The sequence below is a fragment of the Actinocrispum wychmicini genome (assembly GCF_004345645.1).
Classification (GTDB): Bacteria; Actinomycetota; Actinomycetes; order Mycobacteriales; family Pseudonocardiaceae; genus Kibdelosporangium; species Kibdelosporangium wychmicini.
This window is the reverse complement of record NZ_SLWS01000014.1, coordinates 57,672-114,716: the sequence shown is the minus strand read 5'-3', so window position 1 is coordinate 114,716 and position 57,045 is coordinate 57,672. Positions and strand designations below refer to the sequence as shown.

Below are 57,045 nucleotides of genomic sequence, written 5' to 3'. Positions count from 1 at the left end.
GGGCGCGGTACATCGGCTCGTAGAAGGGTGCGCTGCTGGTCCTGCCGTAGTCGACGACCCGCACGGTCACGCCGGGCTGCTCGCGGAACCTCAGCGGCATCGGCAGCCCGGGAATCGCGTTGTAGCGCAACGTTTCCAGCTCGTCCTGGCACACCTGGCCGAACACCGTGGCCTGATCGTTCTGGAACCAGTCCTCGAACACGCCCGACGCGGGACACGCCGGGTCCGTGGTCTGGTTGTGGACGGTCACCCTGAGCTTGGTCAGGTGGAACGCCGGGAAGAGCACCAGCGGCGTCCTGCCCGGAGCCGCGGCCGCGGCCGTCCCCGGGACCAGGCCCATCGCCAGCGCCACGGCCACCGCGATCCCACGCCATCTCATCGTCCGGCACCTCGTTTCCTCGTGTCCCGCGACCCTAGCGGGGTCGGCGAACACCTGCCACGGTCGGAAAATGACCGACTTTTCCGGGCTATTTCGTCGGTATTCGAAGCTGTGCGTCCAATCGTTATGAGCGGAGACCGAAACGTAGTCGACGGGCCGACCGACTAGTGGGTGTCCCCCTTTGTCACCGATGGGAGCGAATGGCTATGGCTCCGTTGAACACCGCTGCCCTCGTCCAGACTCTGCGCGATTCCTCCGCGCGTTGGACGGCGCGGGAAACACCACAATCCCAATTGAGTGACGACGACAAGCGCGCCCTGCTCGGCGTCATTTTCACCCCCGAGGACCGGGCGCTGGCCCAGGCGGGCCGCACCGCCGCCGCCGAGGCCGGACCGGCCACGTTCGCCCCGGCGGTCGACTGGCGCAACCGCAACGGCAACCACGTGACCTCGGTCAAGGACCAGAAACACTGTGGTTCGTGCGTGTCGTTCTGCTGTACCGCCGTGGTCGAGTCGATGGCGTCCATCGAGCAGGGCCAGCTGCTCGACCTGTCCGAGGCCGACTCGCATTTCAACTCCAGTCACGGTGCGTCCTGCGGCGGCTGGAACGCCGACGCCTGCCTGGAACAGATCAAACAACGCGGTGTCGTCGGTGAAACGGTGTTGCCGTATATGAACGCGTTCGACAACCCGCCACAGAACGATCCGGCAACCAATTTATGGAAACCGTACGTTCGGCCGACACCGAATCGCGCGGCCACCCAGGTGTCGATCGGCAAACACGGTTTGATCTCCGACATCAACGCGCGCAAGCAGTATCTGACCGACGTCGGCCCGTGCTCGGCGTCCTTCGACGTCTACGACGACTTCTTCTCCTACTCCACCGGCGTGTACCACCACGTGAGCGGCAACTACGCGGGCGGCCACTGCGTGGAGGTGATCGGGTACTCCGAGGCCGAGCAGTGCTGGATCGCGAAGAACTCGTGGAGCACGGCCTGGGGCATGTCCGGCTACTTCAAGATCGCCTACGGCCAGTGCAACTTCGACGTGTACGCCTTCGCCACCGCGCAGGACGTGAAACTGCCGGCCACCCACGGGTGGAGCGGTTGGGAGTCGCTCGGCGGCGTGCTGACGTCCAAGCCCAGCGCGACGTCCTGGGGCCCGAACCGGATCGACGTGGTGGCCCGCGGCGCCGACTCGGCCATGTGGCACCGCTGGTGGGACGGTGCGCACTGGAACGGCTGGGAGTCGCTCGGCGGCGGCTGCCAGAGCGGGCCGTCGATCTGCTCGTGGGCGTCCGGCCGGCTGGACACGTTCATGGTCGGCAACGACCACCAGCTCTACCACAAGTGGTACCAGGGCGGCTGGAGCGGCTGGGAGGGCCTCGGCGGCGTGCTGTCGTCCGACCCGGCCTGTGTTTCCTGGGGCCCCAACCGGATCGACGTGTTCGCGCGCGGCATGGACTCGGCCATGTGGCACCTGTGGTGGGACGGTTCGCACTGGAACGGCTGGGAGTCACTCGGTGGCGTCTGCGACTCCGCGCCGGCGGTGGCGTCCTGGTCGGCCAACCGCCTGGACACGTTCGTGAAAGGCACGGACAGCCACCTGTACCACAAGTGGTGGAACGGTTCGAAGTGGAGCGACTGGGAGAACCTCGGCGGCTACCTGGGCGGCGACCCGGCCGCGGTGTCGTGGGGTCCGAACCGGATCGACGTGTTCTACCCGGGATCCACGTTCCACATGACGCACAAGTGGTGGGACGGTTCGTCGTGGAGCGGCGAGGAGGACCTCGGCGGCGTGCTCAGCTCGGGCTGCGGCGTGAGCTCATGGGCGTCCGGACGGCTGGACTGCTTCGGCGAAGGCACCGACTCGGCGCTGTGGCACAAGTGGTACGCGTAGAGTCCGTCGCATGATCGCAGTGCGGGTGGGGGAAGTCTTCAACGTCGACCTGAAGGCGACCCCCACCACCGGATACCGGTGGCAGCCCGTCGACCTGCCCGGGGTTCGGTTGGTGGACACGGGGTTCACCGCCGACGGCACCACCCCGGGCCAGGGCGGCACCGAACGTTTCCACCTCCGCGCGGCCGAACCCGGCCGGCACACGCTCACGTTCGAGCTGAAGCGGGCCTGGGAGACCGACCCGGTCGACACCCGGACGGTCGAAATCGACGTCAGCGAGGCCTGACTGTCCACTGTGTCACGACAGGAAGGCCACGACCTCGGCGCCGAACTTCTCCGGATGCTGGAACAGGAAACCGTGTCCGGCGTCGCTGTACAGCACGATCTTCGCGTCCGGCAGGCGCTGGGACATCGCGTACGTGGCGTAGGCGTGCACCATGACGTCGTGCGCGCCGTTGGCGACCAGGACAGGGAGCGTCAGCTCGGCGAGACGCTCCCAACTGGCGCCTTCGCCCTTGCCCCACGCGCGGATCGCGGCGGTCTGCGCGGCGACGCCTTCGGGCAGTACCTCGGCGCGTGACTCGGCGAGCCGGCGCAACGACTCGAGTCCTGCCTGGCGTGCCGTCTCCGGGAAGAACAGGTAGAGGAAGTCCTCGTCGTCGTTGCTGGGTTTGCCGGCGACCTGCCACACCCGGTCCGGGGTCGGCGGGGTGCCCGGCACGGGTCCCGGACCGCTGCCCGCGACAACCAGCCTGCGGACGAGCTGCGGCCGGAGTAACGCCACGGTCTGGGTGACCGCGCCGCCCATCGACCACCCCAGCAGGTCGACCTGGGGCAGCCCGAGTGCTTCGACGAACTCGATCACCCCGTGCGCCATACCCTCGACGGTGTCGGGAACGGTGCCCGACGAGCGGCCCACCCCGGCGTTGTCGAACACGATGACGTCCCGCTTCTCCGCCAGCACCTGGAGGAACGCGGGGTCCCAGTGGTCCATCGTGCCGCGGTAGCGGAGCGCCATGACCAGCGGCACGCCTCCCCTCACGCCGAACCTGCGGTAGGCGTACCGGGCGGACGGGCCATCGACGAACATCGTCTCGGACAGGAACTGCGGCGTGGTCACCCTCCGTGCCATCCTCCCGGTCGTCCTCTCTGCAACCCCGTCTGCCATGCCCTCTGTCGTCCCTGCCGCTGTCCCCGCTGCCGTCCTCTCTGTCGTCCCGTCTGCAATCTCCGCTGCCACCCCGTCTGCCATCCCCGCTGCCGTCCCTGCTGCCCCTGCTGCCGTCTCTGCTGTCGTCCCCATGTCATCCGGCTCTGTCGTCCCTGCCGCCATCCGCTCTGCCACCCCGTCTGTCATCCGCTCTGTCATTCCTTCTGCCGTCCCTTCTGTCATCCCCTGTCGTCCCGCTCAGTTGTCCCGTCTGCCATCCCCGCTGCCGTCCCCGCTGCCCTCCCCATGTCATCCGGCTCTGTCGTCCCTGCCGCCATCCGCTCTGCCACCCCGTCTGTCATCCGCTCTGTCATTCCTTCTGCCGCCGCTTCTGTCATCCCCTGTCGTCCCGCTCTGTTGTCCCGTCTGTCCTTCCTTCTGTCGCCCCCCGTCATCCCTGCCCTCGTACACTGTGCCACCTTCTGCGTTGTCCTCTGTGCCACTTACTGCGTCACTTGATGTGCCACCTCCCTTTGTCATCTGCCGTGCATCCCCTTTGTCGTCCGCTACATCACCCGGCGGAAACCGATCGGTTTCCATCATCATAAACCGATCGGTTTCCGCAGCGCGAAGATCCGCGTACGCTGGCGCCGTGACCACCACGCCGGACTCTCGCGAACGCCTGCTCAAGGCGGCCAACGAGCTGTTCTACCGGGACGGCGTCGGCGCGGTCGGCGTGGACAAGCTGTGCAAAGCGGCCGGGATCTCCAAGAAGTCGATGTACCAGCTGTTCGACACCAAGAACGACGTCGTGGCGGCCGCCCTGGAGCGCTACGGCCCGTGGTACCTGGCCATGTACCTGCCCGACGAGAGCGACGACCGTAGCCCGCGCGACCGCGTCCTGCACGTGTTCGACTGGCTCGACGGGCGGTCGTCCGCGCCCGAGTTCACCGGCTGCCCGTTCGTGAACATCGCCACCGAACTGCGCGACCCCGACCATCCGGCCAGCACGGTCGCCCGTCGCTTCAAGCAACACCTGACCGACTTCTTCGAACGCCAGGCCGAACTGGGCGGCGCGGCCGACCCGCAGCTGCTCGCGCGGCAGCTGACGGTGGTGTTCGACGGCGCGTGCGCAAGCGCGATCGTGCGTGCTGAAGGGCTGGCCGGGCTGAGCAGAGCCACCGCCGCCGCCCTGCTCAACGCTGCCCGAATGGACACCGATCCGGCGACCACACCGCGTTAGCATCGGATTTGTGCGTTATGACCGGGATCCGACGTCGACGTCGCGCGGGCAGCCGTCCGCGGATGCCGGGGAGTCGTCACGGCCCGCTATGACCGCCGCGGCCGGGCAGATGCTCTGGCTTCAGCGCATGGCGGGCAACGCGGCGACCACCCGGGCGGTTCAGCGTGCCGGACTGGAGGACTGGGACTTCGTCGGCGGCGCGCTCGAAGGGCTCGCCGCGCTGAACTTCTCGAAGCGTCTGTGCAAGGACCTGATCCACCACTACTGCCACGGCCATGGCGACGAGTTCGGCCTCACCCCCCTCGGCATGGAGCAGTGCAACGCCCTCATCGACTTCGGCCACAACCCACGTTCGGCCCATTTCCTGGGCTTCGTCAGGGGCATGGGCGCGGAGATCGCCCGCACCGCCGGCGGCGATCCCGCCGGCCTGGAGAAGCCGCTCGAGAGCGACGTCAGCTTCACGATGCTCGGGGCGTGCAACACGAGCGGAACGCTCGGCGACTTCACCGTCTACGCCTGGGGGAAGCTCAAGGTCTGGAATCCGAAGGCGGACGGCAGCGACGCCGACTGGTCGTTCGACGGCCACATGTGGTGGTACGACCGATGGGATTTCGACCATCGTGCCGCTTCGGGCAGCGGGGAGCCCGGCCGGACCGACAAGGGCTCGTGGCGGACTAATATGGGCAGCCTCCTCAACGGCATACCGTTCGACATCAAGAGCGCGGCCGTCCCGGTCCGTCAGGCGCGGGCCGATGGCGTGGGCGACAACCACTACGCGAAGTGGGAGGGCAACCCGGACGGCAAGCCGCTCCCCGTCGTCGCCGGCATCCTGTAGTCGTCAGACGGTGACCAGCGCCGGTCTCGGACGGAGGATCCGGGCCGCGCCGGACGCGACCAGGCAGAACACCACCGGTAAGAGAAAGGTGAAGTTCAGCGGCATGAGCACGGTCAGCGGGCCGATGATCATGGGGCCGGCGAGCATGCCGAGGTAGCCAAGCCCGGCGACCCGGGAGACGTTGGTGCCAGCGGACTCCAGATCGGTGTGGCCGGCCGCGCCGAACAGTTGCGGGATGCAGCCGGACAGACCGATCCCGAACACGGTCCAGCCCGCCAACGCCAGCGGTATCCACGGCGAGAACACCACCACCGTAAGGCCGAGCGCGGCGACCACACCGCCGTACCGGACGATGGCGAACGCGCCGAACCTGTGGGCTACGCGGTCCGCAGCGAACCGTCCAATGGTCATGGCCGTGGCGAAACTGCCGTACGCGAAGGCCGCTGTGGCTGCGGGGGCGTCCAGGATCGTGCTGAGGTGCAGCACGCTCCAGTCGTTGGCAACGCCTTCGCACAGCATCAGTAGGAACGCGACGACTGCCATGGCCCACACGCGTGTCGATGTTTTCCGGCGTGGGGCCTTGTCCGTGACAGCGGCGCCTGGTTGGGGTCTCAGCAGCGTGGGCGCCGCGATCGCGGTCACGACCACCCCCAGGACGATCACTCCACTGAGGGTCGCGGACGGGTTCCAGCCCCAACTGAGAGTCAACGCGCCCACCAGGGCCGCGCACACTCCACCGATGGACCACATGGCGTGGAACGCGGACATGACCGGCCGACCGTAGCCGCGTTCCACTTCGACCGCGTGCACGTTCATGGCCACGTCGAGCGATCCGTTGCCGAACCCGAAGAGCAGTAACGCCACGCCGAGCGTCCACCCACTCGTCGCCAGGCCGGGCAGCACGACGAAAGCACTGCACAGCACGGCGGTCAGCGGCACCATGCGGCGGGTTCCCAGCCGGTCGGTGAGCGGGCCGGCGACCTGCATGCCCAGGAAGGCGCCACCGCCCAACAGCAGCAGGAGCAGGCCCAGCGTGGCGTGGGTGACGCCGGCGCGGTGCTCGATCTCGGGGATGTGGACCACCCACATGCCCACGACGAACCCGTTCAGGGCGAAGTAGGCGAAGGTGGACACTCTTGCGGCACGCATGCTTCGAACATAACAAACAAACTTGATGTGCGAAAGATTGCCAAACGAACAAAAACCATGTTCAATGACCCCATGGCGAGCACAAACCGACTACGCCGGATCACCGAGGCCACCCGGCGGTCCGGTGAACTGACCGTGGCCGAGCTGGCCGAGCTGACCGGCGCGTCCGAGATGACCATCCGCCGCGACCTGGAGACCCTCGCCGACCAGGGGGTGCTGGAAAGGTTCCGCGGCGGCGCCCGCAGCCTGCTGCTCCGCGGCGAGGAGCCACCGTTCCTCCTGCGGGTCACCGAGGCCACGGAGGCCAAGCAGCGGATCGCGGCGGACATCGCGAACCTGATCGCGGACGGCGAGTCGGTAGTCCTGGACAGCGGCACAACATGCCTGCAGGTCGCGTACGCCCTGCGGGACCGAAAGGTGACGGTGATGCCCTTATCCCTGCACGCGGCCAACGCCCTGATCGGTGGCACGGCCAAGATCCTGATGGCCGGCGGCGAACCCCGCTCCGGCGAACTGGCCCTGACCGGCCCCCTCGCCGAAGCGTCCCTGGCAGCGCTCCGGTTCGACACAGCGATCATCGGCCCCTGCGGCCTGAACACAGCCAACGGCCTGACCGCCCACGACCTGGCCGACGCGGCAATCAAACGCGCCGCAATGGCCTCCTCCCGACGACTGATCGCAGCGGCGGACGCCTCGAAGTTCACCCGCACAGCCCTGGCCTTCGTCACCCCAGTCACCACACTGAACGCCGTAGTCACGGAGGAAACCGCACCACAGCAAGAAATCGACGCTCTCACCGCCGCCGGCGTCACCGTCCGAACAGTCCCCTAGACCAGCGCACCCAACAACCCGTCCGAAACATCTGCCGGCAAAGCACGAGAGCGACAGCGCGCCCGACGGCAGCCCACGAAACCCGAAGCGAGACCGCCAACAACACTTCAACCGAACCCACAAAGCGGACACCACACAACAGCCCCACCCAACCCCCAAAACCAAGGACGCCCGACAAAGCCCTGGCAAACCCCGAAAGCAGGGACGCCCGCAACAGCCCTCCGGAACTGAAAGCCAGGCCGCCGGACAGCAGCCCACCCAAACCCCGAAAGCGAGGACACCTGCCACAGCCTTACCAACCGAGGTCCGCGTCAGCGGCATCGTGCTGTTCGCCGCCTCGCTGGCCGGTGGCCTCGCTGCTCCGCTGGCCGGTGGCCTCGCCCGCCGGTGGCCTCGCCCGAACCGTGGTCGACCTGGCCGCGTCCGAATGGCCACGTGCGGCGGATGTCCCCGCCCGCATGGCTACTCACCGCCCCATCGCGCAAGGCATCGACAGCGCCATGGCCAGACCTCGGCGTGCCCGTACTGAACATTGCCGGGCACCAGGAACTCCCAGTAGTCCCCGCCGCCCGGCACGAGCGTGGCGCCGCTCAACACCACGCTTTCCTGAGGGCTCAGCCTGCATGCGCGCGGTCTGCATCTACCCTGCTGCCGAGAATGTGACGTTCGCGGTTGAGCCTCGTCGGACTCAGGGGCCAGTCCGAGGTCGCCAGGCACGGCCTCCTCATGCTCCTCGGACACTCCGTGGCGGCAGCCGGAGTCATGTGCGCGCAGGCGCTCACCCGAGCGCCCTGACGGCGACGGCCATACCCAGCTCGAGCGCGCTGCCGCTGGCCAACAACCACTCCGCTGACGCCACGGCGCCAGCGGCTTCGTGACACCCGCTTGTCGAGCCGGCTGTGTCACGCCAGCTTTGTCTCACCGGCCTTAGTCCCGGTACCTTCGTCCCGGTACCTTCGTCCCGGTACCTTCGTCCCGGCAGCTTCGTCACGCTGGCCTTCCTCCCGGCACGTTCATCCCGGCAGCTTCGTCACGCCAGCGTTCATCCTGGCACCCTTATCCCGCCAGGCTTCATCCCGGCACCCTTGCCCCGGCGGCTCGTCCCGCCGGCCTTTGTCACGTCGGCTTCGTCACGCCAACCTTCATCCCGACACCCTTATCCCGCGCCAGCCTTCATCCCGCCAGCCTTGGTCCCGGCACCCTTGTCCCGACGGCTCTGACTCGCCGGCCTTTGCCACGTCGGCTCTGACTCACCAGCCTTCGTGACGCCAGCTTTCGTCCCGGCACCCTATTGCGCCGGCGGCTTGTCTCGCCGGCCTTGTCTCGCCAACCTTCGTCCGGGCCGCCTCATTCCGGCGTCCTTCGTCCCGGCGGCTTCGTTCCGGCACCCTTCTGTCCTGGCACCCTTCGTGTCGACAGCCCTTGTCACGGCGCCCTTTGTCACGCCAGCCTTCATCCGGGCCGCCTCGTCCCGGCTCCCGTTGTCCGGCAGCTTCGTTCCGGCGTCTTTCGTCTGGGCTGCCTTGTCACGGCAGTCTTCGGTTCCGGCGGCTTCGTCAGGCCAGCTTTTGTCCCGGCCGTTCGTCCCGGTGGCCTTCGCCCAGCAGCTTGTCCCAGCAGCCTTCGTTCCGGCGGTCTCTGTCACGCCACCCTGCATTCCGGCAGCCTTAGTCCCGGCGGTCTTTGTCACGCCCGCCTTAGTCCCGGCGGTCTTTGTCACGCCCGCCTTCGTTCCGGCGGGCTTGGTCCGGCAGGTTTGTCCTGGCGGCTTCGTTATGGCCGCTTTGTCACGCTGATTGGGCTTCGTCCCTGATTGTGGGTGGCAGGCTCGCTGACCATTTCTCCTCGATCCGGCCGAATCGCCAGATCGCGAGTGCTATCAGCCAGGCGAGCACGAACAGGGCGACGATCGCGTAGCCCGCGTAGTCCAGGGGGATGCTCGCGATCGCGGCGATCGGGCCGGAGTCGATCTTGGCTTGGTCGGCCAGGACGCTGATCAGTTCGATTGTGCCGATGCCGAGCGCGACCGCGACGGACAGGGCGGTGATCGTGATGTTGTAGAACACTTTGCGGACTGGTTTGGCGAACGCCCAGCCGTAGGCGAAGTTCATGAACACGCCGTCGATCGTGTCCAGCAGGCACATGCCGGCCGCGAACAGGATCGGCAGCACCAGGATCACGTACCACGGCAGGTTGAACGCGGCCGCGCCGCCGGCCAGCACCAGCAGGCCGATCTCGGTGGCGGTGTCGAAGCCGAGGCCGAACAGCACACCGATCGGGTAGATGTGCCACGGCTTGCGGACCGACTTGGTCAGCCCGCCGAGGATTCGGTTCATGAAGCCGCGTTGGTTCAGCTGCTCTTCGAGTTCCTGCTCGTCGTACTGGCCGGCACGCATCCGGCGGAACACGCGCACGATGCCGAGCAGCACGACCAGGTTGAGAACGCCCAGGATCCACAGGAACACGCCGGACACCGACGCGCCGATGATCCCGGTCACCGAGTGCAGCTCGGAACCGTCGTCCTCCACCTGTCCGGCCAGGGCCCGCACACCGATCGACAGCAGGAACGACAAACCGAACACGATGGTCGAATGCCCCAGGGAGAACCAGAACCCCACGGACAGCGGTTTCCGGCCGCCGTCGGCGAGCAGTTTGCGGGTTGTGTTGTCGACTGCGGCGATGTGGTCGGCGTCGAACGCGTGGCGCATGCCCAGCGTGTACGCGAGCATGCCGACGCCGATGCCGAAGACGCCGGTCTCACCGAGGTCGTAGTGCCCGGGGATGACCAGGAAGACCAGCATGCCGAAGCCGACGACGTGCAGCAGCACGATGAAGCCGAACATGCCGGCGAGCGACCTGCGGTCCTGGCCGCTGAGTGAGCCCCACATCCGTGCCCAGCGGGATAACTCAGGTGCGCTCATGGCCCATGAATGTACTTTCGCGCAGGGCCTTGTTACAAGTCATATGCAACAACTGACATGTGGCCAATACGGTCCGGTCGAGTCCATGGGTCAGACTGGCGGCCATGCGCGAGATCATGGTCGTCGGAGTCGGCGCGGGTGACCCGGAGCACGTCACAGTGCAGGCGGTGAACGCCATCAACCGGGTGGACGTGTTCTTCATGCTGGACAAGGGCGAGGTCAAGCAGGAGCTCATCGACCTGCGGCACGAGATTCTGACCCGTTACGCGACGTCGCGCCCCTACCGCGTGGTCCGCGGCCAGGACCCGGACCGTGACCGGACCAGCGCGGCCTACGCGGAGGCGGTCGACGACTGGCGCCGTCGGCGCGCGGACGTCTGCCTGCGGATGATCGACAGTCTGGGCCCGGACGAGACCGGCGCGTTCCTGGTGTGGGGCGACCCCGTGTTGTACGACAGCACGCTCGCGATCCTGGACGACCTGCTCGCCCGCGGGGCGGAGTTCGACGTCCAGGTGATCCCCGGCATCAGCAGCGTCTCGACCCTGGCCGCCCGGCATCGCGTCCCGCTCAACCAGGTCGGCCGCCCGGTCCAGATCACCACCGGCCGCCGGCTCGCCGCCGAGTGGCCGGCCGGCGTGGACGACGTCGTGGTGATGCTGGACGCGCAGACCGCCTTCACCCAGCACACCGACCACGAAGCCGACATCTACTGGGGTGCCTACCTCGGCACCCCCGACGAGATCCTGATCGCCGGCCCGCTGGCCGAGGTGGCCGACCGGATCGTGGCGGCCCGGGCTGAGGCCCGAGCCCGAAAAGGCTGGATCATGGACACCTACCTCCTGCGCCGAAACCCCTAGCGGACGTCCGGGAACGCGAGACACGCGGTACCGGAACGCGCGACACGGCGTCCGAGAACGCGCGACTCAAGGGTGGATGGGTGGGGCGAGAAGGGCGGGGGCGGGGATGAGTGGGTGGGGCGGCAGTGGGTGCATAGTGGGGGTGTGTTGTTGGTGGGGGTGTGTTGCGGGGTTCTAGGCTCGGGGCCGTGATCGATCAACGGGCCAGGCTCGGGCCTCTACTTTTCGTCGGTACGGTCGTGGCGTGCTTGGTGGCCGTCGGGTTGGTGGCGCTCACTGGCACGGACTACGCGGCCGTGGGCCTGCGCGGGCCTGATGGGTTCACCAGGAACGGCTTGATCGTTGTGCGCATTCTCGCCGAGGTGGGCGGCGTGTTGTGCGTGGGGTCGTTGTTGTTCGCCGCGTTCATGGTGCCCGCGCAGGAGTCCGGGGTGCTGTCGGCCGATGGGTATCGGGCGTTGCGCGCGGCTGGGTGGGCGGCCGCGTTGTGGTGCGTGAGCGCGATCTTGTCCGTGCCGTTCACGGTCGCGGATTCGTTCACGCAACCGTTGGGGAGCATGGACTTCGGCAAGATCGTCGACCTTGCGGCGTCTCTTGAGCAGACGAAGGCGTGGTTGCTCACGGCTGGGGTCGCGGTGGTGCTTGTTGTCGCGACGTCACGGGTCCTGCTGCGGCGGTCGACGACGGTGCTGTTGGGAGTGGCTGTTTTCGGGCTGGTTCCGGTGGCCGCCAGCGGGCATTCGTCGAGCGGCGGCGACCACGACTGGGCCACGGCCAGCCTGCTGTGGCACCTCGTTGCCGCCGCGCTGTGGGTCGGCGGGCTGGTCGCGTTGCTCGCGTACGGCCGGCGGAAGGGTGAGCACCTGGCGTGGGCCGCGAACCGGTTCTCCCGGGTCGCGTTGGTGTGCTGGATCGTCATGGCCGCGTCCGGTGTGATCAACGCGTTGGTACGGCTGAAGATCCAGAACCTGTTCGCCACCTCGTACGGTCTGCTCACGCTCGGCAAGATCGCCGCGCTGGTCGTGCTCGGCGTCTTCGGTTACCTCCAACGGGAACGCGGCCTCAAAGCCCTGCACAACGGCAGTGGGCGGGCGCTGGTGCGGCTCGCCGCGTTCGAGGTCCTGGTCATGATGATCACCATCGGCCTGGCGACCGCGCTCGGCCGGACACCGCCGCCGGACCACGGCGCCGGCAACCCGTCGACCGTCGAACTCCGGATCGGGTACGGACTGGACGGCCCGCCCACCCTGGCGCGCACGTTCGCGGACTGGCGGTTCGACCTCATCCTGGGCACGATCGCGCTCGCAATGGCCGTGCTGTACCTCGTCGGTGTACGGCGGCTGAAGGCGCGCGGCGGGGACTGGCCGGTGTCGCGGACGATCGCGTGGCTCGGCGGGTGCGCCGAGGTCGTGCTGGCGACATCGTCCGGAATCGGCCGGTACGGGCCCGCCGTGTTCAGCGTCGACATGGTCAGCAACATGCTGCTGTCCATCCTCGCGCCGATCCTCCTGGTCCTCGGCGCCCCACTGACCCTCGCCGGCCACACCCGCGTTTCCGCGCACGCCGAAGTTTCCGCGCACCCCGAAGGGGAGGGAGGACGAAGGTCCCCTGGATCAACGTTACCGTTGGGGACCGACAATTCCGGGCCGGCAGGATCGGCTCCGGTGGCGGCGTCTGGGATGGCGCCGCTGGTTGGCCAGTCGCGGATGGTGCGGCTGCCGCGGTTTCTCACGCATCCGGCGGCTGTGGTCGCGTTGTTCGTCGGGTCGTTCTTCGTTCTGTACTTCTCCGGGTTGTTCGAGTGGTCGCTGGACGTGCCGTTGGCGCACGTCGGCATGAACGCGTACTTCCTGCTGACCGGCTGCCTGTTCTTCTGGGCGGTGATCGGCGCGGACCCGTTCCCCCGGCCGATCCCGCTGAAGTGGCGGCGCGCCATGGTGTTCACCGCCATTCCCGGGCACGCGTTGTTCGGCGCCGCGTTGCTCACCTCGCAGACCGTCATCGGCGACCACTTCTACCGGACGCTGGGCCTGTGGTGGAACAGCAACCTCCTGGACATCCAACGGCTCGGTGGCGGCGTCGCGTGGGGCGCCGGCGTGGTGCCGCTGCTGATCGTCGCGATGGCGCTATTCGGCCAGAGCCGCGCAGATCTCGGGCACAGCGACGCCGATGGGGTCCCGGATGACGGCGGTGGCGTAGTCGTCGTACGGGGTGGGGTCGCGGTTGACGATCACCAGTCGAGCCCCGGCGGTGACGGCCACGGCGCACAGTGATGCCACCGGCTCCACCTGCAGCGACGTCCCCACGGCCAGGAACACCTCGCTCGCCTCGGCCACTTTCTCGGCCCTGGCGAGCACGTCGCTGTCCAGGTACTCGCCGAACAGGATCACACCGAGCTTGAGGATCCCGCCGCAGTCCGGGCACTTCGGATCGGTCTCACCGGCACGGACCCGGTCGAGCACGGGCGCGGTCGGCCCGGTGCGCCGGCATTCCACGCACCCGGTCGAATGCATGCTTCCGTGCAGTTCCAACACTTTCCGGGCCGGCAGGCCGGCTTTCTGGTGCAGCCCGTCGATGTTCTGCGTCAGCACCCGCACGGCCCTGTCGGACTCCGCCAGGCCGGCCAGCGCGCGGTGGGCGTCGTTCGGCTGTGCGTGCCAGGCGGCGTGGTCGACGTACGTCGACCAGAACCGTTGCCGGGTCTCCGCGTCACGCAGGAACGTGTCCAGGGTGAACGTGTTCATCTCGCCCGGATTGCGCGTCCACACACCGTCCGGGCCGCGGTAGTCCGGGATCCCGGAGTCCGTGGAGATGCCGGCGCCTGTGAGCACCGCGATCCGCTTGTGTCCCGACCAGTCCATGCGCCCAGGTTATCCCCGGCCGGTGCCGTACCGCACCAGGAATTGGTCCACGAGGTGGTCGGTGAACTTGCGCGGGACGGGCTCGCCGGTGACCAGCACCCGGTAGTGCACCGGGCCGAGCAGTTCGTCCAACGCGACCTCGATGTCCGTTTCGGACGAAAGCTCGCCGCGCTCGACCGCGCGCTCCAAGGGGATCCGGTCACGTGCGCGTTGCTGGCTGAGGTAGTCGGCGCGCAGCCGGGCGGCCATCGCCGGGTCGTGCTGGGCGTGGCCGACCAACGCCCGGAACACCGCTCCGGCGTCCGCCCGGGTCAGGAAGAGGGCCACTTTGTGCAGGTGGGCACGCAGGTCACGGCTTACGTCGCCGTGGTCGCGCGGGGTCAACTCCTTGGCCATGTCGTCGATCAACGTGTCCAGCAGGATGTCCACCTTGGACGACCACCAGCGGTAGATGGTCTGCTTGGCCACGCCGGCGCGGGCCGCCACACCCTCGATCGTGACACCGGCGAACCCGCGCTCCACCAGCAGGTCGTCGGCCGCGTGCAGGACCGCTTGCCGGGCCTCCTCGCTGCGCCCGTACCGGTTTCCGTGATGTGTGCCCGTCATGCGGTGAGCCTACCGCGCGTTAGACATAACGCAACGTTGCGTCTAACGTAGAGGCCATGACCAACACCCTCAGCACACCGACAGTCCGCGATGTCCTCACCCGTCTGCATGGCGCCGCCGATGCCGACGAGCGCGCGCCCCACCGCGCTATCCCTGCCGGCGCCGACGCTCAGGAACTCGCCGACCTCATGGCCGACATCTACATGCCGATCTCCGCGCGCGGCGGCGAACTGCTGTACTCGCTGATCCGGGCCGCCCGGCCGGAGACGGTCGTCGAGTTCGGCACGTCATACGGGATTTCCACGCTCTACCTGGCCGCCGCGGTCGCCGACAACGGCGTGGGCCACGTGTACGGCACCGAGATGAGCGCGACCAAGCTCGCCGCCGCCCAGGACGTCCTCGCCGAGGCCGGCCTAGCCGACCACGTCACGATCCTGCACGGCGACGCGCGGTCGACGCTCGACGCCGTCCCCGGACCGATCGGGTTGGTGCTGTTGGACGGCTGGAAGGACCTGTGCCTGCCCGTCCTGCGGTCGCTGGAACCACGGCTCACGCCCGGCGCGCTGGTCGTGGCCGACGACACCACGATGGCCACCATGGCCGAGTACCTGGACTACGTCCGCACCCCCGGCAACGGATACGTGTCGGTCGACTTCCCGGTCGAGGACGGTATGGAGATCAGCTGCCGTGCTTGAAACATTTAAACTCGGGTCATGAGGGCACCATGGCGCTGAGAGTGCACTTCTCGGGCGCGGACCTCGCGCGGACGACGTTCGCCGAGGCGCCGGACCCGGCGTGGGAGGTGTTGCTGAGCCTGCACGCGTTGCAGGACGGGCGGGACGACCGGGTCACCCGGTGGTGGCGCGGCCAGTTCACGCTGGACGCGGGCGTGCGGGCGCTGCTGGCGATCGCGCCGCCGGTGGGCTACTCCCCCGACTTCCTCACGCCGGACGAAGGTGCCATGGGCCCGGAGGCGGCGTTCGACACGGTGGCGCACACCCCACGCGCCCGGGTCCGGGCCGAACTGGGCCGGTTGTTCGGCGACCGGCCGGTCCCGGAGTGGGCGCGGACCCTGGCCGACGGCGGCCGGGCGCTGCACGGGCTGGCCAGGTCACTGCAGACCTACTATCGGACCGCGCTGGAGCCGTTCTGGCCGCGGATGGCCCAGCAGGTGCACACCGACCGGGTGGAGCGCGCGTGGGCGGCGGTGAACAACGGGCTCGGCTTCGCCCTGAGCACGCTGCACCCCGGGGTCCGCTGGCAGCCGCCGGTCCTGGAGGTGCTCGGCGACCACGTGTCCGGCGACCTCAAGCTGGCGGGGCGGGGGCTGCGCCTGGTCCCGTCGTTCTTCTGCCATCTGGCGCCGACCATGCTCGCCGACCCCGACCTGCCGCCCGTGCTGGTGTACCCGATCGGCCGGACGGCACCGGCCGAGCAGGCCGGCGGTGAGCTGGGGGCGTTGCTCGGCACCACCCGGGCACGGATCCTGCGGGCGATCGCCCGCGGGTGCACCACGACCGAGCTCAGCGAGCACGCCGGGATCTCGGCGGCCTCGGCGAGCTACCACGCGTCGATCCTGCGCGACGCGGGCCTGGTCCGGACCAGACGCGCCAAGAACGCCGTGATCCACACGCTGACCCCGCTGGGCAGGTCACTGCTCAGCGGGTAGCGCTCAGGTGCGACGGACCACGTGCAGCAGATACTCCTTGCGGTGCAACGGGTTGTGATCCGAACGCGGCCGACGGGGGATGATCCCGTTGACCGGTTCGTAGGTGTCGAATGTGGACTCCAGCACGCCTTCGCCACGGGTCAACGCCGGCAGTTCACGTTGCAGGCCATGCACGTTCGTCGCCGGAATGCCGCCTTCGACGAGCGCGGAAGCCCCTGTCACGGCAGTCGTCCGCGGAACGGCCCGCAGCCGGGCCAGGGCCGCCAGCACCTGCCCGAGTACGTCCGCCGGGACCTCCAGGCGGAAACTGTGGGTGGGTTCGTGCACGGTGGTGCCGGCTCGGGCCAGCGCGGCCATCAGGACCAACGGCGTGAGGTTGCGGAAGTCCGCGGCCGCGGTGATCGGCGGCACGAACTTCACGTGCGTCACGGTGACCACGCAGTCGGTCACCCGCCAGCCGTGAATGCCCTGGTCGAGGGTGCTCCGGACGGTCTCCTCGATCGCGGCGAAATACGCGAGCGGCATGGCGCCCAACTCGACGCCCAGCCGGTAGGTCACCCCACTGTCTATTGCGGACTGTTCGATTCGCAGGCCGACCGTGGCGTAGAACGGGTTCCCGGACCCGCCCACGTGCTCGACCGCCGCGCCGGTGCCGTTGAGGCGTTCGACGCAGATCATCGTGGTCTCGCGGAACACCGCCTCGATGCCGTAGTCGGCCACCAAAGTCGCCTGGATGACCTCCTTCTGGACCTCGCCGTACAGCGACAGGGCGGTCTCCTCGCGCAGCTCGTCCAGGCGCAGGTTGATCAACGGATCCTGCTCGGCGAGCTGGGCCAGCGCGGCGTGCAGCGCACCCCGCTCGGCCGGCCGCGCCGGGACGACGACCGTCTCCAGGGTCGGTGGCGAGAAATGCCGGCGCTGCCCACGTCGTGGTTCGCCTACGCTGTCGCCGATCCGGACGTCCAGGCCCCACACCTTGGCGATCTCGCCCGCCGTCACCACCGGTCGCCGCACGGCCGTGCCGTGGTCGAAGACGGCGAGAGCGGTGACTTTCCCGCAGTCCAGCCGTTCCCGCACCCGGATCGAGCCGGCGAACATCCGGACGTACGCGATCTTCTCCCCCGCCTTGCCGCGTTCGACCTTGAACACCATGCCCGACACCGGACCGTCGCCGGCCGCGGCCGGCAGCAGGTTCGTGATGCCGTCGACCAGTTCGGTGATCCCCTGGCCGGTGATGGCCGAGCCGAAGAACACCGACCCACGGTCGATGACCGCCGGGGCGAGCCGCTCGGCCAGGCTCGGCAGCAACGCCTCGCCCTGGGCGCCCGGCCGGTCCATCTTGTTCACGAAGACCAGCGTGGGAATGCCCAGCCGGTGCAGCGCCCGCATCAGCACCCGGGTCTGCGCCTGCACACCCGCCACAGCGGACACCACCAGAACGGCGCCGTCCAGGACGTTCAGCACCCGCTCCACCTCGGCGATGAAGTCCGGGTGGCCGGGGGTGTCGATCAGGTTGACCGTGACGTCGCCGAGCGTGAACGACACCACCGCCGCCTTGATGGTGATGCCGCGCTGGCGTTCCAGGTCCAGCGAGTCGGTCTGGGTACTGCCTTTGTCGACGCTGCCGACCGTGTCGATCACGCCGGCGGCGTACAGCAGCCGCTCGGTCAGGCTCGTCTTACCGGCGTCGACATGCGCCACGATGCCCAGGTTCAAGGTACGCGTCAAAGTTCATGTCCTCGGGATAGGTGTCAGAGACCTGCTGGGGGAACATGAACTCGCACCGCATGGGCCTCTCCTATCTCGACGGACGTTCGCCGGCAGTGCAGCACACAGCCGCTCAGGCCGACAACTGAATTACCCGGGTCCGGGTCACACCTGGCCGAAGCCGAGCAGGGTCATCCCGCGCATGGTGAGGCTGTGCGTCACCTTCTGGCCGTCGCGGACGCTTCGGACCAGGCCGACGTCCCGCAGCACACAGGCGTGCTGGGACGCCGACGAGATGCTGACCCCCACCCGTTCGGCCAGTTCGCCGGTGGACAACGGGCTCTTCAGGGCGTGCATGACGGCCGCGCGGGTCTCGCCGACCAGTTTGGCCAACGCCTGCTCGGTGGGTTGCTGCACGGTCCGGGTGCGCTCGCTCAACGCCGGATAGTGCAGCGCGAAGCGGGACGGGTCGTCGGACGACCACGACCACAACGGCCGGCCCGCCCACTGTGTTGTCGGTCGCAACTCAAAGCCCTGCCCTTCCAGGTCACAGGTGATGTCCAGGGGATGCGGCATGGTCAGCACGCCGTCGTGGTACGTCAGGTTCGGGTGGATGCTGTTGAGCAGGCCGACGACGCCCACGTCACGCATGGTCGGGGTGCGCATGGCGATGTCGTGCTGGAACACCTGCTCGATTCGGTGCCGTTGGGGCTCGATGACGCGCTGGTACCAGTACCGCACGGCCGTGCCGACCACTTGACGTTGCTCGGAGTCGCCGTCGGCGAGGTTGCGCAGCCACAACGGCGGCTTCACGCACCACATCCGCTCCATGTCCTCGCGGATCAGGGCCTTGGGCGCCGACCGCACGAGTTCGAGGCCCCATTGGGGGTCGGCGACGAACGGGTCGAGGAACACCGGGCCACGCGCGTCACGGACCAGCGAGAACAGCGGACGGATCGTCGGCGGCAGCGTGGTACGGGTCGGTGTGCGGCGCTCGAACGACGCGAACGCCAGGATCGCCTCCAGGATGGGCGCGGGCCCCGCGGCGAACCGGACGTTGTCCAGATCGGCCTGGGTCAGCCGGACGCGTAACGCCATGAGTCCCCTCCCTCGCTCCCCAATTGTGCCCCTGGTTCGTGCCGTAGGTTGGGAATTGATCGCATCGACAAGGGAGGAATCGCCATGCCCGTCGTTCTCGTCCACGGCGTCCCGGAGGCCGCGGCGGTCTGGGGGCCGCTGCGGGCCGAGCTGGGCCGGGCCGACGTGATCACGTTGTCCCCGCCCGGTTTCGGCGCGCCTGTCCCATCCGGGTTCGGCGCGACCGCGGACGACTACGCCCGGTGGCTGGTCGCCGAACTGGAAGCCGTCCCCGGGCCGATCGACCTGGTCGGCCACGACTGGGGCGGCCTGCACGTCCAGCGGGTGGCCGCGACCAGGCCGGACCTGATCCGCTCGTGGGCGACGGACGTGGTCGGCGCCGCGGACCCCGAGTACGTGTGGCATCCGCTGGCCCAGACCTGGCAGACCGACGGCGCCGGCGAGACCGCGGTCAACGCGATGGTCGGCCTGTCGGTCGAGGAGCGCGCCGCGGCATACGTGCCACTGGGCATGACACCCGAGGCGGCGCGGGCCTGTGCCGAGGCGATGACCGAGGACATGGCCCGGTGCATCCTCGCCCTGTACCGGTCGGCAAAGCCGCCGGCGATGGCCGAGTGGGGCCGGGACCTGGAACGGGCCGAACGTCGCCGCGGCCTGGCGATCGTGTCGAGCGAGGACCCGTGCGTCGGCGGCGAGACACTGGCCAGGCGCGCGGCCGACCGGTTCGGCTCGCAGGTCACCGTCCTGGACGGCCTCGGCCACTGGTGGATGCTGCAGGACCCGGCGCGGGGTGCCAAGGCCCTCGCCGAGTTCCTCGCCGACTACTGAATCAGGCCTCCTCGGGAACAGTCAACGGCAGCACGACCTGGAAGCGGGTGTCGCCGGGCACGGACTCGACCCGGATGTCGCCGTGGTGTTTCTTGACCACGATCCGCCACGAGATGTCCAGGCCGAGACCGGTGCCCTGGCCGACCGCCTTGGTGGTGAAGAACGGCTCGAAGATCCGGTCCTTGATGTCCGGCGGGATCCCGGTGCCGGTGTCGCCGATCTCCACCACCAGGCACGTGTCCTCGCGGAACGTCCGCACGGTCAGGGTTCCGGTGCCGTCCATCGCGGCGATCGCGTTGTCGATCAGGTTCGTCCACACCTGGTTGAGCTCGGCCGCGTAGGCCGGCAACGGCGGCAGCGCCCGGTCGTAGTCCTTGACCAGGTCGACGCCGGCACCGAACTTGGCGCCCAGCATCACCAGCGTCGAGTCGAGCAGCTCGTGGATGTCGACCACCTGGAACGGCGCCCGGTCCATCTGCGAGTACTGCTTGGCCGCACCGACCAAAGTGGACACCCTGGTGGTGGCGTCCTCGATCTCGTTCATCAGCGTCTCGGTCTCGACCGTGTACGCGATCCAGCGGACCGCCGCCTCGGTCGTCGCCTGTGGACACAGGTCGACCGCCTCGGCCAGCCACTCCACGTCCAGGCCGCCGGCCACCAGGGTCGGCGCGAGGTCCCAGCCGCCCTGGATGCCGTGTCCCTCCAGCCAGTCCCCGACCTCGTCCTCGCGGTCGCTGGCCTCCATCGGGCCAAGCTTCGGCGCCTTGGCGACGCGCTCGACCGCGTTCTCCTGCAGCTTCACCAACGCCGTCAGGGTCCTCTGGTCGACGGTCCCGTTGGCCAGCATGGCGAGTTTGTGCCGCATCCCGGCCACGCGTTCACGCAGCGCGGCGGTCGCGCGAACCGCGGCGGCGGCCGGGTTGTTCAGCTCGTGGGTGAGGCCGGCCGACAGGGAACCCAACGCCAGCAGGCGTTCCCGCTGGTTGACCGCGCGCTGGGTGTTCTGCATCCCGAAGTACAGGCCCTCAAGCAGATGCACGGCCATCGGGAACCACTCCCGCACCACCGGCCCGAACTCCTCGGCCGGCAGCTGGAACATCTTGGTGTCCGTGACGGACTCGACGCTCGCCATGTACTTCTGGTTGGCGGCGACGTCCGCCGCCAGGTACACCTGGGTGGCGCCGAAGTACGAGCCGACGTGATCGGTCCGGTTCATCTCGACCCGTTCGCCGCCGATGTTGCGGCTCAACGCGACCGTGCCTTCGAGCAGAACGAAGAAGCACGTCGCCGGCTCGCCCTCGTCGTGCACCGTGGCGCCCGCCGAACGCGTCTCCACCTGGCCGTGGTGCGCCAGCCACGCGAGCTGGTCGTCGTCGAGCTTCTCGAACAGGAACAGCTCGCGCAGGTCGTCGGCGGTCAGTTTCTCTTCCACGTCAGGACCTTTCCAGATAGCGGTGGACCAGCGTGACGGCCATGGCGCCTTCGCCGACCGCCGAAGCCACTCGTTTCACCGAGTCCGCGCGCACGTCGCCCGCGACGAACACGCCGGGCAGGCTCGTCTCCAGGTGGTACGGCGGCCGGTCCAGCGGCCAGCCGGGCGGAATCCCCAGGTCGGGCCCGGCGAGCACGAAGCCGCGCTCGTCGCGGGCCAACGTCCCGTCCAGCCAGTCGGTGCGCGGCGCGGCCCCGATGAACGCGAACAGCCAGCCCGCCGGCACGGTCTGTTCCTCACCGGATTTGTTGTGCCGCAACGTAAGCGTTTCGAGATGCTCGGCGCCGGTACCGCCGACGACCTCCGTGCACGGCAGCACGTGGATGTTCTTCACCTCGCCGATCTGGTCGATCAGGTACCGGGACATGGACCGGTCGAGCGAGTCCGCCCGCACCACGATGTGCACGTCACTCGCGTGCCTCGCGAAGTACATCGCGGCCTGCCCGGCGGAGTTCGCGCCACCGACCAGGTAGACGTCACTGCCCGCGCAGCTGGGTCCTTCCGTGGTGGCCGCGCCGTAGAACACTCCCCTGCCGGCCAAACCGTCCAGACCGGGCGCGTCCAACGTCCGGTACGAGACGCCGGTGGCGAGAATCACGGTGTGCGCGGCCAACTCCGTGCCGTCACCGAACCGCACGACCCGGGCCGAGCCCCGGGCCTCCAACGCGACCACGTCCCGCGTGGTGAGGATCTCCACGTTGAACTTCAACGCCTGCCGCCGGGCCCGGTCGGTGAGCTGCTCGCCGGACACGCCGTCCGGGAACCCCAGGTAGTTCTCGATCCGGCTGCTCGTGCCGGCCTGCCCGCCGGTCGCCAGCCGTTCCACCAGCACGGTCCGCAGCCCCTCGGAGCCGCCGTACACCGCCGCGCCCAGGCCGGCCGGGCCGCCGCCGATCACGATCAGGTCGTAGAAGTCCGTCGACGGCGTCGTGCTCAGGCCCACTCGTGCGGCCAGTTCCGCGTCGGACGGCTCGATCAGCGGGTCACCCTCCGGGGTGACCACCACCGGCAGCCGGGCGCCGTCCTCGCCCGCGGCCGTCAGCAGCCGGCGGGCCTCGCACTCGCCGTCGGCCAGCTCGTACCAGCGGTACGGCACCGAGTTGCGGGCCAGGAAGTCCCGGACCTCGTAGGACCGCGACGACCAGCGGTGGCCGATCACCCGCACCTGCTGCACCGGCTGCCGGTCGGTGGCCAGCCAGCTGGCCAGCAGGTCGTCCAGCACCGGGTAGAGCTTCTCCTCCGGCGGGTCCCACGGCTTCAACAGATAGTGGTCCAGGTCGACCACGTTGATCGCCTGGATCGCGGCGTCGGTGTCGGCGTACGCCGTCAACAGCACCCGCTTGGCGGCCGGGAACAGGTCCATCGCCGCCTCGAGGAACTCGATCCCGCTCATCTGCGGCATCCGGTAGTCCGCCAGCACCGCCGCGACCTCTTCGCCGCGCAGCTTGATCTCGTTCAACGCCTCCAGGGCCTGCGGGCCGGACTCGGCCCGCACGATCCGGTACGTCTCGCCGTACTGCCTGCGCAGGTCCCGGGCGACGGACCGGGAGACCCCGGGGTCGTCGTCGACCGTGAGGATCGAGGGCTTGGCCACCCGGTCAGGCAGAGATGTCGTCATGGTCCCCAGTCAAGCATCCAACGTCAAAACAGCGTAGTTTCGCTGGTGACCGACACCAAGGAGGGTCTGTGGCCCCAACTACCTGTGCCGACATCGCTACGCTCGGTGCGGAACCGACGCCGAGCACCGAGGACGGCTGCGAGGACTGCCTGGCCCAGGGCACCACGTGGGTGCACCTGCGGCTGTGCCTGACCTGCGGGAAGGTCGGCTGCTGCGACTCGTCCACCGAGAAGCACGCGAGCCGGCACGCGGCCGACGCCGGCCACCCGGTGATCCGCTCGTTCGAGCCCGGTGAGTCCTGGCGCTGGTGCTTCGTTCACAACACAGCGGGCTGACTTGCGACGATGGCGTGCTTAGGGTGTGCGCATGCCATCACGACGCAGGGCGCTCGGCGCCGCCGCAGCCGGACTGTTCGGGGCCTTATCGTGGCCGGGTGGGCGCACCGCGCAGGCCGCCGCGGCGCCGCCGGTCCGGCTTGATCAGCTCAGCCTGGTAAGCCTCTCGCACGTCAACGACCCCGCCAAGACCAACGTGTTCCCGGGCGACCCGGCGTTCACGTTGGAGACCATCGCCACCATCCCCAAGGACGGCTACTTCCTGCAGTACGTCCGCGAAGGCGAACACACCGGCACGCACTGGGGAGCGCCCGGCCACTTCAACAAGGGTGAGCCGCTGGCCGACCAGATGGACCCGGGTGACCTGTTCCTGCCGGCCGTCAAGATCGACGTCCGGGCCAAGGTCCGTGGCCACGACGACTACGCGGTCACCGTCGACGACATCAAGGAGTGGGAGCGCCAGCACGGCCGCATCCCCAACAACTCCATGGTGATCCTGTGGACCGGCTGGGAGTCCCGGTGGGGCACGCCCGCGTTCCCCAACCTGGACGCCAACGGTGTCATCCACCAGCCGGGCTTCGCCATCCCGACGGTCCGCTGGCTGATCGACACCGGACGGATCGGCCGCACCGGCGGCACCGGCATCGACACGTTCAGCCCGGACGTCGGCATCGAAGAGACGTTCACGGTGTCCAAACTGGTCTACCAACGCCACCGGATCAGCCTGGAGATCCTGGCCAACCTGGCGAAACTCCCGGCCACCGGGGCCTGGATCCTGGCCGGCGGCCCGATCAACCGCAACGGCGCCGGCTCCACCGCCACCATCTTCGGCCTCATCCCCCGGTAAGGAGCTGGACATGGGCAGACTGGTGGTCTCCGAATTCATGTCCCTCGACGGCGTCGTGGAGGACCCCGCCGGCGACTGGGCCGGCCAGTTCGACCAGGGCCCCGAGGCGGGCGAGTTCAAGCTGTTCGAGACCATGAACAGCGAATGCCAGCTGTACGGCCGGGTCACGTACGAGGAGTTCGCCCGGTCCTGGCCTGGGGAACAGGGCGAGTTCGCGGACAAGTTCAACTCGTTGCCGAAGTACGTCGTGTCGTCCACCCTGCGGAATCCACAGTGGGGGAACACCACTGTGCTGGGCGGCGACCTCGCCGACCAGGTGTCCGAACTGAAGGCCGCCGCGACCGGCGACATCGTCGTGCACGGCAGCGCAACGCTGGTGCACGCGTTGCTGGACCACGGCTTGGTGGACGAACTGCGGCTGATCGTGTTCCCGATCGTTCTCGGCGGCGGGCGCAAGCTGTTCAAGACCGGCGCGCCGGTGAAGCTGAAGCTCGCATCGGCGACGCCGGTCGGTCCAGACGGTGTGTTGCTCCTGGTCTACGAACGCTGACGGCGGAATTCGGCCAACGCGCGGTCGAACGCGGAGTCCTTGCCCTGGGCCAGTTCCGCGCCGAAAACCGGGGTCCGGATGTGCGGCGGGATACCGGCGCCGTCGTACGTCCGGCCGGTGGCGGTCAGGTACTCCTCGTTCGGCAACGCGAAGATCCACCCGTTGGGCAGCTCACGCACCAGCATGTCGGAGAAGACGCCTTGGGTGTTCTCGCCGATCCGCAGCGGCGCGGGGGTCCGTTGCGTCATCGCCTGGGTGAACGTCTCCCCGGCGCTGCCCTGTGACCCGCTGGTCAGCAGCGCGATCGGGCCGGTGTACTTCGACTTCGCCGACGGCGTGATCGTGAAGTCCTGCGGTTTCGTGAACCGGCTCGGGTCGTCGACGCAGTCGCGGGCACGCTTCGAGTACGCGAAGAACGGTTTGTCAGTGAGCCTGGACGCGAGCCGTTGCCCCAGCGAGTCGAGCCCGCCGCCGTTGAACCGCAGGTCGAGGACCAGCCCGCGGAGCTTGCCCGGACCGGAGGTTCGGGCCGGGGTCAGGATGTCGTCGAGCGCGTTGTCGAGCACGGTCGCCATCTCGGCCGGGTCCTCGGTGTCAGTGAACCCGGCGAACGCCGCGATCCGCAGGTAGCCGATCTTGTCGGGCAGGTCCGCGTATCCGATGATGCCGTTGGCATACCGTGTGAGCTTGCCGCCGATGTCACGCCGTTCGATGAAGTCCTGGATCTGTTGGTTGTACGGCGGGGTCGGCAGGATCGTGTTCGGCCGGAAGCCCACGAAGTTCCGGCCGGGAGCCATGATCCGGGTGTGCGCGTCGTGCAGCGGCTCGATCATCTGGGTGAGCAGCTGGAAGAAGTCGTCGTCGGACATGTCCGGTTTCACCTGGGGACGGTAGATGTCCCGCGCCCGCTGCCAGTCGTATCCCTTGGCGGCGAAGAACGGGTACTGCTCGGGAAAGGTCTGCCAGAACACGTCGAACGTGCTCAGCCGGTCGCTCGGCACGGGCTGGCCGCAGCCCGGCGGCAGGGCAGGCACCCGGACCAGGCCCCGGTCGCCGACCAGGCCGTCCGGCTGCAGCCGGGCGCGGTCGCGGCCCCGGGGCGAGAACGTCTGGATCTTGACCTTGCCCTCGGGGCTCGTGGTGCCGCTGTGCACGAACCGCAGGTCCCCGTTGGGCTCGGTCCGCTGCCTGGTCAGGTCCTGGTAATGCAGGCAACTGATCTTGGTGGTCTGGTACACCGACATGGTGTCGCCAACGATGGACAGGACCGTGCCGTACCCGTCCATCCGCCACACACCATCGCTCGACACCCCGGGCGCGGCACTCGCCACCCCACCGAACAGGCCCATACTCAGCGCCGCGACCAGCACTGAAGATCGAATTCTCATGCCGGGAACGGTATGGATCACCCACACCGTCAGGAACCGGGCAAACCCCCACCCCGATCTACCGGCTGTCCCCCATCGATCCACTCCCGTGGACGAGTGGGTTGCCGGTCAGGCCGAGGGTGGTGAGCGGTGCTGGGCGGCCGAAGCGGTAGCCCTGGGCCATGGTGCAGCCGGCGCGGGTGATCAGTTCGGTCTGGGCGGCCGTCTCGATGCCCTCGGCCACGATGGCCAGGCCCAGGTCGGCGCACAGGGCCACCAAGGAACGGCACAGCTTCTCGTCACGGTCCGGGTGGACGCCGGTGGTCAGGGCGCGGTCGAGTTTGATCAGATCCACGGGTAAGGCGTGCAGGTAGGTGAGCGAGCTGTAGCCCGCGCCGAAGTCGTCCAGCGCGACCCGGACGCCCAGGGACTGCAGACGGCGGATGGCGTCGGCGCCCGCGGCCAGGTCGGGGACGGGAACCGCCTCGGTGATCTCCACGACGAGCTGACCCGCGGCCAGCCGGTAGCGGTCCAGGGCCGCCCGGACGGTCCGTTCCAGCTCCGGCGTGCCTAACCGGCTGGCGCCCACGTTGACGTGCACGGCCACGTCCAGGCCGGCGGCGGTCATCTGCCGGCAGGCCATGTCCAGCACCAGGGCGTCGAGTTCGGCGCCGAGACCGGCCGCTTCGGCCGCCGGCACGAACGCCTCCGGGGACACGTGGGTGCCGTCCGGCGCGGTCCACCGCGCCAGCGCTTCCACGGCGGTGGGTTGTTCGTCGATGAGCCGGACGATCGGCTGGAACGACAGGCTGAACCCGACGGGGACGGCACCGTGGGCGTATCGCAGGGCGGTCGGGAAGTCCGGCGGCCCGTCCTGGGACGGGCGGTACACCACAGCGGTGTCCTTGCCGAGGCGCTTGCCCGCGTACATGGACGTGTCCGCGCGGCCGAGGAGAACGTCCGAAGTGACCAGTGGCTCGGCCGGATCGGGCACGACCAGGCCCATGCTCGCGCGGACGGTCACCGGCGCTCCGTGGACGGCGAACGGCTGACGCAGGGCGTTGCGGATTCGTTCGCCGACCGCTTCGGGCGCATCCTGTTCGCCCTCAAGGAGGATCGCGAACTCGTCGCCGCCGAGCCGGGCCACGGTGTCGGTGGACCGCACGCAGCCGAGCAGGCGCTGGCCCACCGAGTGCAGCAGGCTGTCGCCGCCGGCGTGGCCGAACCGGTCGTTCACGTCCTTGAAGTCGTCCAGGTCGACGAAGATCAGGATCATCGGCTGCCGGGTCGGGTCGCCGACCGCCTGGTTGATCCGGTCGCCGAACAGCGACCGGTTCGCCAGGCCGGTCAACGGATCGTGGAACGCCTGGTACGCCAACTGCTGCTGGCCCTCGTACACGCGCCGCAGCAGCAGCCGGTTGTCCAACACGGACAGCAGCTGCCTGGCCAGCAGCAGCAGGATCACCAGCACGCCGAGCCACGCGACCACCGCGTCCGGGCCGTCGCCGAACAGCTGCTGGCCGGTGATCACCAGCACGACGATGGTGACCGGCAGGTACGGCAACGCCAACTGCCACCAGTCGACCGTGCCGGGCTGGCTCGCGTCCTCCCGGCGCCGGCCGGGCGCGGCGAGCAGCGCGTACGAGATCAGCAGCGGTCCGAGCACGAAACCCGCGTCGGCCCAAGGTTTCATGCTCTCCGCGCCGATGCTCACCAGGTACGCGAAGATGCTGTCCGAGCACGCCAGTGCCACGATCCCGGCGGCGAGCAGCAGCAGGTTCCGCCGGTACGGCCGGTCCACCCGGTCGAACACCACGAGCAACACCGCGACGACGACCACGACCAGGTCCGACAACGGGTAGGCGATGGCCACCGCCCACTTGAGCGAGTCCGGCCCGACCGTCCGCACCACCGAGCCGAGGGCCGTCGTCCACACCAGAATGAACAGCGACCCGGTGACCACGAGCCCGTCGAGCACGACGGCGACGCCGAAGTGGCCGGTCCACTGGCTGGGCCGCCACCGTTGCCGGTCGGGGCGTTCCCGCGAGACCCCCAGCACGAACAACGCGGGCAGCGCGAACACCGGGAACGACAGGTATCCGACGTCCGCGAGGGACGGCGACGGCAGGCCCTCGTTGCTGGCGAGTTGGTAGTACGACCACACGACCTGACCACCGGACCAGCCGAGCATCCCGACCGCGACCAGCATCCGCCACCACCGTTGCGCCCCGCGTGCCCGGCGCGCGCCCAGCAGGCCGCAGACCACCGCGGTCAGACCGGTCGTGAGCTGCATGACGTCGTCGACCCAGAGGGCCGGCCGGTCGCCCCACAACGCGAAACCGTTCACCACGACCAGGATGGCCAAGGCCACCGCGATCAAGGTGGCGACCTGGTACCGCCGAACAGTCATGGCACCTCACGTCACACGCGCGGTCGGACTGACGCACGTTACCTCAAGCAGATGTCATCCGCCGCACGCGGAATAACCAGCTAATCACGTCCCGGGCGTTCCCACGACCTCGGTGATGGCGCGCAGCCCTTCGATCAGGTCCGTGCTCGACAGCGCGTCGTCCGGGTCGACCAGCCACTGGCTCAGCAGGCCGAGCAGCAGCGCGTGGTACACCGACCCGATCACGCGCCCGTCGGCCGGCGGCGTCGGCTGGAAGATCTGGGCGAGTTCCCGCCGGGCCTCCCGCAGGGCCGTCACCAGGAACCGGCCTTCGTCGGGCAGGGCCTTGAGTTCGGTGAGCAGCCGGAACTGCGCCGTCCACATGTCCCTGTGGGTGGTGAAGGACTCGATCACGCGCGCCCAGGTGGCCTCGAACCGTTCGGCCGGGGTGAGATCCGAGTCCAGGTCGGCGGCGAGCGCGCGTTCCATCTCGTCGCCCCATTCCTTCGCCGCCTCCACCAGCGCGGTGTTGAGCAACGCCTCCTTGCCGCCGAAGTGGTAGCCGATGGCCGCGAGGCTGGTGCCGGCCGCGGCGGCGATGTCGCGCGCGCTGGTGGCTTGGTAGCCCTTCTCGTACAGGCACCGCTTGGCCCCGGCGAGCAGATCTTCCCGGTTTCCCATATGAACAACTTAGCACAAAACGTCTCAGACAGATCGTGCTAGACAAGCGTCCAAATCGGCACTACGGTTGCCCCACACCCAAGGAGGCCCAGATGACCAGCAAGAACGTCCTCGTCGCCGGCGCCGGCATCGCCGGACTGACCACCGCCTACTGGCTCAAGAAGCACGGCTTCACCCCGACCGTCGTGGAGCGCGCGACCGAGATCCGCGACGGCGGCTACAAGGTCGACATCCGCGGCGCCGCGGTCGACGTCATCCGGCGCATGGGCCTGCTCGACGAGGTCCGGCGGCGGGCCACCGAGGTCCGCGAGGCCACGTTCGTCGACCGGACCGGCCGGAAGGTCGCGGAGATGGACGCGGACCTGTTCGGCGGCCGGTCCGGTGCGGACGTCGAGATCCTCCGCGGCGACCTGGCCCGCTTACTGTTCGACCAGCTCGACGGGGTCGAGTTCGGGTTCGGTGACTCCATTGTGGACATCCAGCCGGACGGAACCGTGCGCTTCGAGCACACCCCGGCGCGGAAGTTCGACCTCGTGGTGGGCGCGGACGGGCTGCGGTCGGCGACCCGGCGGATGGTGTTCGGCGAGGGTGACGTCCGCGAACTCGGCTACTACGTCTCGATCTTCACCGTCCCGAACCACCTGGGGCTGGACCGCGCCGAACGGACCTATGTGGAACCCGGCCGGACCGCCCTGATGTACAGCACCCGAGGCGCGGCCGACGCCAAGGCCATGTTCCTCTTCGCGGCCCCGCCGATGGACTACGACCGGCGCGACACCGAGCAGCAGCGCGCGATCCTCGCCGAGGCGTACGCGGGCGCGGGATGGGAGGTGCCCAGGCTGATCGAGGCGGCCAAGTCCGCCGACGGCTTCTACTTCGACTCGCTCAGCCTGGTCGAACTGGACCGCTGGTCACGCGGCCGGGTCGTACTCACCGGCGACGCCGCGTACTGCGCCTCCCCCGCCTCCGGCCAGGGCACCAGCCTGGCCCTTGTCGGCGCGTACGTCCTCGCGGGCGAACTGGCGAGCAGCGACGACCCGGCGACCGCGTTCGCCCGTTACGAGCAGGAGATGCGCGGTTTCGTCACGGCGAACCAGAAACTGGGGCCGGCGAACGTGCGCGGCATGGTGATCGCCAAACGCTGGCAGATCCGCGCCCAGCTGGCCGTGCTGCGGATGCTCCCGCACCTGCCGGGCAAGGAGCGGATGGCCGGCCGGATCGCGGCCAGGATCCACCGCGCCGCCACGGCCATCACGCTCAAGGACTACTAGACGTCCCGCCGCTTGAGGAACACCGCGGCGAACGCGACCGCGATCACCACGTACACCGCGAACAGTCCCATCCCCACCCACGGCGAGAGCAGCACGGGATCGGGCACCACCGACAGCGCCGCCTGACCGGCCTCGCTCGGCAGGAACTTGTTGATGTCGTCCTGCCAGGTCTGCGGCAGCACCCCGAAGATCGCCGGCAGCACCAGCAGAACCCCCAACAGCGCGGCGATCCCGCCCGCGGTGTTGCGGACCAGGGCGCCGAACGCGACGCCCAGCATCCCCACCAGCGTCAGGTAGACGCCGGTCGCGATGACCACTCTGGACACTCCGGGCGCGGCGAGACTGGTGCCGTGGCTGGCCAGCAGCCACTGTCCACCTTGGAACGTCACGAACGAGGTGACCATCATGAGGACGAACGTGATCGCGGTGTACACGCCGAGCTTCGCCCACAGCACGCGCAGCCGGTCCGGGACGGCGGCCATCGTGGCCCGGATCAGGCCGGTGGTGTACTCGCCGGTCACCAGCAGCACGCCGAGCGTGCCGATCGCCAGCTGGGCCATGTTGTACCCGTCCATGGCGGTGGCGACCGGGTTGAACCGGGCGATCTCGCGGGGCCGCAGGTGCGCCCAGTCGGCGTTGATGAAGTACGACGCCACCCAGCCGATCCCGATCATCCCGAGCACGGCGACCGTCACCACCAGCACGCACGACCACAGGCTGCGGAACTTGACCCACTCGGACTTGACCACCCGCATCTGTGTGACAGTCATCAGCGCCGCCCTCCCACGGTGATGCCGTACTCGATCGAGTCGCGGGTCAACGCCATGAAGACCTCTTCCAGCGACGCGTGCACCGGGGTCAGCTCGAACAGCGGGATGCCGTGTTCGGCGGCCAGCAACCCGATGTCGTCGCTGCTCAGGCCGGTCACCTCCAGGCTGTCGGCGGCCACGGCGACGGTGACGTCCTGCTGGTGAAGCAACGCGGTCAGCTCAGCCGTCCGTGGCGAACGCACCTTCACGACCGGGCGAGACTGGGTCATCACCTCGGCGACGGGCATGTCGGCGATCAGCTTGCCCTTGCCGATGATGATCACCTGCTCGGCGGTCAGCGCCATCTCGCTCATCAGGTGCGACGACACGAACACCGTCCGGCCCTCGTCGGCCAGCGACTTCAGCAGGGTCCGGATCCACAGGATGCCCTCGGGGTCGAGACCGTTGACCGGCTCGTCGAGCACGAGCGTGTGCGGGTCGCCGAGCAGCGCGGTGGCGATGCCGAGCCGCTGCCACATGCCGAGCGAGAAGCCGCGCGTCCGCTTGTTCGCGACCTCGGTGAGGCCGACCAGGTCAAGGACCTCGTCCACGCGCTTGGCCGAGATCCCGGTCGTGGTGGCCAGGCCGAGCAGGTGGTTGCGGGCGCTGCGACCGGTGTGGATGGCGCGTGCCTCCAGGACCGCCCCGACCTCGTGCAATGGCGCCGCGTGCTTGGCGTACGGCTTGCCGTTGACGGTCACGCTCCCCTCGTTGGGCGCGTCCAGTCCGAGGATCAGCCGCATGGTCGTGGACTTGCCGGCGCCGTTCGGTCCGAGGAAACCGGTGACGGTCCCGGGGCGCACGGTGAACGTGAGATCCGAGACGGCGGTCTTCTCGCCGTAACGTTTGGTCAGGCGACTCGCTTCGATCACAGCGCCGAGGGTAGGAGCCGGCAGGTATCCCACTGGGCAGCCCGCGGTTAGCGGACGGCAAAATCCCGTCAGATACTCAGGAAAACCAGGCTGATGGCGCCGAAAACCACGCAGTACACCGCGAACGGCGTCAGCGTGCGGGTGTGGAAGTAACGGGTGAGGAACCGGACCGCGAGGTACGCACACACGAACGAGGCCGCGCTGCCGGCGAGCACCTGGCCGCCGATCCCGGCGCCGAGCGGCCCGGCCAGGTCGGGGATCTTCAGTGCGCCGGCGGCCAGGATCACCGGCGTGGCCAACAGGAACGAGAACCGGGCCGCGTCCGCATGGGACAGTCCGCGGACCAGCCCGGCGACCATGGTCACCCCGGACCGGCTGATCCCCGGCAGCAACGCCAACACCTGCGCGGACCCGACCAGGAGGCCACGGCCGAGCGGCATCCTGGCCAGTCGGTCGTCGGTTTCGGCGTCGGCTGTCTCGACCGGGACGGCGACCCGGCGCCGGAGGCGTTCGCCGAGGTAGAGGATGGCGCCGTTGGCGATGAGGAACGCGGCGGCCGGGATCGGGCGGCCCAGCACGGTCCGGAACAGGTGCTCCAGCAGCAGCCCGGCCACACCGACCGGGATCGTGCCCAGGACGACGAGCCACGCCAGCCGTTCCGCCGGGGTCTGGATCCGCCTGTGCCGCAACGACGTTACGAACCCGCCAACGATGCGTACCCAGTCACGCCAGAAGAACAGCAGCAGCGCGGCGGCGGTCGCGACGTGCAGTCCGACGATGAACGCCAGGTACGGCGACTCCGGCGCGGAGACGCTCAGGTCCCGCGCCCACTGTCCGCCCACCAGCGCCGGCACGAGCACGCTGTGGCCCAGGCTGGACACCGGGAACAGCTCGGTCACACCCTGGAACGCCCCGACCACAACGGCTTCGAGATAGCTCAGCACCCCGAGAACCTATGAGCACCAACGCCAACAACCGGTACGCCGAAGGTTAACTCCGGCTTTGCCTTGGCCGTGTCTCGACGTCAGTTGTTCTGCGGGGCGCTCCGGGTCGCGGCGACGACATGGTCGACGATGCCGTACTCCTTGGCCTCCATGGCCGACATCGTCCGGCCGTCGCGCAGGTCACGGGCCACTGTCGCGGGGTCGCGGCCGGTTCGGCGCGCGGTCAGCTCGACCAGTTCCCGCTGCCAGCCTTCGTACAGGTCCGAGTGCGCGGCGACATCGGTGGCCGGCAGGGTCGGGCGCGGCTGCCGCATCGCGATCCGCGCGGTCGGCAACGCGTACCGCTTGCCCGGCGCCCCCGCGCAGAGCAGGAACTGCGCCACCGACCCCACGAAGCCGACCGCCCAAGTGGACACGTCCGCCGACACCTGGTTCATGGCGTCATGGATGGCGAACCCGGCGGACAGTGACCCGCCGGGCGACGTGATGTAGAGCCGGATGTCCTCGGTCGGACTCGCGCGGTCGAGCAGGACGAGCTGGGACACGATCGCGCCGGCGACGGTGTCGTCGACCTCGCCGCCGAGCACGACGATGCGTCCCTCGAACATCCGACCGAACAACGGATCCGAATAGCTTGCGGCCAATTCGGCTACTTGCGGATCTGCGTTTCCGGCGTGAGCACGTGGTCGATGATGCCGTACTCCTTGGCCTCCTCCGGCGTGAACCAGCGGTCGCGCTCACCGTCGGCGATGATCCGCTCGATCGACTGCCCGGTGCGCTCGGCGGTGATCGCCGCGATCTCCCGCTTCCACTTGCCGAACAGCTCGGCCTGGATCGCGATGTCCGACGCGGTGCCGCTGATGCCCGACGACGGCTGGTGCATCATCACGCGGGTGTGCGGCAGCGCGAACCGCTTGCCGGGCGCGCCCGCGCACAGCAGGAACTGGCCCATCGACGCCGCCATGCCCATCGCCACCGTGATGATGTCCGGCTGGACCAGCTGCATCGTGTCGTAGATGGCGAACCCGGACGGCACCGAGCCACCCGGCGAGTTGATGTAGAACGTGATGTCCTCGTTCGGGTTCTCCGCGTCCAGCAGCAGCAACTGGCCGGTGATCCGGTTCGCGGTGTCGTCGTTCACCTCGGTACCCAACACCACGATGCGTGCCGCGAGCAGCCGTTCCTGCACAGATTCGGTCAGCGCCAGGCCGGCCGTGCCTGAGCGCATCTGAGCCAGCCGGAACGCGTAGTCGCTGTCACTCTGTGTCATGTCTACCTGCTCGCTCTCTCTGCCCGTGAACCATCCGAGCAGGCCAGACCACCACTCGCGGTAGTCTCAGGCCTGCTTTCCGCCATGCTAACGAAGGCCGGCCGCGGAAGACGGCTCACCCCGGCCTAGTTCGCTCTTAGCTGACAACCGTGGCTTTCCCGACGGACGCCCGCGTGGATACGATCACCTGCTCGCCGTGGGCACGTGTCACTGTCCGTAACATGAGTCATTTTCCCTTGAGCACGGCCGCACGTGCCCGCGCGGTGCGTACGGCCGCCTTGAGCGTGTCGATGTCGTACGCGCCATAGTGCCGACGGCCGTTGATGAAGAACGTGGGTGTTCCGGACACGCCGCTGAGGTCCGCGGAGTCGATGTCCTCGGCGATCCGGTCGACGCCCAGGCCGCGGCGCATGTGTTCGGCGAAACGGTCCACGTCCAGGCCGAGCTCCTCGCCGTAACGCAGCAGGTCGTCCATGGTCAGCGCGTCCTGGCGGGTCAGCAGCAGGTCGTGCATGGGCCAGAAGCCGTCCTGGTCGGCCGCTGCCTCGGCGGCCCGCGCGGCCAGGTCCGCCCGCGGGTGCACGTCACTCAACGGCAGGTGGCGCCAGACGTACCGGACGTCCCCGAAGTCGGCCAGCAGCTCGCGGACGACCGGTTCGGCCAGACCGCAGTACGGGCATTCGAAGTCGCCGTACTCGACGACTGTCACAGGCGCGTTCGCTGGTCCGCGCAGGTGGTCGCGTTCGTCGTCGACCTCCGGCGTGAGGTCGACGATCGACTCGCTCGTGCCCAACAACAGCCGGGCGCGCAGTCGGTGTGGCAGCGCCGCGGTCACGCGGAACACCAGCCAGCTCAGCACCGCTGCGCACAGCGCGGCGGTGAGCACGCCGAGTTTCGCCTCTTCCAGGGTCTCGCCGGTGAACGCCAGGGTCGCGATCAGCAGCGACACCGTGAACCCGATGCCGGCGACCGCGCCGCCGCCGGCCACCGCGGCCCAGCCGATCGGCGGCCGCACCCGGCCGCGGCTCAGTTTCGTGGCCAGCCAGGCCACGCCCGCCACCCCCACCGGCTTGCCCAGCACGTACCCGAGCAGGATCCCCCACGTGACCGGCGAGGTGACCGCCCTGGCCAGGAACTCGCCGTCGATCCGCAGACCGGCGTTGGCCAGCGCGAACAGCGGCACGATCAGGTAGCTCGTCCACGGGTGGTACAGCTGTTGGAGCCGCTCGTTGGGCGACAACGCCCGCGCCACCCCGAACTGGGCCTCGCGGGCGAGCTGCGGCGTGGGCTGTTCGCGGAACAGCCGGAACAGGTTCGTCGCCCGTTCCAGGTCGCCGCGGGCCGCCGGGTACGCGAAGGTGACCATGCCGAAAGCCAGGCCGATCACCACCGGCTCGACCCCGGACATCAGCAGACCGACCCAGCCGACCGCGCCGAGCACGAAGTACACCAGCCCGTACCGCACTCCGGCGTAACGGAAGCCAAGCGCGGCAACGAAAGCACCGACCGCGACCAGCAGCGGCGGCACGGACACGTGTCCGCTGTAGGCGATCGCGATGATCACCAGGGCGACGATGTCGTCCACGACCGTGACCGTCAGCAGAAACGTCCGAAGCCGCGCGGCCGAACGGGACGCCACAAGCGTGATCATGCCCAGGGCGAACGCGGTGTCCGTCGACATCGCGGTTCCCCAGCCGTGCGCGGTCGGCGTTCCCGCGTTGACGGCCAGGTAGATCCCGATCGGCACGACCATCCCACCGACACCGGCCAGCAGGGGCAACGCGATCCGCCGCCGGTCACGCAGCTCGCCCATGTCGAACTCGCGGCGGGCCTCCAACCCGACCACGAAGAAGAAAAACGTCATCAACCCGCTGTTCACCCACAGCCGGACACTCTGACTGAGTTCGGCGTCGCCGACCCGAATGGACACCGTTGTGTCCCAGAAGCCGTCGTACGTCCCCGGCGCGATGTTCGCCCAGGCCAACGCGGCGACGGTGGCCGCGAACAGTACGGCCGCGCTGCCGGTCTCGGTGCGCACGAACGTCCGCAGCGGGGTCGGCAGGGTCCGTGCCCACGCGGTGCGGCGCGACCAACCGTCGGCTTCTGTCATGGCCGCATTCTCACCATTTCGCAGGGTTGTCGCTCGTCGTGCCCGTCCGTACGTTCAGGGGACATGAGCGATGTCACCCGGCGTGAGTTCATTGTCGGCACGGCCAGCGCGGTCGCCGCGGCTGGTGCGACGACGGTCGCGGCGTCGAGCGCGAGCGCCGCGGCCCTGCCCGATCCGAAAGACTCCGGCATCGACCACATCGTCGTGGTCATGATGGAGAACCGCTCCTTCGACCACTACCTCGGCTGGCTGCCCGGCGCGGACGGCGAACAGGCCGGCCTGACGTTCACCGACAGCAACGGCGTGGCCCACCAGACGCACCACCTGACCGTGCCGCACGGCTGCGGCTTCAACGACCCGGACCACTCCTACCAGGGCGGCCGCGTCGAGCTCAACAACGGCGCCTGCGACGGCTGGTTGCGGGCGGGCAAGAACGACGTGTTCTCCATCGGCTACTTCGAAGCCGCGGACCTGGGCTTCTACGGCCACGCGGCGCGGGACTGGACGGTCTGCGACCGCTACTTCGCCGCGATGATGGCACCGACGTTCCCGAACCGGTTCTTCCTGCACTCCGCCCAGACCGACCGGACGACCACGTCGGTCGACAAGATCGCGACCATGCCCGCCATCTGGGACCGGCTCACCGCCGCGGGCGTCCCCGGCCGCTACTTCTTCACCGACGTCCCGTACACCGCACTGTGGGGCACCCGGTATCTCGGCGTGAGCCGCCCGATCCTGGAGTTCTACGCGGCCGCGGCCGTCGGCGCGTTGCCGCCAGTGTCCTTTGTGGAGCCTGGGTTCCTCGGCGAGGCGGTGCCCGGCCTGTCCCAGGACGAGCACCCGCTCGCGGACATCCGCCTCGGCCAGCACTTCCTGGCGAGCGTGTACAACGCCGTGGTGTCCAGTCCGAACTGGGCGCAGACGGCCCTGGTGATCACGTACGACGAGTGGGGCGGTTTCTTCGACCACGTGGTCCCGCCGGTCGGCCCCGACCCGAACCCGGATCTCGGCGCCGGCCTGCGCGGTTTCCGGGTGCCGTGCGTGGTGGTCTCGCCGCGGTCGCGTCGTTCCACAGTGGCGCACGGCCTGTACGACCACACGTCGATCCTGAAGATGATCGAATGGCGGTTCGGCCTGCCACCGCTGACAGTCCGTGACGCGGCCGCGAACAACCTGGCCGAGGTCCTCGACTTCGACCACCCGCCGAACCTGGCCGCTCCCCGCTACGACGTCCCGCTGCCGATCACGTTCGGCTGTCTGCTCGATCACGCGCACAGCGGCGAGGACTGGCCAGACCTCGCGGCCAAGGCCCGTGACCTGGGCTTCCCGCTGGGGTAGGCGACTCGCCGGGGGCGATGATCCACGGGTTCGGCGGGTGATGGCGGAATACTGCCCGGGTGCTCGTCACCCCGTCCGGCCCCGTGGTCTCCCCGGGCGACCTGGTTGACCTGCTGGAATGTGAGCACCGCGGCGTTCTCGACCGGGCGGTCGCCGCCGGGCTGGCGGGCGCCCCGCAGCCCGAGGAGTCACAGAACCTGTTGGTCGCCCGGCACGGTGTGGCGCACGAACAGGCCGTCCTTGCCCGGTTGCAGCAGGAGCACGGCCTGTTCCTGGTGCAGATCGACCTGCCGGCGCCGCAGCCGGAGGCGTTGCGGAAGGCAGCCGGGCAGACGCGGATCGCCGTGGAGTCCGGCGCGCCCGTGATCTACCAGGCGGTGTTCTACGACGGGAAGTTCTACGGCCGCGCGGATTTCCTGATCCGCACGGACAACGGCGACTACGAGGTGTACGACACCAAGCTCACCCGGCGTCCGAAACCGGCCGCGGTGTTGCAGCTCACGGCGTACGCGGCGGCGTTGCGGGACGCCGGCTACCCGTCGGGTCCGCTGATGCACCTGATCCTCGGCGACGACACCACGCACTCGTACCGGGTCGACGACTTCCTGCCGTTGGTCCGTGACCTCCAGGAGCGACTGTCCGACCGGCTCACCGAGCCCGCGCGGTTACCGGTCCCGCTGTGGGCGGACGAGCGACCCGCCTGCGCGACCTGCCGGTTCGCCCGGCACTGCGGCTCTGGCCGGGAATCCGCGCGTGACCTGTCGCTGGTCGCGAACATCCGGAGCGACCAGCGGCGCAAGCTGGTCGCCGCCGGCATGGCCACCATCGACGACCTCGCCAACGCGACCGTCGCCGACCGGCCGGCCACCATGTCGAAGGCCACCTTCGACGGGCTCCGCGCCCAGGCCGGCATCCAGGTCATCCAGGACGACTCGCGCACCGCCGAAGACCCGGTCGGCAAGGTGGCCTACGAGGTCCTCTCCCCCGCCGTGCTGGCCGAACTGCCCGAACCGAGCCTGGGTGACGTGTTCTTCGACATGGAGGGCGACCCGTTCGCCCTCGGCGGCGAGGGCCTGGAGTACCTGTTCGGCGCGGTCGTGGTGGCCGACGGGCGGGAGGCGTTCCGGCCGTTCTGGGCGCACAGCCGTCGCCAGGAGAAACAGGCGTTCGAGGCGTTCGTGGACTTCGCCATCGAACGCGTGACAACGCATCCCGACGCGCACATCTACCACTACGCACCCTATGAAGTGAACGCACTCAAGCACCTGGCCGCGCTGCACGGCACCCGCGAGGACGCCGTCGACACACTACTGCGCACAGGTGCGTTGGTCGACCTGTACGCCGTGGTGCGCAAAGGATTGCGTGTCTCGCAGCGGTCGTACTCCATCAAGTACCTCGAACCGCTGTACATGCCGGACAAGCGGGCCGGTGACGTGGTGAACGCCGTGTCCAGCATCGAGGCGTACGAGGAGTACCTGACGTTGCTGGCGGCCGACGACATCGCCGAGGCCGAGGGTGTCCTGGACGGCATCCGCGAGTACAACGAGTACGACTGCGTGTCCACACATCGGCTGTACCGCTTCCTGTTGCAGGCTCGGGCGGAGGCGGGGATCGAGCCGTTCCGGCCCGATCCGTCCGAAATGGACGTTCTGATCGACGAGACCGCCGAGGCCGAGGCGGCGCAGCGCCGGGCCGAGCGCGCGGCCCGGATCGCGGCCGTGGTCGACCCGCTGATGGCCGGCCTGCCCGACGATCCGGCACAGGCCACCCCGGACGAACGGGCTCGGGCGTTGCTGGCCGCCGCCGTGGGATACCACCGGCGGGAGACGAACCCGGCGTGGTGGGACTTCTTCCGCCAGGTCGGCGCCCCACTGTCCGATTTGGAGTCCGATTCGGCCTGCTGTGTCCCGGTTTCCGTGCGTGCCGAGGACTGGGTGATGCCGAGCGGACGCGTCCGTACCGCCAAACGCGAACTGGTCGCCGCCTGCGACCCGGACCGGCCGCATCCGTTCGCGTCCGGCGACCAGGTGCGGGTGCTGTATCCGGGGAGCCTCACCCGGACCGCGAAGGTCGTGGCCGAGACCGCCGAAGAGATCGTCCTGGCCGAGAGCACCAAGCCGGACGAGCTGTCGGTCGACCTGCCGGTGGCGATCCTGCCCGGCGACCCGGTGAAGCCGACCCCGAAGGACGAGGCCGTGTACACGCTGGCCGAGCGCGTGGTCGCCGGCCTGCCACGGCTGCCCGCGCATCCCGGCATCGACCTGCTCCGCCGGCTGCCCCCGCGCGGTGGCCTGCCGCAGGGCGAGGATCTCGTCGCCGCCGTCATCTCGGCCGTGGACTGTCTCGACGGCTCCACCCTGGCCGTGCAGGGGCCGCCGGGCGCCGGGAAGACGTACCTGGCCGGGCGGCTGATCGCGCACCTGATCGGCAAGGGGAAGTCCGTCGCGGTCACGTCCACCAGCCACAAAGCGGTGGAGAACGTGCTCAGCTCGGCCCTCGTTGCTGGCCGGGCGGTCGGCGTTCCGATCCCGTGTGCGAAACGCGCGAAAGGCCAGCCGGTCAAGGACTGCCAGTGGGAGCAGCCGAAGGACAACCCGGGGCTGGTGCGGTGGCGGGCCGATCAGGGCGGCGGGCATCTGGTCGGCGGCACGGCGTGGACGTTCGCGAACGCGGCCATCCGGGCGGAACCGTTCGATGTGTTGATCATCGACGAGGCCGGCCAGTTCGCGCTCGCCGACGCGCTGGCCGTGTCCACGTGTGCCCGGAACCTCGTGCTGCTGGGTGATCCGCAGCAGCTGCCGCAGGTCGTCCAGGGGACGCACCCGGCCGGCGCGGACGCGTCCGCCCTGGGGCATTTGCTCGGCGACGCCGACGTGATCCCGTCTGACCTCGGGTACTTCATGGACCAGACCAGGCGGATGCATCCGAACGTCTGCGAACCCGTGTCCCGGCTGTCGTACGCCGGCCTGCTGCACGCCCACCCCACCGCGGCGGGCCGTCGGGTGGCGGGCATCGAGCCCGGCCTGTACGTGCGGATGGTCGACCACAGCCACAGCATCACCAGTTCCCCGGAGGAGGCGGCCGCGGTCGTCGACGCGGTCCGGTCGCTCGTTGGTCGCATGTGGATGGACGGCTCGCACGGCTCGGCCCTGAGCGACGCGGACATTCTCGTGGTGGCGCCGTACAACCTCCAGGTCCGGATCGTGCGCCGGGCGCTGGACCAGGCCGGGTTCACCGAGACCCGGGTCGGCACGGTCGACCGGTTCCAGGGCCAGGAGGCGCCGGTCGTGCTGGTGACGATGACGTCGTCGGCCGTCGCGGACCTGCCGCGCGGACTGGACTTCCTGTTGTCCCGCAACCGGCTCAACGTGGCGTTGTCCCGTGCGCAAGCGCTCGCGCTGCTGATCTGCTCACCGCGGCTCGTGCAGGCGGACATCCGGGACGTCGACCAGATGCGGCTGGTGTCGGGGATGATCGGGCTGCGGGCCGGGGCTCGCCCGTGGCCGGACCACGACCGGCCGGACGGCGAGTAGACCAGCCCCCACCTGTCCACACAGGACAATGAGGATCATGGCCAGCGACGCGCGCCAGTCATGGGTGAGGCCGTGCACGAGTCCACACGCCAGCGCACCCACCCCGGCGATCAGGTACCCACCACCCTGCACCATCGCCGACAGCGCGGCCGTGACCGACCGGTCCGCGCCCGCCCGCATCGGGATGCAGGTCAACGCCAGCGCCAGGCCACCGATCCCGATGCCCAGCAACGCCGACCACAACCACGGCAGCACGGCGGGCGCGACGAGTAGACCCACCACGCTGACCACGCTCGGCACCGTCACGACGACGAGCATCCACCGATGCGCCCACAACGGAACGAACCACATCATCGGCAGCCCCATCACCATCGCCAGCCCCAGGCACGCCCCGGCCGCGCCCGCCGACAACCCGGCCGCCCGCAGGATCTCCGGCAACCAGCCCATCACCAGGAACGTCACGGTCGACACAAGTCCGAAGTAGACCGTCAAGGCCCAGGCGGTTCCGTTGTGTCGTAGCGACAAAGGCCGAACTTGGCCTATCGTAGGCGTGTCGTGCCGCCAGAACAGCAACGCCATCACCGGTAACAACGTCCACCCGCTGAGCCCCAACTGCCACGACGACCGGCTCACCACCCACGGCGTGACCAGCGCGCCTGCCGTGCTGCCACAGCCCAGCGCCACCGTGTAACACGCACTGAGCCGACGGGATCCCCTTGCCAGCACGGGAAGGACCGTACCAATCCGCGCGATCGCCAGGCACGCCAACGCCGTTCCGGCGACCATGACCGCCAGTCCGCCGAGAACGCGAATACTCAACGCGAACGCGAGCACGGCCAGTGCCGCCCTGACCCCACCGCGTGACCGGGTCAGCAAGGCGCCGATTCCGCACGCCCACAAGGGAAGCGCGACCAGCAACGCGGCCGCCCAGCCGGGTACCGCGATGTCCGGGAGCGTCACCCCGAGGCTGGTCACCGCCGGGCGCAGGTTCAGGCCCAACAGGAACACGACCACCGGCGAGATCATCTCCAAGCCCCCTTCAACCCGCGGTACCCTAGCACGGTTTCGAACACATGTTCGATGCTCTTGTTCGCGGATTCGGATGGGGCATTTGATGCATCAACCGTTGCGTGCCCGGGCGGCCGGTCGATACGTTTCGCGTTCGGCAACGGTGTGACCACAGGGGAAGGCGCGATGGGGTACAGGCAGGCCGTCTGCGCGATGGTGGCCGCTGTCGTTTTGTCCGCGTGCACCGCCAGCCCACAGCCGGCAGGCCTTGTCGTACCGACGATGTCCGTCGGCGACTACGACACGACCTCGTCGTCTCAGGCCACCTCACTCCCCCCGAGCAGCAGCGAGTCCCCGTCGCCGATGCCGGCGCCCGCTGTGTCGTCGTCCAGCCGGCCGGCCCCTCTCCCGCCGTCGCGACCCGCTCCACCGCCGCCACAGGCCACGTTCGTGGCGAACGCGCTCGGCGCGATCGGCTACTACAGCGCACGGGACAACTCTCCGGCCGGCACACGCGCGATCGCGTTCCCCAACAGCCGGCATCGTGAGGCGGGCGGCACTGGCACGTTCGACGACCCGCTGACGTTGGCGGCCGGCAAGGGCCAGATGGCCGTGGGCACCAAGGTGTACGTGCCGGACGTGCAGCGCTACTTCGTCATGGAGGATCTCTGTTCGTTCTGCGCCAACGGCGACATCCTGCTGTGGGCGGGGGCCGCGACCGACAGCGGCGTCAGCGCGTGCGAACGGTCTTTGACGCGCAACAGCTTGCGCCGCTACGAGGTCGACCCGCCGGCCGGGCTCCCGGTCGCCGCCGGTGACCTGTATCAGAACGGCCGTTGTTTTACAGTGTAAAACGAGCCCAGGACACCGGTGGCCGGGACTCAGTGAGGACGTACTCCCGGAAGGTCCGCACCACCGCCGGGGTGTAATGGTCCGGGTACCACGCGATGCCGATCGTCCGGTGGCAGCGCGGCTCGTTCACCGGCAGCTCGACGATGCCGGGGACCGGGCCTGGTGCGGGCGCGAGCAACGAGACACCGCAACGCGCGCCGACGAGGCCGCGCAGCATCGTGGGATCCTCCCCTTCGAACGCGATCCTGGGGGTGAATCCGGCCTGCTGGCAGAGCCGGTCGGTGATCGCCCGCAGCCCGAAGCTGTGCGAGAACCCGACGAACGGCTCGTCCTCGACCTCCGCCAGCCCGACCCGTTTCCGTCGGGCCAGCCGGTGCCCGGCCGGGACGACCAGCACCAGCGGCTCGTCCACCAGTGGTCGCCATTCGATGTCGGTGCGGTCCATCGGGCCGGCGGCGAGCACCACATCGACGTTGCCGTCGAAAAGTTGGCGCTCGTTGCGGACCGTGCCGCCCTGGCGCAGCACGAACTCGACCTTGGGGTACCGGGTGCGAAACCCGCTGAGCAGGGCGGGAACGAACTCGGTGCCGATGGTCTGGAGGAACGCGAGCCGGACTGTGCCGGTGGTGGGGTCGGCCGCCGCGCCGATCGTGTGTGCCGCGGTGTCCAAGGCGTTGAGCGCGCGCCTGGCGGCGTCCAACAGCGCCTGTCCGTTGGAGTTGAGCCGAAGTCCGCGGCCGATGCGGTCGAACAGCGGCGCGCCCAGTTCGTGCTCCAGGCGTGCGAGGCCGCGTGACAGCGCGGGCTGTGACACATGCAACGCCGCCGCGGCGGCCGTCACCGTCCGACCTTCGGCGACCTCCACGAACCACCTGAGCTGCGCCATCTCCATATCCATGCGTACCACGCATCGATCCGATCATCAACCGTCATTGGACGCATGAACCGCGGGTGGCGACAGTATTGATGACTGAGGGAGGTCCGTGAATTTACTCGCAGTGGCGGCGATGGGGCTGGCCGCGGGCGTGGTCAACGGGATCGCGGGTGCCGGCGCGCTGCTGACGTTCCCGGTCATGGTGGGGCTCGGACTCTCGCCGCTGCAGGCGAACGTGAGCAACAGCATCGGCGTCGTGCCGGGCAACATCGCCGCGGCGGTCAGCTTCCGGCGTGAGCTGCGGACCAGGAGAACGTTGCTACGCTTGGTGTTCCTGCCGGCGGCGGCCGGTTCACTGGTGGGCGGGGCGCTGCTGTTCGTGCTGCCGGAACGGGTCTTCACGCTGATCGTGCCGGTGCTGCTCGGCGTCGGCGCGACGCTCGTTCTGCTGCAGCCCGTGGTCAGCCGGACACTGCGGTCCAGGTCCGTCCACAATGGCCTGCTGGCCTGGTGCACGTTCGCGGCGGCGGCGTACGGCGGGTACTTCGGCGTCGGCGTCGGGGTGATCTTCTTCGCCCTGCTCGGCCTGTTCGCCGAGGGCACGACCCACGAGCTGAACGCGGTCAAAACAGTGTTGCAGGCACTGGCGAACGGAGTCGCCGGGCTGCTCTTCTCGTTCATAGCGCCGGTGAACTGGCCGGTGACGATCGTGTTAGGACTGTCCACAGCGGTGGCCGGGCCGGTTGGCGCGGCCCTGTCCCGCCGGATCCCGGCGGCGCCGTTGCGTTACGCCATTGGGACGCTGGGTCTGGCCGCCGCGGTGAAGTTCGCCCTAACCTAGGCCCGTGGTCGCGCTGATCGAGTCCAGGTTACGGCTGGTGACCTGGAACGTCTGGGGCCGGTTCGGTCCGTGGGAACGCAGACAGACCGCGATAGCCACGGTCCTCGCGGCCAGCGCGCCGGACATCGTGGCGTTGCAGGAGGCGTGGTCGGCCGACGCCGCCGCCCAGGCGGACGAACTGGGCCTGCGGCACCACGAGTACGTCGGCGAGGACTCCGGCCACGCCATCCTGTCCCGCTGGCCGATCACGTCGGTGGAGTACCGGTCCCTCGCGGGAGCCAGCGAGCGCAACGGAAGCGTCATGCGCGTCCACATCGACGGCCCGCGCGGCACACTCCGCCTGTTCAGCGTGATGCTCGACTGGCCGCCGAACTACTCGCACGTGCGGCAGGAGCAGGTCACCGAACTGGTCGCCGTGATGGGCACCGAGGAACCGACCGGCCGCACAGTGGTCTGCGGCGACTTCAACGCCCCACCGGACGCCGACGAGATCCGCATGCTCACCGGGCGCGCCGCCGGCTGCCGGGTCGCCTGGAACGACGCCTGGGAGTTCGCCGGCGACGGCCCCGGCCACACCTGGTCCTCAACGAACCCATGGGTTCCGCTCAGCCCGAGCCGCCGGATCGACTACGTCTTCGTCCCCCGAATCGGCCCCCGCGGCGCCGGCCACCCCACCACCGCGACCCTGATAGGCACCCAGGAAGTCGACGGCATCGTCGCGTCCGACCACTACGGCGTCCAGGTCGACCTCAGGTATTGAACCTCGGGGTAGCGCGGCGACGGCCCGGTCAGCAGCGGGCTGTCGTGGCGGCGCAGGTACTTGCCGAAGAAGGCGCGGACGTAGGCCCGTTGGACGGCGATGGCGCGTTGCCCGTTGATGGTGCCGACCAGCGCGGCGACCCGGTCCGGGGGAAGGTGGAGGGCGGAAGCGGCCTGCGGCAGGAGGACAGCCAGGTCGGTGAAGGTGAGATGCTTGGCGCCGGTGAGGTTCAGTTGGAGTTGCGGGCCGCGCTGGTTCGCCCGGAAGGCCGCCCACGTGCTCGCCTCGCGCGGATCCAGGTCCTGCCTGCCGAACAAGAGGAACGGCCGGTCGGAGCCGGCCACCGCTTCCGGCGTCCAGAGGGTGCCATCCAGGTTGACGCCGGCGGTGATCCGTCGGTCGACGTGAACGGCGTGGGCGGTGGTGGCGCCTCCGTCGGACTGGCCGAACATCCCCACGGCGCCCAAATCGAGCGCGACGGGCAGTGCGTGGAGTTGGTCGAGGACAAAGCGAACGTCGGCGACGCGGGACTCGATCGCCTTCGTGGTCACCTGGATCTCGTTGTCGTCGGTCAACGGCGGCATGGCTGACGTCTCCACCCGCCCGTCCGGGAACTCGACGACGTCGGCGTCATGGACGTGGTCGATCGTGACCACGACATAGCCGTGGCTGGCCAGGTCCTCGACAAGCGCGGTGCCTTCGGCGCGATTTCCACCCAAACCGTGCGAATAGAGCACAACAGGCCAACCACCCCTGTGCTGATGCGCGGGAGCGCCGAGATACGCGTCGGTGATCGGTAAGTCGAGGGCGGGATAGCCATGCACCTGCTCGTACGCCCGTGCCGTGCCGGGCGTCATCCACGGCACACGCGGGTAACCCTGAACCGCGCCGGCCGGGTACCAGAGCTGGATCATGAGCTCCCGAAAAGGCTGGGTGGGCACCCACGGATCGGGCCGTGACGCGTCGACGAGGTGCATTGACGTGCTGGCAACCCGGTGGCGGCCGGTCGACGCGGGCAGCGTCAACCGGGCCGGCTGGAGCGCGGCCGCTGGTTTCGCCAGGACAATCGGCAGGCCCACTGCCAACGCAAGAGCCGTGCGCCGTGAGATCGATACGGTCATGACCACAAACTCCACCCGCCAGCCCCCTCGGAAACCATGGGGCTGTCCGCCGACTTCGTGGTCGTACTGCCACCACCACCGAGATGCCACTATGTTTCCCGTGACCGAATCCCCCGTCTTACACGACATCAGGGCTGCCTACGACGCCGTTGCGCCCCTCTACGCCGAGCTTTTCAGCAACGTGCTTGAGACCCTGCCGATGGAACGCGCGATGCTGGCCGCGTTCGCCGAACTCGTGCAGGCCCACAACGCCGGACCGGTCGCCGACATCGGATGTGGCCCCGGCCACGTGACCGCACACATGCACGCGCTCGGGCCGACCACCTTCGGCATCGACCTGTCCGCCGAGATGATCGCCCTGGCCCGCCGAGCCCATCCAGACCTGCGGTTCGACGAGGGGTCCATGACCGCGCTGGACCTCGCCGACGAAGTTCTCGGCGGCATTCTCGCGTTCTACTCCATCATCCACACACCACCGCGACAACTGCCAGCCGTGTTCACCGAATTCCAGCGAGTGCTGGCGCCAGGCGGCCACCTACTGCTCGGATTCTTCGCCGGCGACAACCCCCTGCCGCAGGAATTCGACCACAAAGTGACTCTCGCCTACCGTTGGTCGTCCGACAGCCTCGCGGAACTGTTGCGCCAAGCCGGGTTCGTCGAAGTCGGTCGGCTACAGCGCGAGCCCCACCAGGACGAGCGACAGTTCCCGCAGGCACAACTGCTGGTTCGCAAGCCACTGGCGCCCCCGGGCGCTGCCGACACCCGGCCCGAACATGACACTGGCCCCTGACCATGCAGGTCAGGGGCCAGTGAGTGCTGTGTGGGCAATACTGGGATCGAACCAGTGACCTCTCCGGTGTGAACGGAGCGCTCTCCCGCTGAGCTAATCACCCTCACCTGATGACGAGACAAAGACTACAGGACGAGTTTCCTGTCTCGCACGCGCCCCCCTGATTTCCGACTCGCCGTGTCGACCTGCGGATCCGGGCCAACAGGCGGAAGAACGGGACAGACGTCACGCAGAAGTTTCACGCGTTGGCGCTACCAAGTTGGGGCCGGACCCAGCACTATGTACCCGTAGGTCCACCAGGCGATTACAGGGCGGAGTCATTCGGTTGCAATGCGTCGAAACAGGACCCCGAAAGGGTGAAGATCGACGACATGGGGGCCGACGGGCGTGCTACGGCGTCACAGGACCACGGCTCAGTCGTTCCATGACTGGGAAGGGAGAAGAAGGGTAGCGACGATGCGCAACGATCACGTGACGCTCCGCTCGACAGCGGTCTTCGACCTGCTGGCGCCACGTACTCCCGCGGTGCCGGTGAAGGTCGAGCTGCGGTACGACACCCGCGACCCGTACGCGGTCGTGGCAGCGTTCCGCACCGGGCGAGCCGGCTGGGTGGAGTGGGTGTTCGCACGCGACCTTCTCGCCGACGGCCTGATCGCCGAAGCCGGCGACGGCGACGTCCGGATCCGCCCGGCCGTGGACGACCCGGAAGTGGTGGTGATCGAGCTCAGCTCCCCCTCCGGCCACGCGGTGTTCGAGTCCTCCGCCCAGGAACTCGCCGACTTCCTGGACCGAACCTACGACGTGGTCGTGCCCGGCAACGAGCACATGTGGGTCAACGTGGACGAAGCTCTCACCCACTTGATCTCCAACGACCTGACCTGAGCGAACAGCCAACGTCACCCCCGGTTTGAAACTCGTTTGGCGCCTCGGATAGAGTTCATCTCGCACCACACAGACGGGACCGAGTCCCCGAAAGCTGGGGCAGGCGGACGTAGCGCAGCTGGTAGCGCATCACCTTGCCAAGGTGAGGGTCGCGGGTTCGAGTCCCGTCGTCCGCTCGGCGCCGGCCACCCCAAGGTCGGACTCCTGCGAGAAATCACAGGAAACGGCGGAGTGGCCGAGTGGCTTAGGCAAGGGCCTGCAAAGCCCTGTACGCGGGTTCGATTCCCGCCTCCGCCTCGGGCGATTAGCTCAGTGGGAGAGCGCTACCTTGACACGGTAGAGGTCACTGGTTCAATCCCAGTATCGCCCACCAGGACGTTTGTCCAGGTCAGAGACTCTTTCTCGCGGTCAGTGGGAAAGGGGTTTTCTGCGTTTACGGTGATCCTTTGTAGATCGTTTGTAGACGGCCGCGCGGCGCTGTCCGCGGGTAGCTGCGGGAACCAGGACATCAGCCGCGTCCGTTCCGCGCCGGTCAGACCGGATAGCCCGGCCTGCCACCGCGCTTCGAGAGCGTCCAGGATGTGCTGGCGCATCTCCGGGGTGACGTGGTCGTAGGTGCGGGCGATGCCTTTCATCTTGTGTCCGAGCCGGGCGCGGCGTGCGACCTCGGGGACGCCGTCCTCGATCAACCAGGTCGAATGGGTGTGCCGGCCCTCGTGGAAGGTGAACCAGGGCAGGATCGGCGGCAGGTGGTCGGGTGAGGTGGGGTGGTCCACGTCGACGCCGTCCCAGGCCGGCCGCCAGAGGCGTTGCCGGAAGTTCGACCGCCGCAGCGGTTGCCCTTCGGGCATGGTGAACACGAACAGGTGCGGGCAATTCTGCAGGAGCAGTTCGTAGAACACCGCGATGCTCGGCGGGAGTTCAACGAGTCGAGTGCCCGCCGGGGTTTTGGTCCGGCCACGTTGCTTACCGCGCAGCCGACGCGGCTGCACGGCGCTGACCGGCGTCGCGGTGAGCTCGTCGATGGTGATGCCGCCCTTGGTGAGGATCCCGCCGACTTCCAGCAGTGGCGTACGGATATTGATGCCGCGCTTGTCGGGGTCGTATTCGTGGGTTTGTTGTCCGACCAGTTCGCCCCAGCGGGCGCCGGTGTAGAAGTCCATCAGGCACAGCACGAACCCGGCCAGGCCCAGGGTCTCGTAGAGCCGCATGGCGGCTCGCAGGGCTTGGGTCGGGGTCGCGACGAGGTATTCGGTATCGTAGGCGCCTGCGGTGACCCGGACGCCGTAGCACGGGTTGGCGGGGATGAGCCGGGAGCGCACGACGGCGTTCATGATGGTGGAGAAGGTGGCGAAGATGGACGCCACAGTGGACTCAGCGAGCTCGTCGTGCAGTTCGGTGACCCATTTCTCGATCTGCATGTAGCCGTTGAAGATCGTGACCACGGGCCAGTCCTGCCACTGCGGCAACAGGTGGACGGTGAGGTGGGAGCGGTACTTGTCCGCGGTGCCACGGCCGAGCCGTGGCGTGACCGCGTCCTGCCATTCCTCGACGAACGCGCCGAAGGAGATCTCGGCCGCGCGCGGGTCGGTCCACAGGTCACGGTGGATGAGGGCTTCTTGCTCGTTGCCCCACTTTTCTGCCACCTCTTCGGAGGGGAAGCCGGATCTGCTGGTGTAGGTGCCGTTGGGTGTCTTGTAGAACGCGCGCCAGTTGCCTGGGTCGTCGGGACGTTCTTGTGCGTAGGCCAATCGTCAACTCCTTGGTAGGAAGGCTCAACGGGGGTTGGGCTTCAGGCCACGATCCGCGGTCTGCGGTGGCGCAGTGTGGGGTCGTGCTGGGCGAGTTGGAGGATCTGCTGGATGTCACCTCTGCTGAAGCGGTAGTGCTTGCCGAACCGGTGATGCGGGATGGCCCCGGCCCCGGCCTGGTCCTTGAGGGTGCGCGCCGACAGATGGAACAACTCCGCGAGTTGCTCGGCAGTGAGCAACTCGTCTGGGTCGGCGGGCAACCGGTGTGCGATCTCTTTCAGTGCGGTGGACAGGATCTGCAGGTGCTCGATCAGCACGATCGACCACTGTGGAACGTCCACGGGTGTGTCGGTCATCGTGGCCTCCACGTCCCGCAGACGGTGACAACAGCTGGTAGAGCAGGCGTTTGCCAGCTGTACCAGCTGACACAGCTGCGACACAAGCCTTTCACCCGGCGGGGCGACCATGTCATGCCGCGCACCGCCCGACCCCGGTGGATGCGATCTCCCATCGAATCCGCTGCACGCCATCCACACCACGCGGAACCCGGCCGCGTCCGGGACAGTCCCAGCCAGGGCGAGCCCGCAGCCTCACCACCGGCCGCAGTCCGGCCGCGCGCAGACTGGCCCCGGTCTCGCCGTGCTGGGTATAGGTGATCAACCTGCGATACCCCATCGCCCGAGCGGTCCGCCACGCAGCGCCGTACAGCATCGAATTGGTATTGGGCACACCGAGCGTGCAGGTCCGCGTGACCTCAACGGTCTGCCCGTCATCCAGATGCCGCGCCACCGGCCGCCCGACCGTGGCGACGCCGACCAGCACACCGTGCTGGGCCACACCCACAGCGAACTTCATCCCCCGCGGCGGACGGTGATGCCGGTGGTACGCCTCGATGAACGCGCACGCCTGCCGGAACGTCACCGGCACAATCGCCAGGCCGCTCACCCGACCACCCCGACGCACACCAACGCCCGCGAAAGATCAGTCCGAGTGCGGACTTTGACCCATCCAACGGTCCACACCGAGGCCGGGTCTACCAGGTCCGAGTCCGGACCGGGCCCGTCTGGCCAGTCCGGACCGGGACTCACCGATCGCGATCGACACCACTCCAGCACGCTTGGTCCAGGTGTGGGAGCTGCGGTGGGTGTGGGGCTGGCGTCGATCGCCGGGATCGTTGGCATGGGGTACCTCCCGTTGAGGAACGTGCTGACACCCTTAACTCCAGATTCCGACCGCTTTTTGGACACGCCCAGCCAAGAATCTTGTTCACATCGCATGGTTAACGACCGTTGCCGGGCGTTCAGGCCCGTGCAGGCGCGCTCAAGGAGGCACACGGACGGGGCCCAGGACGCGCTGGGTGATACTCAAGTGCAGCAACGCGTACTTGCCGAGCCGTCTCGCGGATCCGCGTTCGTGGCCACCAACGAGCGCGTCGATCTGTGTGCTGGCTGTGTCATGTCCTTTCGCTCCTCGCTAGCCGTTCGGAGCTGGCGACAGTCGACCACCGTGAGAGGCAACGTCGCAGGGCAACGAGCCACGGCGCGCGGGCACGCATGTGGAACTGGCGCTCGATGGGTCGATCGTGCAGGTCCGGGTTACGCCACGAGTGACCTGGTCGCCCGGCCATCGGCCGGGACGATCCCCGGCTTCTGCGGGCCGGGAGGGGGTCGTTCATGCGGCCATCCCTGGTGACACCGTGGCAGCCGGACCGACCTGGTCACGGGCAAGCCGATCCAGCATGCCGGTACGCCACCGCAGGGCGAAGGCCAGACAGTTGGCTTCCGTGCGGTGGCCGGGTGTGCAGCCGGGCAGGTAGCGACCGCGCCGACTCCACGCGGCGGAATCACTACTGGCAAGCACGTCGGCCGACCGTGCCAAGCCGAGCACCTTCACCCCGAACGCATGCAACCGAAAGCCACGCGCCGCAAGGGACCGTAAGATCTGCTCGACCTCGGCCGTATGCTGACGGCGACACACACTGCCCACCCCCACCAGCGGCAACCCAACCAGCGCCACCCCCTGCTTCTCATACAGGTCTGCGCAGCGGTGAAAGTCCACAACCGACTGTCCTTGCAGGACCGGGATGATCGGCAACTCCGATGCGAGCTCGCGCAGCCGCAGGTAGTTGGCCACCGTGCGGTGTTGGTGCACGCGCACAGTTGCCCCGGTGCGGGCCAACACGTGACTTTCGACCATGTGGTCCATCGGCGCCGCCCAGTCGAGTTGACCGATCTCGGTGGTGTAGCGACGAAGCGCGGCGATGTAGCTGCGCTCGTCGGTGCGCCACCGACCGTGTAGGGACAGTTCGGTGAAGCCCCCAGCGTCGCACGCCCACGGCCCGGTCGCGCGTGGCAGGCTGCGCCGGTTGGCCAACCTTTGGTGGGAAACCAACAGCGGGACACCGAGGTCGCGGGCCAGCCAGGCGGGCTGGTGGGTGCCGAGGTAGAACTTCATCGGCGCACCTCCCGCCGCTGGGATGCCCTCACCACGATCAGCACGGCCACGGTGAGCCCGGTGGCGAGGGCTTTGCCGAGGATCTGGCCGGGCAGGAGAGTGAAGGAGCCGAAGGCCAGCGGCACGAACAGCACGCTGTCGATCCCGAACCCGACAGTGTTCGAACCTGTTACTGCGCCCAACACCGACCAGTTGCGCAGCCGGCGGTAGACGATCGTGCCGGCGAGTTCGGAGGTGGTGAAGGCGAGCACGCTGGCGAGGGCGATCTGGGGCGAGGCCAGCAGCCAGGACAGCGCCGCGCCCGCCGCGATGGCGCCGAGCACGCCACGTCCGCCGACTGCCTCGTGCAGCCCGTCGCGCAGGGTAAAGGTCATCCCAGCCCAGAGCGTACCGGCGGGGACCGCGATCGCCCCGACCTGGAGCGGGTCGCAGTGCGTGGAGGCCCAGTTCGCGGCAACGAGGGTGCCGACATAGGCGGCGAGCACCGCAACGGTCACGGCCAGCCCGTAGGGAGCCGCCGGGTTGACGCGGCGGCGCCCAGCCCCACTGGCGCAGTCGCGGGTGCATGTCTGCATGTCGTCCGCTCGGCGCGATGGCGCGATGTGTGTGGGGCTCATGGCTCGTCCCATCCCGGGCTTCCCGGCGGGATGTGGTGGGGCGTTGGTGACGGTTCGTGCAGGCGGCGGGCGCGGCGTGGGGTGATCGGCGTAGCGGTGACGCCGTCGGCGTCGACAGTGACGAGCCGGGCGTATTCGGTGGTCCGTCCGCCTCGGATCCAGCGGTGGGCTGTACGGATCAGTGCACGTACACCGAGGACGACGAGCCCGGCGAGGTAGATGCCGGCGATAGTGATGATCACGCAAGCCAGCCAGATCACCGCCAGCAGCCCGGTGGCCACGGCGACGGTGGGCAGGAAGTCATGGACGAAGGTGCTCTCCCACCCGCCAGGCTCCGAGGCGAGGTGTATCGACCACATCGCCTACTCCGCCGGGATGTCGAGAGCGTTGCGAGATGTCGGGATGACCATGTGCGGCGACACCGCACCCGGCTCGCGCCTGCCGTCAGGCACGACGACGATCCGACGTCCCCCCACCCAGCCAACGGCATCCGCCGTTACCTGGAGCCGTATGGCCGTCCGCGCCGTGTGGGACGCGAGATCCACATCCCGGTGCCCGGTACACAGGGAGCCACAGGCCACCCGGTCGTCGTGCTGGGGCGGCGAGCAGTCATGTGGGGAGGGCATGGTCGCCTCCCTGGGACGAACGGCTCGGTTGGGCGCGGCGGAAGGTGCGTTCGTCGATCAGTGGTTCGTGGGCGCGGGGGGCGGAGGTGATCCAGTGTTCGACTGGGGTGGGGCGGCCGGCGCTGGTGCGGGCCCAGGCTTGCCGCCCGGTGTATTTGATGTTGCTCCGTTGACTGCACCAACTGGATGAGGGACTCAAGCTGCGGTTGGGGTTGCTCGATGTCGGGGGATGGATTTTGGTCATGGGTTCTCCCCGGTGCATCGAGAGTTGATGGAAGGACGGGTTGGTCTGCCTGTGTTGGGGGCGGTAGTGGCTGGCCCTGGTGAGCTGTTTCCCTGGTTGGTGCGCGACGGCGCGGGACGTGAGGTCGAGCCGGTCGGCAACTATCTGCGGGATTTGATGCTCGGTGATGCCAGCGCGTTGACGTGCCGTAGCTACGCCTACGACCTGTTGCGCTGGTTTCGGGTGCTGTGGGCGGTGGACGTCGGCTGGGAGCGGGCCACCGAGGCGGAGACGGCGGCGCTGGTGGGTTGGCTGCGGTCGGCGCGTAATCCGCAACGCCGTCGGAGCAAGGAGGGTGGTCATCCGCCGGGGTCGGTGAATCCGGTGACGGGCAAGCAGGTACCGGCTGCTGGGTACGCTCCGGCGACGATCGCCCATAATCTGACCGCTGTTCGTGGGTTTTATGAGTTCCACGGGCATTTCGGGCGTGGTCCGGTGGTCAATCCGGTGCCGGAGAACACCGCTCGTCGTGCCGCGTTGGCGCACCGCTCGCCGATCGAGGCCATGCCGCGGTTTCGGCGTGCTCGGCTGCGGCCGAGGGTGCCGGTTCGCCGTCCGCGGGCGATCCCTGATGCGCAGTGGGATGCGTTGTTCGCGCGGATGGGCTGCACGCGGGATCGGGCGTTGCTGGCGTGTTACGTCTCCTCCGGCGCGCGAGCGTCGGAGCTGTTGGGAGTCAGGCTGGGCGATGTGGACTGGTCCGGGGGCCGGTTGTGGGTGGTTTCCAAGGGAAGCCGGGTCCGTCAACAGGTTCCGGTGTCGCCGGAGGCGTTGGCATACCTGGCCGCCTATCTGGAGGAGGCCAGGCTGCCGCAGGACAACGGGCCGGTGTGGCGAACACGCCGGGGTGTGGTTCGGCCGTTGACGTATTGGGCGGCGCGGCGGGTCCTCCAGCGGGCCAGCGACGCGCTGGGGGCGAACTGGACGCTGCATGATCTGCGGCACACGGCCGCGACCCGGCTGGCTCGTGACCCGGAGTTGACGCTGGTCGAGGTGCAGACGATCTTGCGGCACGCGCATATCACGACCACCGCCCTCTACACCGTGGTCGGTATCGAGGATCTGGTGGACAAGCTGGCCGAGCACTACCAGCGGCCCCGCCCGACGACGCGGTGGAACCCCGGCTATGACCCCGCTGATGTCGAGGCGGTGTTCGGTGCCCAGTGACACCGAGACCACCCCCGGCGTCGAGGCCGAGGCGGCCGTGGGGTTGGTGGCGACGGGCCGGGTCCGTCGGCACGAGTTCGTCTACGCGAACGACGACAGGTTCGCCCCGACGGCGCTTGTCCCGGCGCCACCGCCCCGGCCGGTCAAGCCACCCGCGCCGTTGGGCGAGTTGGCCACCGCGAGCGCGAAAGAGGTCGCGTCGCTGGTCACTGAGGCCCTCGGTGGCGCGCGGGACACCCGCAACCACAACCGTTGGGGCATACGCGGTTTGCTGGCCCACCTGGAGCGCTACCCGGGCCAGACCTGGCAGCAGCGTTGGGAAGCCGCAGGTCTGAATGAGCCGGGTGCCACCGTGACCGCGCAGGCGACGATGGTGAGTCCGACGCTGCGTCGTCGGCTCAACGCCGCGGCTGGGCATGCGTTCGCGGCGCGGCTGGTGCAGCCGAGCCTGCGTGCGTTCCGGTCTTACCTGTTCTCCTGCTATCCCCGGTGGTTTCGCACGGTCGCGCGAGATCCGTTGCTGGAGGATTTCTGCTCGCGGGTCGAGGCGCTGCCCGTCAGCCGGGAACGACACTACGACGCGGTGTTCGACGTGTGCTGCGCGCTGACCGTCTTCGGCATCGAGTTGGCTGACCTGACACCGGAAGCGTTGCTGCACTACGCCACCGAGTGCCGCAAGTATGGGCTGACGCGTGGGACACGCCCCGGCGACGGGTCCTTCGCCGGCACGCAGGCGTGGCCGGTGCTCTATGACATGGGGCAGTTCCCCGCGTCGGCTCCCCGCACCCTGCGGGTCGCGGTGACCAAAGGCCAACGCAGCATCAGTGAACTGGTGGACCGGCACGGGCTGCGCAACACCGAGGTGCGCGATCTGCTCGTCGACTACCTCACCCGCCGCGCCACCGAATTGGACTACGCCGCCACCGAGCACCTCGCGCGATATCTGGCCCTCACGTTCTGGAAGCAGATCGAGACGATCAATCCCAGCCAGGCCGACCTGCGGCTGGACGAGAACACCATCACTACCTGGAAACAGTGGCTGCGGACCCTGCCGGGCGGCCAGCCCCGGCTGAACGTGGACGGACCGATGGTGGCTATCCGATCGTTGTATCTGGACCTGCACACCTGGGCGGCGGCCGAACCAGAACGGTGGGCACGCTGGGTGGCACCGTGCCCCATCCGCGACGCTGACCTGCGCAAGCTCCCCGTTCGGCGCCGGCGGCTGCAGGAACGGATGGCCCACCGCACCCGCGAACGCCAGCCGCTGCTGCCGATCCTGTCCGGCCACGTCAACGACCACTGGAACAACATGCGCACACTGCTGGACGCAACCCGCGCCGTCGACATCGGCGAGCAGTTCACCGTCACGGGCATCACCTACCAGCGCACCGCCAGCGACCGCGACCGTCGTGAATGGATCAATCCCGAACACGCCCCGATCCGAGCCCTCAACCGCGACACCGGCGAACTGATCCGCCTCTCCCATGAGGAGGATCAAGCGTTCTGGCAGTGGGCCATCGTCGAAACCCTGCGGTTGGCGGGACTGCGTGTCGAGGAGCTG

52 protein-coding genes, 4 tRNA genes and 1 pseudogene (2 of these 57 running past the window's edge) are annotated in these 57,045 nt (G+C 68.8%); 27 read left to right on the top strand and 30 right to left on the bottom strand.

Annotation, left to right across the window (positions count from 1 at the left end; genetic code table 11):
- Positions 1–379, bottom strand: the 5' portion of a protein-coding gene (locus tag EV192_RS45500; protein WP_132124988.1) for a lipase/acyltransferase domain-containing protein. Its footprint begins 857 nt before the window's first position; the window shows 379 of its 1,236 coding nt (coding positions 1–379); the start codon lies at positions 377–379; the stop codon falls past the left edge of the window.
- Between the two features lie 293 nt (positions 380–672).
- On the opposite strand from EV192_RS45500, the gene EV192_RS55135 reads away from it, so the two are divergent.
- Together EV192_RS55135 and EV192_RS45490 are read left to right on the top strand one after the other, a co-directional pair.
- Positions 673–2,277: a DUF8189 domain-containing protein gene (locus EV192_RS55135; RefSeq protein ID WP_207926757.1), complete on the top strand. Its 1,605-nt coding sequence runs from the start codon at positions 673–675 to the stop codon at positions 2,275–2,277.
- A gap of 10 nt (positions 2,278–2,287) precedes the next feature.
- A complete protein-coding gene (locus EV192_RS45490; protein WP_132124987.1) occupies positions 2,288–2,563 on the top strand; it encodes a protease inhibitor I42 family protein in 276 nt (91 codons plus the stop codon).
- Between the two features lie 12 nt (positions 2,564–2,575).
- On the opposite strand, the gene EV192_RS45485 is transcribed toward EV192_RS45490, so the two are convergent.
- Entirely contained in the window at positions 2,576–3,397 is an 822-nt protein-coding gene (locus EV192_RS45485; RefSeq protein WP_207926755.1) for an alpha/beta fold hydrolase, read from the bottom strand.
- Between the two features lie 682 nt (positions 3,398–4,079).
- On the opposite strand from EV192_RS45485, the gene EV192_RS45475 reads away from it, so the two are divergent.
- Together EV192_RS45475 and EV192_RS45470 are read left to right on the top strand one after the other, a co-directional pair.
- Positions 4,080–4,670 carry a TetR/AcrR family transcriptional regulator gene (locus tag EV192_RS45475; RefSeq protein WP_132124984.1) on the top strand — a complete coding sequence of 197 codons (591 nt, stop codon included), beginning with the start codon at positions 4,080–4,082 and terminating at the stop codon, positions 4,668–4,670.
- A 10-nt stretch (positions 4,671–4,680) separates the two neighbouring features.
- Positions 4,681–5,505: a hypothetical protein gene (locus tag EV192_RS45470; RefSeq protein WP_132124983.1), complete on the top strand. Its 825-nt coding sequence runs from the start codon at positions 4,681–4,683 to the stop codon at positions 5,503–5,505.
- Positions 5,506–5,508: 3 nt separating this feature from the next.
- Here the strand turns inward: EV192_RS45470 and EV192_RS45465 are convergent, their stop codons facing one another.
- Entirely contained in the window at positions 5,509–6,654 is a 1,146-nt protein-coding gene (locus tag EV192_RS45465; protein WP_132124982.1) for an MFS transporter, read from the bottom strand.
- Between the two features lie 72 nt (positions 6,655–6,726).
- Here EV192_RS45465 and EV192_RS45460 point away from each other — a divergent pair, with 72 nt between their 5' ends.
- Complete coding sequence (locus EV192_RS45460; RefSeq protein ID WP_132124981.1) at positions 6,727–7,485, top strand: DeoR/GlpR family DNA-binding transcription regulator; 759 nt, start codon at positions 6,727–6,729, stop codon at positions 7,483–7,485.
- Positions 7,486–8,773: 1,288 nt separating this feature from the next.
- On the opposite strand, the gene EV192_RS45455 is transcribed toward EV192_RS45460, so the two are convergent.
- The gene (locus tag EV192_RS45455) at positions 8,774–9,205 is read right to left on the bottom strand and encodes a hypothetical protein (RefSeq protein ID WP_132124980.1); all 432 of its coding nucleotides are present in this window, start codon (positions 9,203–9,205) and stop codon (positions 8,774–8,776) included.
- Between the two features lie 67 nt (positions 9,206–9,272).
- Complete coding sequence (gene nicT, locus EV192_RS45450) at positions 9,273–10,373, bottom strand: Nickel transporter NicT (RefSeq protein WP_243727503.1); 1,101 nt, start codon at positions 10,371–10,373, stop codon at positions 9,273–9,275.
- A 137-nt stretch (positions 10,374–10,510) separates the two neighbouring features.
- Between nicT and cobF the strand changes: the two genes are divergently transcribed.
- Together cobF and EV192_RS56475 are read left to right on the top strand one after the other, a co-directional pair.
- The gene (cobF, locus tag EV192_RS45445) at positions 10,511–11,263 is read left to right on the top strand and encodes a precorrin-6A synthase (deacetylating) (protein WP_132124978.1); all 753 of its coding nucleotides are present in this window, start codon (positions 10,511–10,513) and stop codon (positions 11,261–11,263) included.
- A gap of 407 nt (positions 11,264–11,670) precedes the next feature.
- Positions 11,671–13,344 (top strand): annotated as a pseudogene (locus EV192_RS56475) (bifunctional copper resistance protein CopD/cytochrome c oxidase assembly protein); the annotation flags it as partial.
- A gap of 45 nt (positions 13,345–13,389) precedes the next feature.
- On the opposite strand, the gene EV192_RS56470 reads toward EV192_RS56475, so the two are convergent.
- Together EV192_RS56470 and EV192_RS45430 are read right to left on the bottom strand one after the other, a co-directional pair.
- Positions 13,390–14,124, bottom strand: a complete 735-nt coding sequence (locus tag EV192_RS56470) for an SIR2 family NAD-dependent protein deacylase (protein ID WP_132124976.1) — start codon at positions 14,122–14,124, stop codon at positions 13,390–13,392.
- Positions 14,125–14,133: 9 nt separating this feature from the next.
- Entirely contained in the window at positions 14,134–14,730 is a 597-nt protein-coding gene (locus tag EV192_RS45430; protein ID WP_132124975.1) for a TetR/AcrR family transcriptional regulator, read from the bottom strand.
- A 56-nt stretch (positions 14,731–14,786) separates the two neighbouring features.
- Here EV192_RS45430 and EV192_RS45425 point away from each other — a divergent pair, with 56 nt between their 5' ends.
- Positions 14,787–15,425, top strand: a complete 639-nt coding sequence (locus EV192_RS45425) for an O-methyltransferase (protein ID WP_132124974.1) — start codon at positions 14,787–14,789, stop codon at positions 15,423–15,425.
- 29 nt (positions 15,426–15,454) lie between these two features.
- Positions 15,455–16,399 carry an ArsR/SmtB family transcription factor gene (locus EV192_RS45420; RefSeq protein ID WP_132124973.1) on the top strand — a complete coding sequence of 315 codons (945 nt, stop codon included), beginning with the start codon at positions 15,455–15,457 and terminating at the stop codon, positions 16,397–16,399.
- Positions 16,400–16,402: 3 nt separating this feature from the next.
- Here EV192_RS45420 and EV192_RS45415 read toward each other — a convergent pair whose 3' ends face one another.
- A complete protein-coding gene (locus tag EV192_RS45415; protein ID WP_132124972.1) occupies positions 16,403–18,127 on the bottom strand; it encodes an elongation factor G in 1,725 nt (574 codons plus the stop codon).
- A gap of 144 nt (positions 18,128–18,271) precedes the next feature.
- The gene (locus EV192_RS45410) at positions 18,272–19,204 is read right to left on the bottom strand and encodes an ArsR/SmtB family transcription factor (RefSeq protein WP_132124971.1); all 933 of its coding nucleotides are present in this window, start codon (positions 19,202–19,204) and stop codon (positions 18,272–18,274) included.
- 84 nt (positions 19,205–19,288) lie between these two features.
- On the opposite strand from EV192_RS45410, the gene EV192_RS45405 reads away from it, so the two are divergent.
- A complete protein-coding gene (locus tag EV192_RS45405; RefSeq protein ID WP_132124970.1) occupies positions 19,289–20,032 on the top strand; it encodes an alpha/beta fold hydrolase in 744 nt (247 codons plus the stop codon).
- A 1-nt stretch (position 20,033) separates the two neighbouring features.
- On the opposite strand, the gene EV192_RS45400 is transcribed toward EV192_RS45405, so the two are convergent.
- Positions 20,034–21,464: an ATP-binding protein gene (locus EV192_RS45400; RefSeq protein ID WP_243727488.1), complete on the bottom strand. Its 1,431-nt coding sequence runs from the start codon at positions 21,462–21,464 to the stop codon at positions 20,034–20,036.
- Position 21,465: 1 nt separating this feature from the next.
- Positions 21,466–23,118: an NAD(P)/FAD-dependent oxidoreductase gene (locus EV192_RS45395; protein WP_207926785.1), complete on the bottom strand. Its 1,653-nt coding sequence runs from the start codon at positions 23,116–23,118 to the stop codon at positions 21,466–21,468.
- 92 nt (positions 23,119–23,210) lie between these two features.
- Between EV192_RS45395 and EV192_RS45390 the strand changes: the two genes are divergently transcribed.
- The 3 genes from EV192_RS45390 to EV192_RS45380 are packed head-to-tail and all read left to right on the top strand — an operon-like array spanning position 23,211 to position 24,874.
- The gene (locus EV192_RS45390; protein WP_341770991.1) at positions 23,211–23,477 is read left to right on the top strand and encodes a UBP-type zinc finger domain-containing protein; all 267 of its coding nucleotides are present in this window, start codon (positions 23,211–23,213) and stop codon (positions 23,475–23,477) included.
- 31 nt (positions 23,478–23,508) lie between these two features.
- On the top strand, positions 23,509–24,324 hold the full coding sequence (locus tag EV192_RS45385; protein WP_132124967.1) for a cyclase family protein: 816 nt from the start codon (positions 23,509–23,511) through the stop codon (positions 24,322–24,324).
- 10 nt (positions 24,325–24,334) lie between these two features.
- Complete coding sequence (locus EV192_RS45380) at positions 24,335–24,874, top strand: dihydrofolate reductase family protein (RefSeq protein ID WP_132124966.1); 540 nt, start codon at positions 24,335–24,337, stop codon at positions 24,872–24,874.
- Here the strand turns inward: EV192_RS45380 and EV192_RS45375 are convergent.
- The 3 genes from EV192_RS45375 to EV192_RS45365 form a co-directional block, all read right to left on the bottom strand.
- Positions 24,862–26,262 (bottom strand): S41 family peptidase, encoded by a 1,401-nt coding sequence (locus tag EV192_RS45375; RefSeq protein WP_132124965.1) that lies wholly within the window; start codon positions 26,260–26,262, stop codon positions 24,862–24,864. The two genes, EV192_RS45380 and EV192_RS45375, sit on opposite strands and share 13 nt — an antisense overlap.
- A 58-nt stretch (positions 26,263–26,320) precedes the next feature.
- Positions 26,321–28,651 (bottom strand): putative bifunctional diguanylate cyclase/phosphodiesterase, encoded by a 2,331-nt coding sequence (locus tag EV192_RS45370; protein WP_132124964.1) that lies wholly within the window; start codon positions 28,649–28,651, stop codon positions 26,321–26,323.
- Positions 28,652–28,735: 84 nt separating this feature from the next.
- Positions 28,736–29,311 carry a TetR/AcrR family transcriptional regulator gene (locus EV192_RS45365; protein WP_132124963.1) on the bottom strand — a complete coding sequence of 192 codons (576 nt, stop codon included), beginning with the start codon at positions 29,309–29,311 and terminating at the stop codon, positions 28,736–28,738.
- Between the two features lie 92 nt (positions 29,312–29,403).
- Here EV192_RS45365 and EV192_RS45360 point away from each other — a divergent pair, with 92 nt between their 5' ends.
- Positions 29,404–30,582, top strand: coding sequence for an FAD-dependent monooxygenase (locus EV192_RS45360; protein WP_132124962.1), 1,179 nt, complete (start codon positions 29,404–29,406; stop codon positions 30,580–30,582).
- Here EV192_RS45360 and EV192_RS45355 read toward each other — a convergent pair.
- The 6 genes from EV192_RS45355 to nhaA all read right to left on the bottom strand — a co-directional run bounded on the left by EV192_RS45355 (position 30,579) and on the right by nhaA (position 36,587).
- Positions 30,579–31,352, bottom strand: a complete 774-nt coding sequence (locus tag EV192_RS45355; RefSeq protein WP_132124961.1) for an ABC transporter permease subunit — start codon at positions 31,350–31,352, stop codon at positions 30,579–30,581. The two genes, EV192_RS45360 and EV192_RS45355, sit on opposite strands and share 4 nt — an antisense overlap.
- The gene (locus EV192_RS45350) at positions 31,352–32,263 is read right to left on the bottom strand and encodes an ATP-binding cassette domain-containing protein (RefSeq protein ID WP_132124960.1); all 912 of its coding nucleotides are present in this window, start codon (positions 32,261–32,263) and stop codon (positions 31,352–31,354) included. Before EV192_RS45350 ends, EV192_RS45355 begins: the two co-directional genes overlap by 1 nt.
- Before the next feature lie 68 nt (positions 32,264–32,331).
- Positions 32,332–33,207 carry an undecaprenyl-diphosphate phosphatase gene (locus EV192_RS45345; protein WP_132124959.1) on the bottom strand — a complete coding sequence of 292 codons (876 nt, stop codon included), beginning with the start codon at positions 33,205–33,207 and terminating at the stop codon, positions 32,332–32,334.
- A gap of 80 nt (positions 33,208–33,287) precedes the next feature.
- Complete coding sequence (locus tag EV192_RS45340; RefSeq protein WP_424923441.1) at positions 33,288–33,827, bottom strand: ATP-dependent Clp protease proteolytic subunit; 540 nt, start codon at positions 33,825–33,827, stop codon at positions 33,288–33,290.
- Positions 33,828–33,856: 29 nt separating this feature from the next.
- Positions 33,857–34,477, bottom strand: coding sequence for a ClpP family protease (locus tag EV192_RS45335; RefSeq protein ID WP_165960944.1), 621 nt, complete (start codon positions 34,475–34,477; stop codon positions 33,857–33,859).
- A 226-nt stretch (positions 34,478–34,703) separates the two neighbouring features.
- Positions 34,704–36,587: a Na+/H+ antiporter NhaA gene (gene nhaA / locus EV192_RS45330; RefSeq protein WP_132124957.1), complete on the bottom strand. Its 1,884-nt coding sequence runs from the start codon at positions 36,585–36,587 to the stop codon at positions 34,704–34,706.
- A 63-nt stretch (positions 36,588–36,650) separates the two neighbouring features.
- Between nhaA and EV192_RS45325 the strand changes: the two genes are divergently transcribed.
- The 3 genes from EV192_RS45325 to EV192_RS45315 all read left to right on the top strand — a co-directional run bounded on the left by EV192_RS45325 (position 36,651) and on the right by EV192_RS45315 (position 43,318).
- Positions 36,651–37,925, top strand: a complete 1,275-nt coding sequence (locus tag EV192_RS45325; protein WP_132124956.1) for an alkaline phosphatase family protein — start codon at positions 36,651–36,653, stop codon at positions 37,923–37,925.
- Positions 37,926–38,008: 83 nt separating this feature from the next.
- The gene (locus tag EV192_RS45320) at positions 38,009–41,458 is read left to right on the top strand and encodes a TM0106 family RecB-like putative nuclease (protein WP_132125126.1); all 3,450 of its coding nucleotides are present in this window, start codon (positions 38,009–38,011) and stop codon (positions 41,456–41,458) included.
- Positions 41,459–42,652: 1,194 nt separating this feature from the next.
- A complete protein-coding gene (locus tag EV192_RS45315) occupies positions 42,653–43,318 on the top strand; it encodes a hypothetical protein (protein WP_132124955.1) in 666 nt (221 codons plus the stop codon).
- Here EV192_RS45315 and EV192_RS45310 read toward each other — a convergent pair.
- Positions 43,308–44,204: a LysR family transcriptional regulator gene (locus tag EV192_RS45310; RefSeq protein WP_165960943.1), complete on the bottom strand. Its 897-nt coding sequence runs from the start codon at positions 44,202–44,204 to the stop codon at positions 43,308–43,310. The genes EV192_RS45315 and EV192_RS45310 overlap by 11 nt on opposite strands.
- 97 nt (positions 44,205–44,301) lie before the next feature.
- On the opposite strand from EV192_RS45310, the gene EV192_RS45305 reads away from it, so the two are divergent.
- Positions 44,302–45,033 (top strand): sulfite exporter TauE/SafE family protein, encoded by a 732-nt coding sequence (locus EV192_RS45305; RefSeq protein WP_132124953.1) that lies wholly within the window; start codon positions 44,302–44,304, stop codon positions 45,031–45,033.
- A gap of 4 nt (positions 45,034–45,037) precedes the next feature.
- Positions 45,038–45,793, top strand: a complete 756-nt coding sequence (locus EV192_RS45300) for an endonuclease/exonuclease/phosphatase family protein (RefSeq protein ID WP_132124952.1) — start codon at positions 45,038–45,040, stop codon at positions 45,791–45,793.
- Here EV192_RS45300 and EV192_RS45295 read toward each other — a convergent pair.
- A complete protein-coding gene (locus EV192_RS45295) occupies positions 45,763–46,914 on the bottom strand; it encodes an alpha/beta hydrolase family protein (RefSeq protein ID WP_132124951.1) in 1,152 nt (383 codons plus the stop codon). The two genes, EV192_RS45300 and EV192_RS45295, sit on opposite strands and share 31 nt — an antisense overlap.
- 100 nt (positions 46,915–47,014) lie before the next feature.
- On the opposite strand from EV192_RS45295, the gene EV192_RS45290 reads away from it, so the two are divergent.
- Positions 47,015–47,704, top strand: coding sequence for a class I SAM-dependent DNA methyltransferase (locus tag EV192_RS45290; protein WP_243727487.1), 690 nt, complete (start codon positions 47,015–47,017; stop codon positions 47,702–47,704).
- Positions 47,705–47,735: 31 nt separating this feature from the next.
- Here the strand turns inward: EV192_RS45290 and EV192_RS45285 are convergent.
- Positions 47,736–47,807, bottom strand: a tRNA-Val gene (locus EV192_RS45285).
- A 353-nt stretch (positions 47,808–48,160) separates the two neighbouring features.
- Between EV192_RS45285 and EV192_RS45280 the strand changes: the two genes are divergently transcribed.
- The 4 genes from EV192_RS45280 (at position 48,161) to EV192_RS45265 (ending at position 48,959) form a co-directional block, all read left to right on the top strand.
- Positions 48,161–48,586, top strand: coding sequence for an SsgA family sporulation/cell division regulator (locus EV192_RS45280; RefSeq protein ID WP_132124949.1), 426 nt, complete (start codon positions 48,161–48,163; stop codon positions 48,584–48,586).
- A 103-nt stretch (positions 48,587–48,689) separates the two neighbouring features.
- Positions 48,690–48,762, top strand: a tRNA-Gly gene (locus EV192_RS45275).
- Positions 48,763–48,811: 49 nt separating this feature from the next.
- A tRNA-Cys gene (locus EV192_RS45270) sits at positions 48,812–48,883 on the top strand.
- 1 nt (position 48,884) lies between these two features.
- Positions 48,885–48,959, top strand: a tRNA-Val gene (locus tag EV192_RS45265).
- Here the strand turns inward: EV192_RS45265 and EV192_RS57590 are convergent.
- Complete coding sequence (locus tag EV192_RS57590; RefSeq protein ID WP_424923440.1) at positions 48,910–49,446, bottom strand: tyrosine-type recombinase/integrase; 537 nt, start codon at positions 49,444–49,446, stop codon at positions 48,910–48,912. The two genes, EV192_RS45265 and EV192_RS57590, sit on opposite strands and share 50 nt — an antisense overlap.
- On the opposite strand from EV192_RS57590, the gene EV192_RS57585 reads away from it, so the two are divergent.
- Positions 49,354–50,355 carry a hypothetical protein gene (locus EV192_RS57585; RefSeq protein ID WP_424923435.1) on the top strand — a complete coding sequence of 334 codons (1,002 nt, stop codon included), beginning with the start codon at positions 49,354–49,356 and terminating at the stop codon, positions 50,353–50,355. The genes EV192_RS57590 and EV192_RS57585 overlap by 93 nt on opposite strands.
- Positions 50,356–50,378: 23 nt before the next feature.
- Here the strand turns inward: EV192_RS57585 and EV192_RS45255 are convergent, their stop codons facing one another.
- The 6 genes from EV192_RS45255 to EV192_RS45230 all read right to left on the bottom strand — a co-directional run bounded on the left by EV192_RS45255 (position 50,379) and on the right by EV192_RS45230 (position 54,034).
- Positions 50,379–50,693: a helix-turn-helix domain-containing protein gene (locus tag EV192_RS45255; RefSeq protein ID WP_132124948.1), complete on the bottom strand. Its 315-nt coding sequence runs from the start codon at positions 50,691–50,693 to the stop codon at positions 50,379–50,381.
- Between the two features lie 112 nt (positions 50,694–50,805).
- Positions 50,806–51,282 (bottom strand): XF1762 family protein, encoded by a 477-nt coding sequence (locus EV192_RS45250; protein ID WP_207926753.1) that lies wholly within the window; start codon positions 51,280–51,282, stop codon positions 50,806–50,808.
- 726 nt (positions 51,283–52,008) lie between these two features.
- Positions 52,009–52,791: a deazapurine DNA modification protein DpdA family protein gene (locus EV192_RS45245; RefSeq protein ID WP_132124947.1), complete on the bottom strand. Its 783-nt coding sequence runs from the start codon at positions 52,789–52,791 to the stop codon at positions 52,009–52,011.
- Positions 52,788–53,408: a VUT family protein gene (locus EV192_RS45240; RefSeq protein WP_243727486.1), complete on the bottom strand. Its 621-nt coding sequence runs from the start codon at positions 53,406–53,408 to the stop codon at positions 52,788–52,790. Before EV192_RS45240 ends, EV192_RS45245 begins: the two co-directional genes overlap by 4 nt.
- Positions 53,405–53,767, bottom strand: coding sequence for a hypothetical protein (locus EV192_RS45235; RefSeq protein ID WP_132124946.1), 363 nt, complete (start codon positions 53,765–53,767; stop codon positions 53,405–53,407). The genes EV192_RS45240 and EV192_RS45235 overlap by 4 nt, the downstream gene beginning before the upstream one ends.
- 3 nt (positions 53,768–53,770) lie before the next feature.
- Entirely contained in the window at positions 53,771–54,034 is a 264-nt protein-coding gene (locus tag EV192_RS45230; RefSeq protein WP_132124945.1) for a hypothetical protein, read from the bottom strand.
- 310 nt (positions 54,035–54,344) lie between these two features.
- Here EV192_RS45230 and EV192_RS45225 point away from each other — a divergent pair, with 310 nt between their 5' ends.
- Positions 54,345–55,484 (top strand): tyrosine-type recombinase/integrase, encoded by a 1,140-nt coding sequence (locus EV192_RS45225; RefSeq protein WP_243727485.1) that lies wholly within the window; start codon positions 54,345–54,347, stop codon positions 55,482–55,484.
- Positions 55,474–57,045, top strand: partial view of a tyrosine-type recombinase/integrase gene (locus tag EV192_RS45220; protein ID WP_207926751.1) — the 5' portion only. It continues 912 nt past the right edge of the window; 1,572 of the gene's 2,484 nt are visible here — the first part of the coding sequence; it begins with the start codon at positions 55,474–55,476; the stop codon falls past the right edge of the window. The genes EV192_RS45225 and EV192_RS45220 overlap by 11 nt, the downstream gene beginning before the upstream one ends.

What these genes read in the sequence shown, in the direction of transcription:
- EV192_RS45490 (WP_132124987.1), top strand. Translation starts at nt 2,288, where the DNA reads ATGATCGCAGTGCGGGTGGGGGAAGTCTTCAACGTCGACCTGAAGGCG.
- EV192_RS45465 (WP_132124982.1), bottom strand. Translation starts at nt 6,654, where the DNA reads ATGCGTGCCGCAAGAGTGTCCACCTTCGCCTACTTCGCCCTGAACGGG.
- EV192_RS45460 (WP_132124981.1), top strand. Translation starts at nt 6,727, where the DNA reads ATGGCGAGCACAAACCGACTACGCCGGATCACCGAGGCCACCCGGCGG.
- nicT (WP_243727503.1), bottom strand. Translation starts at nt 10,373, where the DNA reads ATGTGGGGCTCACTCAGCGGCCAGGACCGCAGGTCGCTCGCCGGCATG.
- cobF (WP_132124978.1), top strand. Translation starts at nt 10,511, where the DNA reads ATGCGCGAGATCATGGTCGTCGGAGTCGGCGCGGGTGACCCGGAGCAC.
- EV192_RS56470 (WP_132124976.1), bottom strand. Translation starts at nt 14,124, where the DNA reads ATGGACTGGTCGGGACACAAGCGGATCGCGGTGCTCACAGGCGCCGGC.
- EV192_RS45430 (WP_132124975.1), bottom strand. Translation starts at nt 14,730, where the DNA reads ATGACGGGCACACATCACGGAAACCGGTACGGGCGCAGCGAGGAGGCC.
- EV192_RS45425 (WP_132124974.1), top strand. Translation starts at nt 14,787, where the DNA reads ATGACCAACACCCTCAGCACACCGACAGTCCGCGATGTCCTCACCCGT.
- EV192_RS45420 (WP_132124973.1), top strand. Translation starts at nt 15,455, where the DNA reads ATGGCGCTGAGAGTGCACTTCTCGGGCGCGGACCTCGCGCGGACGACG.
- EV192_RS45410 (WP_132124971.1), bottom strand. Translation starts at nt 19,204, where the DNA reads ATGGCGTTACGCGTCCGGCTGACCCAGGCCGATCTGGACAACGTCCGG.
- EV192_RS45405 (WP_132124970.1), top strand. Translation starts at nt 19,289, where the DNA reads ATGCCCGTCGTTCTCGTCCACGGCGTCCCGGAGGCCGCGGCGGTCTGG.
- EV192_RS45385 (WP_132124967.1), top strand. Translation starts at nt 23,509, where the DNA reads ATGCCATCACGACGCAGGGCGCTCGGCGCCGCCGCAGCCGGACTGTTC.
- EV192_RS45380 (WP_132124966.1), top strand. Translation starts at nt 24,335, where the DNA reads ATGGGCAGACTGGTGGTCTCCGAATTCATGTCCCTCGACGGCGTCGTG.
- EV192_RS45375 (WP_132124965.1), bottom strand. Translation starts at nt 26,262, where the DNA reads ATGAGAATTCGATCTTCAGTGCTGGTCGCGGCGCTGAGTATGGGCCTG.
- EV192_RS45370 (WP_132124964.1), bottom strand. Translation starts at nt 28,651, where the DNA reads ATGACTGTTCGGCGGTACCAGGTCGCCACCTTGATCGCGGTGGCCTTG.
- EV192_RS45365 (WP_132124963.1), bottom strand. Translation starts at nt 29,311, where the DNA reads ATGGGAAACCGGGAAGATCTGCTCGCCGGGGCCAAGCGGTGCCTGTAC.
- EV192_RS45360 (WP_132124962.1), top strand. Translation starts at nt 29,404, where the DNA reads ATGACCAGCAAGAACGTCCTCGTCGCCGGCGCCGGCATCGCCGGACTG.
- EV192_RS45355 (WP_132124961.1), bottom strand. Translation starts at nt 31,352, where the DNA reads ATGACTGTCACACAGATGCGGGTGGTCAAGTCCGAGTGGGTCAAGTTC.
- EV192_RS45335 (WP_165960944.1), bottom strand. Translation starts at nt 34,477, where the DNA reads ATGACACAGAGTGACAGCGACTACGCGTTCCGGCTGGCTCAGATGCGC.
- nhaA (WP_132124957.1), bottom strand. Translation starts at nt 36,587, where the DNA reads ATGACAGAAGCCGACGGTTGGTCGCGCCGCACCGCGTGGGCACGGACC.
- EV192_RS45325 (WP_132124956.1), top strand. Translation starts at nt 36,651, where the DNA reads ATGAGCGATGTCACCCGGCGTGAGTTCATTGTCGGCACGGCCAGCGCG.
- EV192_RS45315 (WP_132124955.1), top strand. Translation starts at nt 42,653, where the DNA reads ATGGGGTACAGGCAGGCCGTCTGCGCGATGGTGGCCGCTGTCGTTTTG.
- EV192_RS45310 (WP_165960943.1), bottom strand. Translation starts at nt 44,204, where the DNA reads ATGGCGCAGCTCAGGTGGTTCGTGGAGGTCGCCGAAGGTCGGACGGTG.
- EV192_RS45295 (WP_132124951.1), bottom strand. Translation starts at nt 46,914, where the DNA reads ATGACCGTATCGATCTCACGGCGCACGGCTCTTGCGTTGGCAGTGGGC.
- EV192_RS45280 (WP_132124949.1), top strand. Translation starts at nt 48,161, where the DNA reads ATGCGCAACGATCACGTGACGCTCCGCTCGACAGCGGTCTTCGACCTG.
- EV192_RS45255 (WP_132124948.1), bottom strand. Translation starts at nt 50,693, where the DNA reads ATGACCGACACACCCGTGGACGTTCCACAGTGGTCGATCGTGCTGATC.
- EV192_RS45245 (WP_132124947.1), bottom strand. Translation starts at nt 52,791, where the DNA reads ATGAAGTTCTACCTCGGCACCCACCAGCCCGCCTGGCTGGCCCGCGAC.
- EV192_RS45240 (WP_243727486.1), bottom strand. Translation starts at nt 53,408, where the DNA reads ATGAGCCCCACACACATCGCGCCATCGCGCCGAGCGGACGACATGCAG.
- EV192_RS45235 (WP_132124946.1), bottom strand. Translation starts at nt 53,767, where the DNA reads ATGTGGTCGATACACCTCGCCTCGGAGCCTGGCGGGTGGGAGAGCACC.
- EV192_RS45230 (WP_132124945.1), bottom strand. Translation starts at nt 54,034, where the DNA reads ATGCCCTCCCCACATGACTGCTCGCCGCCCCAGCACGACGACCGGGTG.